Genomic DNA, 57267 nt, shown 5'->3' on the forward strand with positions numbered 1-57267 from the left:
AGGCGCTTACGTGTCCGGCACCGGCGTGTGGACCATCGGCAGCCTGGCCAACGGCGCCAGCGCTTCGCTGCAGATCACCGCGACGGTCAACGCCACGGGTACCTACGCCAATACCGCGACGGTGACCTCGACCACCAACGATCCGACCACGACCAACAACACCGGCACGGCCACCACGACCCCGGTCGCTTCGGCCGATCTGGTCATGGCCAAGTCGGTGACCACCAACGATCCGACCACGACCAACAACACCGGCACGGCCACCACGACCCCGGTCGCTTCGGCCGATCTGGTCATGGCCAAGTCGGTGGACAACGCGACCCCGACGGTGGGCACGAACGTGGTGTTCACCCTGACGGTGACCAACAACGGTCCGTCGGCTTCGGCCGGTGTCTCGGTCGCCGACCTGCTTCCGAACGGTTACACCTACGTCTCCGACAACGGTGCAGGCGCTTACGTGTCCGGCACCGGCGTGTGGACGATCGGCAACCTGGCCAACGGTGCGTCGACCTCGCTGCAGATCACCGCGACGGTCAACGCCACGGGTACCTACGCCAATACTGCGACGGTGACCTCGACCACCAACGATCCGACCACGACCAACAACACCGGCACGGCCACCACGACCCCGGTCGCTTCGGCCGATCTGGTCATGGCCAAGTCGGTNACCACCAACGATCCGACCACGACCAACAACACCGGCACGGCCACCACGACCCCGGTCGCTTCGGCCGATCTGGTCATGGCCAAGTCGGTGGACAACGCGACCCCGACGGTGGGCACCAATGTCGTGTTCACCCTGACGGTGACCAACAACGGTCCGTCGGCCTCGGCCGGCGTTTCGGTCGCAGATCTGCTGCCGAACGGTTACACCTACGTCTCCGACAACGGTGCGGGCGCTTACGTGTCCGGCACCGGCGTGTGGACGATYGGCAACCTGGCCAACGGCGCCAGYGCTTCGCTGCAGATCACCGCGACGGTCAACGCCACGGGTACCTACGCCAACACCGCGACGGTGACCTCGACCACCAACGATCCGACCACGACCAACAACACCGGCACGGCCACCACGACCCCGGTCGCCTCGGCCGATCTGGTCATGGCGAAGTCGGTCGATAACGCGACTCCGACGGTGGGCACGAACGTCGTGTTCACCCTGACCGTCACCAACAACGGTCCGTCGGCCTCGGCCGGCGTCTCGGTCGCCGACTTGCTGCCGAATGGCTACACCTATGTCTCCGAYAACGGTGCGGGCGCTTATGTCTCCGGCACCGGCGTGTGGACGATCGGCARCCTGGCCAACGGCGCCAGCGCTTCGCTGCAGATCACCGCGACGGTCAACGCCACGGGAACCTACGCCAACACCGCGACGGTGACCTCGACCACCAACGATCCGACCACGACCAACAACACCGGCACGGCCACGACGACCCCGGTGGCTTCGGCCGACCTGTCGATCGACAAGGACGATGCCGGCGCCTCGGTCGTACCGGGCAACAATGTGGTCTACACGATCACCGTCGCCAACGCCGGTCCTTCGGCGGCGTCCTCGATCGTGGTCAGCGACGCCATCCCGGCGGGTCTGAACTTCGTCAGCGCAAGCGGCGCCGGCTGGGCCTGCGTGAACAACGCCGGCACCGTGGAATGCTCGCGTCCGACCCTGGCCGCGGGCGCCAATGCCGCGATCACTCTGACCCTGGCGGTGCCGTCCAACTACGGCGGCGCGTCCACGATCAGCAACACCGCCAGCGTCAGCAGCGCCACCACCGATCCGAACGGCGGCAACGACAGCGATACCGAAACCACGCCGGTTTCGATTTCGATCGACGCCGTCGACGACTCGGCCGCGGTCCTGCCGTTCGCAGGCGGCACCGTGCCGAACGTGACCCTCAACGACACCACCAACGGCGTCGCCGTCGCGATCGGCGTCAACGCCACCGCGCCGACCGTCGTCAGCAACGGCGGCCTGACCGGTCTGATCGCCAATCCGGACGGCAGCTTCACCGTGCCGGCTGGTTCGACGCCGGGCGCCTACACCGTCACCTACCGCATCTGCACGCTGCCGGCCACCTCGCCGGCCACCTGCGACGATGCCAGCGTGCCGGTCGTGGTCGGCCCGGATGCCGTGGACGACACCGCCACCACGCCGCAGAACACCACGCTCAACGCCACCGTCACCGGCGGCGACAGCGCACCGGTGGGCTCGGTCTATGCACTGGTGACCGGTACCAGCAACGGCACGCTGACCTTCAACGCCGACGGCAGCTACACCTACGTGCCGAATGCCAACTACAGCGGCCCGGACAGCTTCAGCTACCGTCTGTGCCTGCCGGCGCCGAACGGCTCGGTCTGCGATATCGCGACCGTGTCGATCACCGTCGGTGGCAATACCGTCACCGCGCTCGACGACAGCGCCAGCACGCCGCAGAACACGCCGGTGGGCATCAACGTGATCGGCAACGACACCACCACCGGCGCGCCGCTCAATCCGGCCTCGGTCAGCATCGTCACGGCACCGACCAACGGCAGCGTGACCTGCGACAGCGCGGGTCTGTGCACCTACACGCCGAACGCCGGCTTCAGCGGTAGCGACAGCTTCGTGTACCGCGTCTGCGACGTCTCGACGCCGACCCCGGTCTGCGCCAATGCGACCGCCACGGTGACCGTGGCGCAGGCGGTGATCGTGGCCAACGACGACGACTACAGCGGCACGCCGGTCAACGGCGCCACCGGCTCGGCCAACGTCGGCAACGCGCTGACCAACGACAGCCTCAACGGCGGCGCGATCGATCTGGCCTTCGTGACCTTCACCGTCAACGACCCGAACACGGGCGATGGCGTCTCGGTCGCGGCCGACGGCACCGTCTCGGTCGCCCCGGGCACCCCGGCCGGCAGTTACGTGATTCCGTACCAGTTGTGCGAGACCGCGCGTCCGAGCAACTGCGACACGGCTTCGATCACCGTGGTGGTCGGCGCCGCGCCGATCGACGCGGTGGACGACCCGGTCGCCACGCCGGTCAACGGCAGCACCGGCGGCACCGCCGTGGTCAACGTGCTCGGCAACGACACCCTCAACGGTGGCGCGGCCACGACCAGCAACGTCACCTTGGCGCCGGTCACCAGCGGCCCGCTGACGGTGAATGCCGACGGTACGGTCGATGTCGCGCCGAACACCCCGGCCGGCACTTACACCGTCACCTACCGGATCTGCGAAGTCCTCAACCCGAGCAACTGCGATACCGCCACGGTCACCGTGACGGTCAACGCTGCTCCGATCGACGCGGTTGACGACACCGTCGCCACGCCGATCAACGGCACCACGGGCGGCACCGGTGTGGTGAACGTGCTGGGCAACGACACCCTCAACGGTGGCGCGGCCACGACCGGCAACGTCACCCTGGCGCCGGTCACCAACGGCCCGCTGACGGTGAACGCCGACGGTACGGTAGACGTCGCGCCGAACACCCCGGCCGGTACCTACACCGCGACCTATCGGATCTGCGAAGTGCTCAACCCGAGCAACTGCGATACCGCCACAGTCACGGTCACGGTCAACGCCGCACCGATCGACGCGGTCGACGACACCCTCGCCACGCCGGTCAACGGCAGCACCGGCGGCACCGGCGTGATCAACGTGCTCGGTAACGACACGCTCAACGGCAGCACCCTGAACCCGGCCGACGTGAGCCTGACGCCGGTCACCAGCGGCCCGCTGACGGTGAACGCCAACGGTACGGTCGATGTCGCGCCGAACACCCCGGCCGGCACCTACACCGTCACCTACCGCATCTGCGAAGTGCTGAACCCGAGCAACTGCGATACGGCCGTGGTCACGGTCACCGTGGTCGCTCCCGCGATCACCGCCACCGACGATCTGGTCGGCGGCGGCCGCGGCGTCACCCCGCAGAACACGCCGATCATCACCAGCGTGCTGACCAACGACACGCTCAACGGCGCGCCGATCGATCCGGCCCTGGTCAACATCACCATCGCCAGCAACCCGGCGAACGGCACGGTCGTGGTCAACGGCGACGGCACCGTGACCTATACGCCCAACCCGAACTTCAGCGGCAACGACAGCTACACCTACACGATCTGCGAGAAGCTCAATCCGGCCAACTGCGCCACCGCCACCGTTTCGGTGCTGGTCCAGCCCAACCGGGTCGACGCCGTCGACGACGTGACCAGCACCGATCAGCAGGTGCCGGTGACGATCAGCGTCCTCACCAACGACAGCGTGCTCAGCGCGCCGCTGGATCCGGCCTCGGTCAGCGTGACCGTGGCGCCGACCAACGGCACGGTGAACTGCGTGGCGGGCGTGTGCACCTACACCCCGAACCAGTTCTTCGCCGGTACCGACAGCTTCACCTACCGCGTCTGCGACACCTCGGTGCCGACCCCGGTCTGCGACACCGCCGTGGTCACCATCACGGTGAACGCCAACGCCCCGGTGCTGCGCCTGACCAAGCAGGCGGCTCAGCGCTCGGTGAAGATCGGCGATCTGGTGCGCTACACGGTGATCGCCGAGAACGTGGGCGACTCGCCGGCGCGCAACGCGACCCTGGTCGATACGCCGCCCGCGGGCTTCACCTACGTCGACGGCTCGCTCAGCGTGGACGACGAGGACGACGCCGCCAGCGTCGGCGGCACCAATCCGCTGCGCATCAACGGCATCGACGTGGCCATCGGTCAGCGCGCCACCATCGTCTACTTCCTGCGCGTCGGCGCCGGCGTGGGCAAGGGCGTGCACACCAACAGCGTCACCGCGCTCGACGTCAACGGCACCTCGATCGGCAACGTCGCCACCGCCGATGTCGACATGGCCGGCGATCCGCTGCTGGAAGACAGCCTGATCATGGGTACGGTCTACGACGACCGCGACGGCGACGGCTGGCAGGATCCGGCCAAGGCCGGCGGCGTGCGCGTGCAGGGCGGCTTCGCCCCGGGCGCCTACGTCGCGGGTTCGACCACAGTCGATCGCGGCACCGGCCCGCAGCCGGAGCCCGACGCCAGCGCGCCGCTGCTGCACGGCATCGCGATCGGCGACATCGCCGGCCGCAGCTCCAGCGCCGACAGCGCTCAGCGCCGTCAGGTGGTGGTGCGCCAGACCCTGCGCTCGCTCGACTTCAGCGACGACTTCGTCCTGACCACCGACGAGGGCAGCACCGTGCGCATGAACGCCGCCGGCCAGACCACGGTCGAACGCACCCGCGGCGACGCGGCCAAGGGTCTGACCGCGCAGGACCTGCAGGTCACGCGCAAGGTCAGCCAGGTCGCCGACGGCTACGAGGTCTCTTACGTGATCCGCAACGAAGGCATCGACGAACGCGGTATCCCCGGCGTGCGCATCGCCTCGGTGGAAGGCCTGATCATGCAGACCGACGCCTACGGCCGTTACCACCTGGAGGGTATCTCGGGCGGCGACGCCGCACGCGGCCGCAACTTCATCCTCAAGGTCGACCAGGCCACGTTGCCGCCGGGCTCGGTGTTCACCACCGAAAACCCGCGCGTGCGCCGCGTGACCCAGGGCGTGCCGACCCGCTTCGACTTCGGCGTCAAGCTGCCCGCCGGCGAGATCCGCGGCGGCAGCAGCCAGACCGATGTCGAGCTGGGCGAGGTGATGTTCGAAGCCGGCAGCGACCAGGTGAAGAGCGATTACGCGCCGATGTTCGGCAAGATCGCCCAGCGCCTGCGCGATGCCGACGGCGGCAGCGTCACCATCACCGCTCAGGCCGAAGGCGAGGCGCTGGCGTTCGCCCGCGCCCATGCGGTGCAGGCGGCGCTGAGCAAGGAACTGGAACCGGACCTCGCCGAGAAGGTCCGCATCGAGGTGGTCGCGGGCACCGACGCCACGGCGCTGGTCAGCCTGGACCAGGCGATCAAGCTCGGCGAGCTGCTGTTCGACACCGACCAGGCCACGATTCGTCCGCAGTATCGCGGCCTGATCTCGGAAATCGCCAAGACCCTCAACCGCGAAGGTCGCGGTGTGATCGGTATCGTCGGCCGCGCCGATCCGCGCGGCGCCAACGCCTACAACGTCCAGCTCGGCATGCGCCGCGCCAAGGCCGTGTACGAGGCGATATCGGCCGAGCTCGAGCCGAAGGTGAGACAGAAGGTGCGAGTGGACATAACTGACGATACCAACGCCCCCGTCGGCGTGGGCGGCCGCTGAGGACATGGCCATGAAGATGAAAATGAAGCTTCTGGACATGACCCTGATCGGCCTGCTCTCGGCCGGCGCCGCCGGCCCGTCGCTGGCTCAGGACGCGGCACCGAAGTCGGAAGGCGAGGGCGCCGCGGCACGTTGCGACGGCGGCGAATGCCGCAGCGACGAAGGCCTGCTGTTCCGCGTGCGCACCCGAGGCGAAGAGCGCCCGGTCGCGCAGGGCGCGGACGCCGACGCGCTGCAACGCAATCGTCGCGTCGATGTGGTGCGCGAGGACGTGCTGCCCGGCAGCGCCAAGATCGCCGGCCGCTTCAGCATCGACCTGCCTAACGGCGGCGTGATCTGGGCCACCGAAGATCCCACCCTCGGCCGCCCCGTGCTCGACGTGCAGGGCGGTTCGACCGTGCCCTTCGAGAACGGCCGCATCGCCAAGCCGCTGCGCTTCCACGGCTACACCAACTACGCCTCGTTCATCGACAAGATCGAAGTCACCGTGTACCGCGGCAGCGACGCCGACCTGGTCACGCCGCTGGCCAAGATCGACCTGCCGGTGGCCAACGTCACCGACCAGGAATGGGACGGCGCCCTGCCGGCCGATCTCAACCTGCAGCCGGGCGACGAGCTGATCTACGTCGCCCGCGCCTACGGCAAGGACGGCACTTTCGACGAAACCGTCGGCAAGCGCGTGCAACTGGTGCGTCCGGAAGACTACGAGCGCGGCATCCAGGTGCTGCGCGACGAGAACCAGCGTTCGCTGGGCAAGGCGCTGGACACCGAGGACGCCGAGTCGCAGGGCATCGAGAACGCGATCTACGGGCGCAGCTCGCTGCGCATCCAGAACATCCCGATCTACGGCTCGCGCGTGCGCATCTACGGCCGCGACATCCCGCGCGATACCCAGCTCACCATCAACGGCGAAACCTTCCCGATCGACCTCGAGCGCAAGTTCGTGGCCGAGTTCCTGGAGCCGATCGGCCGTCACGGCTACGACGTGGCGGTCAAGCCGCGCGGCGGCGCGCCGTTGCAGCACCGCCTCGACGTCGACGTCACCGGCAAGTACGCCTTCCTGGTCGCGCTGGCCGATGTCACCGTGTCCGAGAACAACGTCAGCGGCAACATCGAACCGCTGGCCGGCGACGAACGCTACGACAAGGACTTCATCAGCGAAGGCCGCCTGGCGTTCTATTTGAAGGGCAAGGTCAAGGGCAAGTACCTGATCACCGCCCAGGCCGACACCCGCGAGCGCGAGATCAAGCAGCTGTTCAACGGCTTCTTCGATGCCGACGCCCAGGACGTGTTCCGCCGTCTCGATCCGGACCTGTACTACCCGGTCTACGGCGACGACTCCAGCACCTACCGCGACGTCGATACCCAGGGCCGTTTGTACGTGCGCGTGGACTGGGACCAGAACCAGGCGTTGTGGGGCAACTTCAACACCGGCATCACCGGTACCGAGTACGGTCAGTACGACCGCTCGCTGTACGGCGCGGCGCTGTCCTGGCGTTCGCGCGCCACCACCCAGCTCGGCGCGCCCAAGAGCGAAGTGCGCGCGTTCGGTTCCGAAGCGCAGAGCGCCTACGGCCACACCGAGTTCCTCGGCACCGGCGGCAGCCTGTACTACCTCAAGCACACCGACGTGCTGCCGGGTTCGGACAAGGTCACCCTGGAAATCCGCGATCGCACCACCGGCCGCACCGAGAGCCGCGTGGACCTGCAGCGCGGCGCCGACTACGAGATCGACGAGCTGCAGGGTCGCCTGATCCTGACCCGTCCGCTGGCCCAGGTCACGCGCGAGAACGTGCGCACCCTGACCCGCGACAACCCGCTCGACGGCTACACCCAGCTGCTGCTGGTCGACTACGAATACGTGCCGGTCGGCTTCGATGCCGATGACGTCAGCGCCGGTTTCCGCGGCAAGCAGTGGTTCGGCGAGCACGTCGCGGTGGGCGGTACCTACATCGACGAGAACCGACGTGGCGACGACTACACCCTCAAGGGCGCGGATCTGACCCTGCAGGCCGGTCGCGGCACCTACCTGAAGCTGGAACAGACCCGCAGCGAATCCACCGTCGCGCCGATCTTCTATTCCGACAACGGCGGTCTCAGCTTCATCCAGCGCAATCCGACCACCGCTGCGCGCAGCGGCGAAGCCAAGGCCGTCGAGGCGCGCGCGAACTTCAAGGAGCTGGGCTGGACCGATCGCGATTGGAGCGTGGGCGCCTGGTGGCGCGACGTCGACGCCGGCTTCTCGGTCTCGCGCGCGGACACCGGCCTGGATATCGAGGAATACGGCGCCGAGTTCCTGGGCTACTTCACCGACAACTTCAGCCTGTACGGCAAGTACTCGCGCGCCGAACGCGGCGCCGAGGCCCTGGAGCAGAGCCAGCTGACCGCCGATTGGCGCATCACCAACGACACCCAGCTGGGCGCCGAGCTGCGTCGCGTGCGCGAAGAGCGCCTCAGCGGCACCGCCGACGCCCTGTTGGCGGCCGTGAGCTACCGCCGCCGCTTCGGTTCCTCGCTGGAGCTGTACGGCGTCGGCCAGTTCACCGCCGACGACGACAATGGCGCCTACGACCGCAACAACCTGATCACCCTGGGCGGCAAGTACCTGTTCGGCGATCGTTCCAGCGTTGGCGCCGAAGTCAGCGGTGGCAGCCGCGGCCACGGCGGCAAAGTCGAGGCCGAGTACCGCCTCAAGCCCGACCACACGATCTACGGCGCCTACAGCTACAGCACCGACACCACCGCCACCGATCCGCTGTTCAACCGCGATCTGCAGAACGGTTGGACCCTCGGCCAGCGCTGGCGTCTGAGCAACCAGGTCAACCTGTTCAACGAAAGCCAGTTCCTCAAGGACCCCAGCGACAACAGCCAGGGCATCGTCCACACCTACGGCATGGACTTCTATCCGTCCGAAGGCTGGAACATCGGCTTCACCATCATGGACGGCGAACTGGACGCCACGACCGGTCGCGTCGACCGTCGCGCCTACAGCGTCAGCGGTGGCCGCACCGACGAAATCGCCCAGTGGAACAGCAAGCTGGAGTACCGCAAGGACACCGGTGCCGAGCAGCGCGAGCAGTGGGTCACCACCAATCGCCTGTTCTACAAGGTCAACGAAGACCTGCGCCTGGCCCTGCGCGCCAATTACGCCGATACCCAGGACGACCTCAATCCGGCCGAAAGCGCCAAGCTGGCCGAAGCCAACCTCGGCTTCGCCTACCGCCCGCACGACAACACCCGCTGGGGCCTGTTCGGCAAATACACCTATTTGTACGACCTGGCCACGCTCGGCCAGGACGGCGGCGCCACGTACGACCAGCGCTCGCAGGTGCTGTCGTTCGAAGGCGTCTACCGCATCGACGACAAGTGGGAGGTGGCCGGTAAGCTCGCCAGCCGTTGGGGCGACTACCGCATCGGTCGCGGCGAAGGCCAGTGGCTGGACAGCCGCGCCGACTTCGCAGCCGGCCAGCTGCGCTATCACCTGATCGCCAAGTGGGAAGGTCTGGTCGAGTACCGCTGGCTGCAGGTCAAGGACGGCGGCGACAAGCGCGGCTGGCTGATCGGCCTGGACCGCCAGCTCGGCGACAACTTCAAGGTCGGCGTGGGCTACAACTTCACCGACTTCAGCGACGACCTGACCGATCTTAAGTACGACAACAAGGGCTGGTTCTTGAATCTGGCGGGTTATTACTGACCCGCCGTCTTCGGAGGCTCCAACAAACGCCGCGGCCTCCGCGGCGTTTTTTTTGCTCCAGGCAGGGGCGTGGGGCCTGCGATGCCAACCCAATGGACGCGACGCCAGCGCTGTGGGAGCGGCGAGGGCCGCGACCGCCCCGTTCGCGGCGAATGCTGAAGCGCACCGGCGTGGCGCATCGCCCCGAATGCGTCGGCCGTTTCATTGACAAGGCGCAATGCCCACCGGACCATCGCCGCAACGGCCGCTTAGGGCCGTACTCGGCCGTGGCATCCAGGGGGCATCCGTGCTCAAGACGCTTTGTATCGCAGCGACGCTCATATTGTCGCTTAGCTCCGCGGCGTATGCCGGCAAGTCCAGGCACGCGACCGCCAATGAATTCTCCAGGCTCACCGTCGCGGGCATGAAGTACGGACTGGCGAAGAGCCACCCGGCCATGGCGACCTGCGTCGGCAAGATCAGCGACTACGCTCTCAGCGAAGCCTATCAATCCGTCATCGTCCGCACGATGCCCGCGGCCGACATCGTCAAGTTGGATTTCTTTTTCGGCACTTCGCTCGGCACGCGTTGGACCGACGACAACATCCGCTTCGGACAGACAGGTGGCGCCTCCCATAGCGAATTCAGCAAGGACGAACTGAAGCAGATCACACCCATCGTCAGCATGCCGTCCTACATCAAGCTGCAAGAGGTCGCGGCGTCGGGGGATCCGGTGGTCCAGAAGGCCGCTATGAAAGCGCTGGATCCGTGTCAGTGAGCCCGCGTACGCCGACCTCCGCTCTGGCGCTGATGGGTTGACAGCCTTCGAGCGCCGGTCCGAGTATTGAGCGCGGCGCCCCGATGCGGGGCGATTCGCGTCGGCAAACGTCGATGTTGGAGGCGATATGTGCAGGAACATCCGGACGCTGTACAACTTCGAGCCGCCGGCCACGCACGACGAGATCCGTGCGTCGGCGTTGCAGTTCGTTCGTAAATTGAGCGGATTCAATGCCCCGTCGAAGGCGAACGAAGAAGCCTTCAACCTGGCCGTGAAGCAAGTCAGCGAGGCTGCGGCCACGCTCATCAACTCGTTGACCACGTTCAGCCCGCCCAAGAACCGCGAGATCGAGCGCGGCAAGGCCGCGGAGCTTTCGGCCAAGCGCTTTGGCGCGCCCAAGCCGTCCGGCGATCCATTCAAGTCGAAACCGCGCCGGGGCGCGGCCTAGGCCGAGCGTCCGGGCGCCAGGGGAAGCGCATGAATCGAACGACGCCAGCGTAACGGGCATGACGGCTGTTCCATTCGCGACAGGATTCTCATGAAACGGATCGCCTTGATCGCGCTGATCGCCGCGGCTCACATCGCCTTTCTGTACGGCTGCTACGGCGCCAGGTTCTTCGGCCTGCCGCTGTCTTACAACGCGACGATGGCGGTTTGGCTGGGCGTCTCCACCATCGCGGCCGGTATCGCTTACGCCAGGGCGGCGGCCGGGCTGGCTTGGTTCTCGGGCCGCACGCCTCTACGCCATCTGTTCGCTATCGCGGCGGCGGGGATTTCCTTGTACGCCGGGGTGTTCTGGGCGTTCAATGCCTTCGGCACCTGAGGCTGCGGCAGTGAGCGATCCGTCCGGACGCAGCCCTGCCAGCGGCTCGATTCGCGCCCTGATGAGGCATGCGCGGTGAAACGTCTTCTGTCTTCGCTGTTGTTCGGACTGGTGCTGCCTTGGGTAGGCGTTTCCGCGATCCTGGGTTGCGTGCTGTTCTTGATGTACGCCACGGGCTTCGTCTTCGTGGTCGTGCTGTGGCTGCTGGCCTGGGCGGGGTTCTTGCTGGTGCTGCTACTGCGACGGGTCGAAGCTCCCAGGCCGTTAGCCTAGGGCGCTTCGGCGTTCGCTGGCTTCGGGTCGAGCGATGAGTCGGCTCCATCCGCGCTCCGCGTCAACAGCAGCGTCGCGAACCATAGCGCGCCGATCGCGCCCACTAGCTGCGCCAGCACGAAGCCCGCAACGTCATCGGGCCGGATGCCCGCGAAACTCTGGGTCAGCGATCGCGCCAGGGTGACTGCTGGATTGGCGAACGAGGTGCTGGCGGTGAACCAATAGGCGGCGAAGATGTAGCCAGCCACCAGCATGGGCAGGGCGGCGGGGCGGTGGCGTGCGCCCAGGAGGACGGTGAGCAGCAGGCCGAAGGTCGCCACCGCTTCGCTCAACCATTGCCCGGAGCCGCTGCGCGCACGCAGGCCGGGCTGCCACAGCGGCAGGTCGAACATGGCATGGGCTAGCAGTACGCCTGTCACGGCCGCGACGGTCTGCACGGCGATGTAGGCGACGGCTACGGTCGTGGTCACCTCGCCGCGCAAGCGCATCGCCAAAGTGACGGCCGGGTTTAGATGCGCGCCTGATATCGGGCCCAGCGCGGCGATCAACACATACAGCATGCCCGCGGTCGCAGCGGCGTTGGCCAGCAGGGCCAAGCCGTCGTTACCGCCCGACAGGTTCGCTCCCATGATGCCGGAGCCGACCACCGTGGCCAGTAGCGCCGAGGTGCCGACGAACTCGGCCAGCAGCTTTCGGCGCAGGCTCACGGCAACGAAGCCAGCAAGGTCCGGACCCGCGCCGAGATTTCGTCGCGCACCGCGCGATAGGCGTCGTCGTCCAGGTGCTTGGGATCGGGCAGGGCCCAGTCTTCGCGGCGCTGGGCCGGCACCCAAGGACAGTCGTCGCCGCAGCCCATGGTGACGACCGCATCGAAGGCGCCTTCGATCTCGTCCAGCGATTTGGAGGCGTGGGCGCTCAAGTCGTAACCCAATTCGGCCATGTAGCGCACGGCTTTGGGATTGATGCGGCCGGATGGGGCGGAACCGGCGCTGTAGGCGTCGACGCGATCGCCGCCGTGCATGCGCGCGAAGGCTTCGGCCATTTGGCTGCGGTTGGCGTTTTCGACGCAGACGAATAGCACGCGTTTCTTGGACGGGGCGGATGTCATGAGCTCTGGACGTTCCAATGGGGCTGTCGCGGGGATGAGTCGCGCTGGTTCATTCGAGGGACTTGATCAGGCAGGTGGCGGACGCCGGGCACAGCGACTGGAATTCCGCGCTGCTGTGCACGGCGGCGGGCGCAGATGCGCGATCGATGGCGACGTAGCCGCGTCGGGTGAAGAAGGCCGACGCGGTCTGGGTCAGCAATACCAGCTCGCGTAGGCCCTGCGCCCGCGCCGCGCTTTCGGCCGCGGCGACCAGATGGCCGCCGGTGCCGGAGCGGCGCGCATCGGCGTGCACGGCAAGCGAGCGCAGCAGGCCGGTGTCGCCGAAGCGCTGCACGCCGACGACGCCGGCGATCGCACCGCCGGTGTCCGCGATCAGGAAGCCGACGTCGGCGTCGGTCAAATCCTGCACCGGCAGGCCGTTGTCGGCCAGCAACGCACGGATCGCGGCGTGCTCGGATGGGTGCGCTGGACGAATGGACATCGCGCGTCTCAGCCGCAAGAGGAAGCGCAGCAGGCCGCCGCGACGGGCTGCGCCTGGGCGGTGGGCGCGCAGGCGGCCGTGCCTTCCCCGGCGCAACCGACCTCGGGGTCGTAATAGGTGGTGGATTCGCCGAAAGTATGGAACGACTCCCAGCGCACGCCCTGGGGATCCTCGGTCCACAGCTTGTCCGATTGCGCATAGCAGCACACCGCCGCGGCTTCGGGGGCGACAGTGCCTCCGGCCGCGTCGAGACGACGGCCCAGCGCGGTGAGTTCGTTGCCGCTATCCACCTGCAGGCCCAGGTGATCGACGCCTACGGCACGGCCGGTGCTGGAGATGGCGAAGTTGATGCGCGGATCTTCGAGCATCCACTTGGCGTAGTCGTCCTTCTGCACGCTGGGCGCGGTGGCGAACAATTCGTTGTAGAAGCGGATGCTGGACGCCAGGTCGGCGACATTCAAATGCACGTGGAAGCGATTCATCGACGGGCTCCTTTCGGACGTGGGGTGCAGGCTGCGGCCGGCGTGCAGGTCTCGACGCCCGCGCAGCAGTTCTCGGTGAGATAGGCGAGCAGGGCGTTCATCTGCAGGTAGTTCGCGCGCACACGGATCACGCGCCCCTCGCGCTGGTCGTGGACCAGGGCCGCGCCGCGCAACACGTTGAGATGAGCGGTGAGCGTCGCCGGTGGAAGGTCCAGCTTTTCGCGTAGCTCGCCTACCGACATTCCATCCGGCCCGGCTTGCACCAGTTGACGGAAGGCGGCCAGGCGGGATTCGTGGCTGAGGGCGTTGAGTGCGCCTAGTGCGGTTGTTGTTTCCATAATTCCAGTATTTTCGAATTATTGGAGCCTGTCAAGTACGGCCTTAGCGTCTGCGGATCGAAGCGGACGCGGGGGCGACGGTCTAAACCTGGCGCGGAAGCGACGCATCCTACTGGCGCCGACATCGTGTCGACAGCGCGACGTCGGGGGCGTCGGTGCGCCGTCGCATGACTTATTTCGGGCCCGATTCTTTCCGCCTCGCGAGGCCAACGCTCTCGTCGGGGCCCTCAGCCGTATCCGCCACCCAGCTCAGCCAGGACGCCATGACCCACCTACGCCACGGACGCTACTCCGCAATCGCCCGCAGCATCGTCTCGCCCAAGGCGCTCGCATGCTGGGCCCTGATCGCGACCGCATCGGTGGTCGCGCCTATCCACGCGGCGTCCGTCCAGGAGCCTCCGGCGTTCGCGCAGGTCATCGAGCGCGAAGTACCGGCGATCATGAAGGACGCCAAGATCCAAGGCGCTGCGGTAGGCCTGATCGTCGACGGCAAGCTGGTCTATGCGCGTGGCTACGGCTACGCGGATCATACCGGCAAGGTGCCCGCGACGCCGGACACCGTATTCGTCGCCGCCTCGCTGTCCAAGCCGATCGCCAGTTGGGTAACGATGCGTCTGGCCGAGCAAGGGCGTATCCGGTTGGATCAGCCGGTGGCCGAGCTGGTGTCGCCGTGGCCCTTGGCGCAGAACCAGTTCGACTATCGCCAGATCACCATCCGCCGTCTGCTTTCGCATACCGCGGGCACCACCTTGGGCGGATATCAGGGCTGGCTGGACTACAAGGAACTGCCGACGCTGGAAGAATCGCTGGCAGGGAAAACGAATGGGCGCGGTGCGGTGGAGCTGTTCGCGCCCGTCGGCGCCAAATTCCAGTACTCGGGCGGCGGTTACACCCTGATGCAGCTGGCGATCGAGCGGACCACGAAACGCAAGTACGCCGACTTGGCGCGCGAGCTGGTGTTCCGGCCCTTGGGCATGAAGCACAGCAGCGTGACGATGACGCCGAAGTTGCTGGCTGGCGCCGCGCAAGGCCATGGCGACGACGGCGATCCGGTGCCGATGCGCTATTACGTCGAGCAGGCGCCTTCGACCTTGAGCACGACCGTCAACGACTTCGCGCGTTGGATGATCGCCGGCATGGCGGATAGCCCTGGTGCCCATCCGTTGGGCCAAGCGCAGCTGAGCCTGATGTACGCGCCGGCGGAACTGAGCACGCCCCGCGCGCCCGACGACGCCATCTACGGTCTGGGTCATTTCATCGAACGGCTAGCCGATGGCAGTACGGCGGTGGGGCACGATGGGCGCAATCAGGCCGGTTTTCGCGCCAAATTCCTGATGCGTCCCAGCACCGGCGACGGCATCGTTTTCTTCAGCAACTCGCGCACCGGCTTGGCCTTGGACCGTATCGTCTGTCTATGGAGCGCGGACGTGGCCCAGGCGGATCCGGCCAAGGCCTGCAAGAAGTAAGCGCACGCCACCCATGTGCGGCCGCGCCCATGGGTGTGCATGCCTTGGTGCCGATTATCGGGACTGGGCCAGGGCCAGCGCGTCCGCACCGGCTGGGAAGCGCAGTTGCCCGGACGTGTCGTTGGCGGCGCGCCAGACCACCTGCGCAACGTCGGCCTCCGTGGTCACGGCGGCGGGCTGCGCGAAGCCCGCGAACACGCGCTCGGCGAACGCCGCGTAGGGTTCGGGCACCAGGCCCTGCATGCGCGCGCCGCCGCTCTGGCCGAAAGCCGTGGTGGGGCCGTAGCCCGGTTCCACCAGTTTCACCTGCACATCGAAGGCCTCCAGCTCGAACGCCAGCGATCCGGTGAAGCCCTCGATGGCGGCTTTGCTGGCCGTGTAGGCGGCCGCCAGCGGCATCCGCGCCAGCGTCACGCTGGAGGTGACGTTCACGACCACGCCGGAGCGGCGCGCGCGGAACTGCGGCAGCACGGCCTGGGTCATCGCCATCACGCCGAAGGTATTGGTTTCGAACACTTCGCGCACGGTCGCCATCGGCGTGGCCTCGAAGGCGCCGACCACACCGATGCCGGCATTGTTGACCAGCACGTCGATGGGGCCGGCGGCTTCCAGTGCGGCCACGATGCTGTCGGGGCGGGTAACGTCCAGGGCGACTACACGCAGGCGCTCCGAGCGCGGCAGCAGGTCTTCGCGCGGCTTGCGCATGGTGGCGACGACGTTCCAGCCCTGGGCGTGGAAGTGGCGCGCGGTTTCGAGGCCGTAGCCGGAGGAGCAGCCGGTGATCAGTACCGTTTTCATGAGGGTGTCCGTAGTGGAGGGTGCGGATGGCCATCTTGCCGGGCACGGATAGGACGATCTACTATGAAAAATCCGATATTCGTTTGCGAGAGTCCGGAATGAGCGACCCCCTGGCGGACGTCATCGCCCTGCTGCAGCCGCGCACGGTATTCGCCAAGCGCATCGGCGGCGCCGGCGACTGGGCCGTGCGCTATTCGGCCTTCGGCCAGCCGAGCTTCTGCGCGGTGCTGGAAGGCCGTTGCCGCCTGGACGTGGACGGGGAACCCACGGCCCTGCTGGAGGCCGGCGACTTCGTGCTGCTGCCGGCCACGCCCGGCTTCACGCTTTCCGGCGGGGCGCCGGTGCAGGCGCACCAACTGGACCCGCACCGCGAGGCCGAGCGAACCGGCGAGGTCCGCCACGGCAGCCGGGGCCGGCGCGCGGATGCGCGTCTGTTGGGTGGCTACTTCCTGTTCGATTCGCCGGATGCGTCGCTGCTGGTGCCGCTGCTGCCCGCGCTGGTGCACATACGCGGCGTCGAGCGCCTTTCCACCCTGGTGCGTCTGGTCGGTGAGGAGTCCGGCGAGCGCAGGGCGGGGCGCGAGCTGGTGCTGACGCGATTGGTGGAGGTGCTGTTGATCGAGGCCTTGCGCGCCACGCCCAGCGAAGATGCGCCACCTGGGTTGCTGCGAGGCCTGGCCGATGGGCGGATCGCGCCGGCCCTGCGGCAGATGCACGCGCAGATCGCGCGCGCGTGGACCGTGGAGCAACTGGCGAAGAAGGCGGCCTTGTCGCGCTCCTCGTTCTTCGAGCGTTTCGTGCGTACCGTCGGGTTGCCGCCGATGGAATATCTGCTGACCTGGCGCATGGCCGTGGCCAAGGATCTGCTGCGCCGCCGGGAGTTGGGGCTGGCCGAAGTCGCCGAGCGTGTCGGCTACGCGTCGGCCAGTACGTTCAGTACCGCTTTCAGTCGCCATGTCGGCCAGGCGCCGGGCCGGTACTCGCGGGCGGTTTAGTCGCCGCCGAGCGTGCAGTAGAACGCGGGCGGAGGGATCGGCCGTGCGGGCATACTGCATCGGGGCAGTCGGCTTTCGACCTGGAGATGAAGACCTTGGACCAGAACGATCCTTATCGGCCGCCGGCCGCTGCGGTCGGCCCTGCGCCGTACCAAGCCGAGGGCTGGCGTACCAGCGTCCTGATCCTCGTGCTGTTGCAGTTGTTGTTCTATGCCTTCAACGCGGCATCGGGTCTGCGCGCCGTGCAGGCCGGCGAAATCAGCGTCGTCGCTTTCCTGGCTTCGGTCAGTGCCGCGGTCTGCTTGCTGGCCGGTGCCGTGATGCTGTGGCTCAGGTCCAGGGCCGGGATTTATCTGTTCGCGATTTCGGCGTTGTCCGCGGGTGTCGCGTTGTTGCTGGTGCCCACGCGGACCGGCGTCACCGGCCTGGGGATCGCGGTGATCGCCAGTTTGGTCTGCTTGCGCGCCACCGCACCGCGTAAGGCCGCGAATCCTCAGTAGGGCCTGGGTGTGAGTTTCAACAGCCGCGCATTGCTGCTGTCCTCCAGCACCCAGATCGCGCCGTCGGGCCCTTGCTCGACCTCGCGGATGCGTGCGCCCATCGGATAGCGCTTGTACTCGCTGGCGCGTATGCCGTCGAACTGGATCCGCACCAGCGCCTGCGAAGCGAGGCCGCCGATGAAGCCTTGGCCGCGGAAATAGGGGAACAGATCGCCGCTGTAGATGATGAAGCCCGCGGGCGCGATCACCGGCGACCAGTAGGCCTCGGGCGCGTTGAACTCCGGGCGTGTCGGATGATCGGGGATCGGAGTGCCGTCGTAGTGATCGCCGTTGGAGACGATGGGCCAGCCGTAGTTGGTGCCGCGCTCGATCAGGTTGAGTTCGTCGCCGCCGGCCGGTCCCATTTCGTGGGTCCACAGGCGCCCGGCATTGTCGAAGGCGATGCCCAGCAGATTGCGGTGGCCCAGGGTCCAGACCTGCGACGCGACGCCGCCCACGCCCACGAAGGGATTGTCGCCTGGGATCGAGCCGTCGTCGTTGAGGCGGATCAGTTTGCCCAGGTTCTGCTGCATGTCCTGGGCGGGGTCGAACTTCTGGCGATCGCCCGAGGTGATCCACAACTTGCCGTCGCCGCCGAAGGCGAGGCGATGGCTGTAGTGGCCTTCGCCGGTGACCTTGGGCGTCTGCCGCCACAGCACTTGCAGGCCCGACAGGCTGCCGCCGTTGCCGTCGGCATTGAGCGTCAGCTGCGCGCGCGCCACGGCCGCGCCGCGCGTGCTGTTGGGGCCGGCTTCGGCGTAGCTGAGATAAACGTAGCGATTGCTGGAGAACTGCGGATGCAGGACGACGTCGCCGAGACCGCCTTGTCCGCCGTAGGCCGCGGTCGGCAGGCCGGTGATTTCGGTGGTCTGCTTGCTGGCGGTGTTGAACAGCCGCAGGCGGCGATTTTTCTCGGTCACCAGCAGGCGGCCGTCGGGCAGGAAGGTCATCGCCCAGGGCTCGTTGAAGCGGCCGAACTCGGTGGCGACGAAAGGCGGATCGGGTTCGACGGCGGGACGGTTGGGGCCGCCCTTCATTACCGCCGGCTCGGCCAGGGGCTGCGCCGACGCGACCGGCGCGATCGGTGCGGGCGTCGATTCGGCGGTCGGCGTTGGAGGCGTCTCCGGCGTCCGCACGGCGAGCGCCACCGGAGATCGCGCGCGCGTCGTCTCCTGGGTGCCGCCGGCCTCTCCGCCTGCGTCATGCGCCATCGGCGTGCAGGCCGAAGACAGCACCATGATCGCCAACGCCGTCGTCAGGGACTTGGTCATGGGGGACTCTCGCAGCTTCGATGGGCTCTTTTAGCGCAGGGCGGGGTCAGAAGACGTGATGGCTGCGGCGCTTTCGCCTCATCCTTTCGCTTAAGCCCGGAAGCTGCCGATTCAGCGACGCGTTGGCCGGTCGGCAAAAGACGGTCGGCCATCCATCCATGCGCACTTCACCGCAGGTCCGAACTCGGGCAGGGTGAGCTCCAGCCAGGTGTCGGATCTCGGCAACCGGAGTTTCAAGATCAGACCGATGCCCGGCCGGGTCTGTGGCTGACGCCACGCATAGCGCCGCATAGGCAGGGAGGGTGGTAGTGATCAGCTGGGCATTCATATTCGAAGCGCCAGAAATGGATTCCGCCGTCGACCGCATGGTCGTCGAACGCGGCGGCGTACGCACCGTCATCGTCGGCGTGCCGGAGCAGGCAGCGGTGGTCGCCGTCGCGGTGGCCCTGGTCGAGGAGGGCGCGCAGTTCATCGAGCTCTGCGGCGGCTTCGATCCGATCTGGCCGGGGCGGGTGATGGAAGCCACCGGTGGACGTGTCCCGGTCGGGGCGGTGGGCTACGCGGGCGGCGCTTCCGTGACGCGGTTGGCGGAGATCTTCGCTGCGCCTGCGTAAGCGCGCGGACTTGCTCTAGCATGCGCGGGTCCCGGCGCCGCGCGTGGCCGGACCCGCCGGGCGCCGGTGCGCCAGCCCATAGCGAGCGAACATGCAGAACACCGACGTTCCGACTTTGTACGAGTGGCTGGGCGGGATCGAAGCGCTCAACCGCCTGACCGTACGCTTCTACGAACACGTGCGCGCGGATGCGCTGCTGGGCGAGGTCTTCGCGCATATGGGCGCGGATCATCCGGCCCACGTCGCGGCGTTCCTGGCCGAAGTGCTGGGCGGCCCGGACGACTACTCGCGCAAGCACGGCGGGCATCCGCAAATGATCCAGCACCACCTCAATCGGCACCTCGGACAGGAGCAACGCCGGCGCTGGGTCGGCCTGTTGCTGGAGACCGCGGACGAACTGGGCATGCCCGACGATCCGGAGTTCCGATCCGCTTTGGTGGGTTACCTGGAATGGGGCTCGCGCCTGGCCGTGATCAATTCGCAGCCCGGCGCCACCGTCGACGCGGATGCGCCCATGCCGAAGTGGGGCTGGGGCGAGGTCAAGGGGCCGTACACCGGCTGAGCCTGCCAAGGCCGGGCCGACGGCCGGCGTGGCGTCGCGGCGACGTTCGGCTGGTTCGATAGCATGCAGTTCGCCCTGTCCGACTTTGGCCGCTCCGGGAGCCCGCGATGCAGAAGATCAAACCCGCCGAAAGTCCCGATGCCTACATCGCCGCGCTGGACGGTTGGCGACGCGACCTCGCCGAACGCCTGCGCGCGGGCGTGCTCGGCGCAGCGAAGCTGGAAGAGGTGGTGAAGTGGGGCCACCTGGTCTATTTCAGCAACGGCCCGGTGCTGCTGATCCGCGTCGAAGCGCAGCGGGTCCTGTTCGGCTTCTGGCGCGGCAAGCGCCTGCTGGAGATCGAGCCACGCCTCAAGCCGGGCGGCAAATACGAGCTGGCCAACCTGGACCTGCGCGAGGGTATGACGATCGCGGCCACAACCGTGCGCAAGCTGACCAAGCAGGCGGTGGCATTGAACCATAGCGTGGGCGATCCCACGCGTGCGAGCAAGGACGGGTGAGGCGATGAATCAGCTGTTCCTACTCAACCTGCAGATCGGCCGCGGCCAGAATCGCGAGATGCCTTCGCACTTGGCCGGCGCCTTCGTCGCCGTCTACGTAGCGGCAGCCAATCATGAAGCCGCGTTGGTGCAGGGCGTGGCGCAGATCCAGGCGCGCGACTACGAGTTCATCGATTTGGCCGACGGCAAAGTCCATCAGCTGGACCCGTTGCGGTGGGATGAGTACGTGGCCGGGGTCTGGCCCGAATTTCGCGAGCATTTCCCCTCCCAGGCCGAGGTCATGGCCGGTCTGGCATCGCCCGACTGGGTGTGTTTCGGCCCGTTCGCGGCTTACGAGCCGTCCGTTCCGAACTGAGGTCGGCGATCTGGGCGGCGGCGAACGCGATTTGGCCGGGGTGCTTTGGAAACTTCGACGCTTATTGCGCTCTAACGAGCCACTTCCCATTCGTTCGCTGCATGGTCCGTCATTGACCGGGGCCTCTCCGCCGCGCAGGATGCGCGGCGTGCCAGGGGTTCTGGCGACTTGGCCGCGGTCGGCGGCGAACGGGTTCCTGCGCTGCATCGCAGTGGAAGGGGCCGAAGCATCGGGATCCTATCGTTGAGCACTATCGTCTGTCCGCACTGCGGCAAGACCCCAGCTTCGGGACTGCATCGGTTCATGCCAGGAGTCTCGTTCGTGCGCGGCACCTTCAAATGCAGCGAGTGCTCGGGACTTTCCATATTCTCCGGCAGAGTCTCCATCATTGCCTGCATCGCTTCGTTGGGGACGATGATGCTGACGCTGTGGGCTGTGCGCTGGTATGGAGACGGCGAGCTCTCGCTTGCCTTGTACATGGTCTTGCTCGCCGGAGTGATCGTGCTGCACCAATTCGTGTCGGCCGCAATTCTGCGCCGATATGCGCGGTTGCACGCGATCGACAGCGAAGACTGATCGGAGAACGGGTCGATGCGCCTTACCAAAATACTGTTCGGTCTCTCCGACCTGTGCGCCTGGATGCTGATGACGGTCGCGGTGCTGGCCGTGGTCGCAGTGTTGTTCCTGGGGCCAGGGCCGGACGCGCAGCAGGCCAAGCCGGTCTCGTCGTTTGAGGCGATGGCCTTGTCGCTGCTGTGGATGTTGGTGGCGGTGGGCGCCTATCTGCTGACTCGGCGCCGGCCGGCGGGTCTGCTGCTGGTGATCCTGCCGGCCTTCCTGTGGCTGTTTCGGGGCGAGGTGCTTCCGGCCCTGATCTACGCGGCCTTCGCCTTGCTGGTGTTCGCGACCCCGCTGATCCTGGTCTGGCGAGAGGTACGCCGCGGCACCTGAGCCCCGGATGCGCGCCAGGCGCGGATAAGCCGGCCGCCGGGCGCGCTGCCGACGAGCGGTAGCGCCGACCGCTGCGATTCTGTGTTTGCCTTGTCATTGCGGAAACGTCGCAAGGAGGCCAGGCATGAATGCGCGAACGAGATCGCGAGCGGCGCTAGCGCTTTTGATCGGGTTGACGGCGTTAGCGGCGATACCCTCGGCCACGGCGCAACGCAGTTGCGCGGAGCTGGTCGATTGCGCGGAAGGAACCATCGCGACCGGCGAGCCGCCCCAATGCGGCTGCGAGAAGGTGCCCCCGCCGCGCACGCCCCTGACCTGCGAAAACAACTTCGGCTGCGCCGAGGGCAACCAGATCGGCGTGGGCGAGTGGCCGGAATGCGGCTGTCGCGACCTGAGCACGCCGCAACCGGCGCCAGGCGACGCGCCGCCGCGCACCGATCGCAGCCCGGGGCCGCTGGATAGCTTGGGCGGCGTGGACACCTGCAAGCAGTTCCTGAAATGCGCGCCGGGCTTCGAGATGCTGCTGTGGAACGGACGCTGCGTGTGCGGCGAGACCATGCTGCCGCCGCCGGTGCGGTGATCCCTTTCGCATGCGGCCGATACAAACGAAAACGCCGCGATAACTCGCGGCGTCTTCGTATCCTATAGGGCGCGGCTCGCGCCCCCCAAGACGGCTTACTTGCGCCGCATCAGCAGGATCAGCACCAGCAGCACCAGCAGGGCGATCAGCCAGACCCACCACTGCTGCCAGATCGGCTTGTCGCCGTCGCCGGTGAGCTTGCCGCCACCGCCCTTGCCGCCGGTACCGACCGCGTCGGGCAGGGTCAGGGTTTGGCCGTCGATGCGCAACACCGGCGGCGCCATGCCCTTCTTGTTGTAGCCGATCACCAGACTGTAGCTGCCGTCGAGATTGTCGGTGACATCGCCGACGATGGCGCCCTCGAAGGGCTGCACCAGTTGGAAGCTCGTCGACTTGCCGGGACCGACGCGGTTGCCCTTGCCGTCGACCGGCGTCAGGGTCAGCTTGATGCAACCGCCTGCGTGGGTGGAGGGGCAGGTGCGTGCGGGCTCGTGCTTGATGGTCTTGGCGGTGGCGGCGGGATCCGGCGCCACTTGCACGTAGTGGTCGGTGGTGAAGACGCGGGTGAAGGCACCGTTGTCCGAGCTGGTGCTGTCGATGCGGTAGGTGACCTGATACACGCCTTCGGCCAGCGTGGCCGGGTACTCGCCGGTATAGACGCCGGGGCTGGTTTCCTTCAGCTCGATGCCCTTCTCGGCGCCGAGTTCCAGGGCCTTCAGGATCTTGTCGCGCTGTGCCGGGTCGGCCAGCATGGCCTGCAGCTTCAAACCGGAGGCGCTGAGCGCGTCGCCCTGCGGTGCTTCGCCCGCCTTGGCCTTACCGTCGGAGAGGATGTTGCCCAAGCTCAGCGCGGGACCGGAAATGAAGGCGCGCACCGTGCCGGCGGGCAGGCCCACCAGCGGCTTGCCGCCTTCGGTCAGGGTGGCCTTGAGCTGCAGCGGCTCGCCGATGCCGGATTTGGTCTGACCGACGTTGTAGCGCGAGACGATGCTGGCGTTGTCGCCGATCACGAACAGGTTCCAGTGGCCAAGACCGCGCGGCAGGGTGCGGGCCACGCGCATTTTCCAATCGCCGTCGCTGGACACGCACTTGCCGTGCGCGTCGCAGAACGGCGCGCGCAGAGTCAAGGCGACATGGCCGGCGCCACCGCTGATGGTGAACTGCGGGTTATGCAGCGGATCGAAGTCGACGCCGTCCTTGCTGAGCTTGATGTTGGGGCGTCCGTCGGCCTGGAAGGCCTGGTCCCAGCCCAGCAGGATGGTGAAGGCCAGATCTTTCTTGCTGGTCTTGAAGCTCATGTCTAGCGGCGGCGGTGCGATGGCACCGGACGGCGCGGCCTGCTCGCCCTTGTCGGTGTGCAGCAGTTCCAGCTTGTCGCCGATCAGGGTGTCGGCCAGCACCTGCAGGAAATACTGGATCGCGCCGGCGGGCGGATTGTCCAGCGTGGTCTCGATGTTGAGCGCGCCGCAGCCGCTGTAGTTGGCGATGTTCTGCAGCAGCGAACTCGAGTCCGGGTCGCTGGGATCGTCCAGGCGCAGGCGGAACGGGCACAGGCTCAGCTGCTTGCCGGCCGGACGCACCAAGTCGCCGCCGATCGGGCTGTTGTTGGTATTGACGCGCAGGTCCAGACCGTCCCAGACCAGGAATTTGCTGGTGTTCTGGGCGCCGTCGGTGAACAGCAGCATGGTGTTGTTGAAGTTGGCGTTATCGCCGCCGACCAGATCCGAATTCAGGTTCGCGATGCCGTCGCCGATCGAGGTGCCGCCGCCGGGCTGATGCGCCGGCTTGTCGATTTCGCTCAGCACCGCATCCAGATTGACGGTGCTCATCGCGGCGATGCCACCGGTGTTGGTCGCGTCGTTGTCGAAGAACACCACGCCCAGCTTATCAGTCGGCAGTTGATAGGCCTTAGCCACCGAGATCATCTGCTCGGTCGCGCGCCGCAGCACCTTCCAGCGCTGGCAGTCGGGATTGGGCGAATACAACGCGCCGCAGACCGGGTCGCCGTTGAGCTTGGACGACCAGGCCATGGAGCCGGACTTGTCGAACACCAGCACCAGGCGCGCGGGCAGGCGCGACAGCGGCGGGCCCAAGGCTGGCGCGGGTTTGGCGGGGATCACCGTGTCGCTGTCGTAGGGATCGACGGTGTTGCCGCCGCCGCTGGCGGTGATGCCGGTGGCGGTGACGCGGATGTCGCCCGCAAGCATGCCGAGATGGAAAATCTCCAGCGTGTCGACCTGGCCGGCGGTGTTGATGATGCGGAAGGTGCAAGTGCCGCCGTTGGTGCCGCTGAGCACCGGCACGCCGGCGTTGAAAGTGCAGTTGATCATCGGGCCGCCGGTCTTGGCGCGCAGCTGCACGGTCGCGGCGGCGCCGTTGAGCGGGTACACGGCCAGATCGTCGGACAAGTAGAAGACCTTGATCGACTTGCTCGAGTTGGGGAAGCCGAGCGCGTTGGTGAACGGCACCCAGGCGTCGCCGGTGCCGTTGAGCTTGGGCTCGGAGGTGCTGGCGGCGGTGACGTTGGGACTGGCCGTGGCCGCCACCGCGTCGGTGCCGACGAACAGGGCGAGCATCATCGCCCAGGCCCGCCATAGCGGAAGTTGACGTTTCATGAGGAGCTCCTTTCGCTCAGATGTGCTGGACCAGGCCGACCTGCTGGAGCAGGGCGCCGTTTTGGATGTAGAGGCCGGCGTTGCCGGCGGCGTCGACCGCGAGACTGGGGAAGCGCGCGGTCTGTTGCGGCGGCAGCAGTTCGCGGGTTTCGGTTACGCCGAGCACGAGCCGGCGCGCGCGCAAGGTGCTGAAGCCGGGCGCGCTCACGGTGGAATAGAACAGCCACAGCGAGCCGTCGGCGGTGTAGCCCGCGGCCAGGTCGATGAAGGTGGTGACCGGGACGGTCAGGGTGGAGTCGGTGAAGTTGGCTTCCCAGGCGTTGGCGATGAAGCGCTTGGTGAACACGCTCCAGTTCGGGCCCGTGGGATTGGGCTCCTGCACGTAGACCAGTTGCGGCGCGCCGGTGGGATCGATGGTGATGGCGTGATCGCCGGGCCGCACCATGGTGCCGGCGTTGGTGACCGCGCCGGCGGCGCCGCCCAGGGGATAGCGCACGCTCTGCGCGGTGAACACGCCAGCGGTGTCGCGGCGCCAGACCACGATGATGGTTCCGGTCTGATCGGTGACCGCGCTGACCTGGGAGTTCTGATCGATCGAGTCGACCAGTTCCTCCGGGCCCCAGGCGCCGGTGAAGGCGCGGCTGAAGATGCGGTTGTTGCCGGACAGCGCGGAGTAGAACACGCGGATCGTGCCGTTGGATTGCGCGGCCGCCGCCAGGCTGCTCACGCTGAGCACGCCGGTGAACTGGAAGGCGTCGGCCGGCGGCGTCCACACCCCGGCGATGCGGCGGCTGAAGGACAGGAAGCGGTTGGGGCCGTTCACGCGCACCCAGAACACCCACGGCACGCCGCTGGCATCGATCACCGCGGTCGGGGTGTTGTAGGGGCCGGCGTTGAGCACGGTGGTCGGCCCGACCGCGGCCGGGCGTTCGCGCAGCATGGCGTTGATCACGTCGCGCATCGGATACGGCAGTTGCGGCACGCCGCTGCCGTTGACCGAATAGCCGCCGCCGAAGGTGTCGGACAGCACTTGGTTGAAGTCCATCTGCGACGGCAGCGAGATGCCGCGCCGGCGGCGATCCACCACCGCCGGTGCATCGATGATGCCGGCGGACGTCTGGGTGATCGTCGCCAGTGCGGCGTAGCTGTGGCCTGCAATGAAATCGGGGTCGCCGTTGACCGGCGGCGCGGCGCCGGTACGCACGCGCACCGCCCATTCGCGACGCAGGCGCGAGCAGGTTTCGGTGCCCAGGCCGGGCAGCACCAGTGCCGGATCCTCGGCCAGCGTGACCAGACGTTCCCACACGTCCAGATAGACGGTGAGGGTGCGCGTGGCCGGCGCGACCGGCGGCGCCGGCAGTGCGGCGATCACCGGCACGCCCCAGCTCGCGGCGAGCGCGGCGGCGCCGGCCTGGCCGGCGTGCAGCGGCTGCGCGCTGAAGCCGATGTCGGCGGTGATGAAGGCCTCCATGCCGTCGACCAGCATGCGCCCGGCCTGCAGCGGTTGCGGGCCGCCGCCGGCGACGATGGTGAAGCTGGTGGCGGAATTGATCGCGGCGATGCGGAAGCCGTCGTTGCCGACCGGCACGCCGTCGCCGACGAACCAGCGGAGGAAGGCGCGCAGCTCGTAGCGACGCATGTCGTCGCCTTCGTTCCAGTCGGCGTCGGCCAGGGGCACGCCCTGGGCCAGGCGCACGCTGACGTAGCGGCGGATCGGATCGAAAGTATTGGGCGAGATGATGGCCATGGCGTGTCCCCGTCGTGTGGTCGTGTCAGAACACGAGCCAGATGGTGCGTTCGAGCGTGCTGGCCGGGTCTTTGGCGACCACCGGATGGCGCACGAGATTGATTTGCGTCGGCGCGCCGCCGAGTTGGGCGATCAGGCCGAACTCGCGCAGATTGCCGCTGGCGTGGCTGCCGTTCGGCCACGGCGGTACGTTGGGGCCGAGCGTGGCGACGATTTGCAGACGATTGGTCGGCGTGGCCGAAGGCACCGGCCCGTCCATGAAGGTGAAATCCAGATTCGCCGCCGGCACCACGAAGGGCGAGGGATCGGTGAGTCCGGTTTCGTTGCCGGTCGGCGGCGGTGGCGGCACCTGGTCCCAGGAGGCGAGGCCGGCGCCGACCGCCAGGCCCTGAATGCCGAGCGTGGCGCCCGGTGTGCCGCCCATGAAGGCGGCGAGCAAACGCCGGCAATCGGTGAGGATCGCGTTCTTGGCCCAGCCGCGGTCCCAGATCACGCGCCCGTCGGCGTCGCGCAGCACGTCGCGGTACATGCCTTGCGGTAGGGGCATCCGGGTGTCCGTGTCCATAATTCGATTCCTTCGATGAGCGTGTTCGGTGGTAGGCCTGCTGGATCGCTGCGCGAACGCACGCGCTCAGACCGGCGGTGGGAAGTAGGTGCGGCGGCGCAAGGTGGTCAGGTTGGTCGGATTGGCGCTGACGCTGGCGACCTGATTGCTCAGCAGCAACACCCAGTCGGGCAGGGCGGCGCTGGTGGAATCGGCCAGATCGAGGAACTGTTCGACGAAGGGGTAGTCGTCCAGATAGGAATCGCTGAGATCCGCGCCCGGCGCGTACAGCACCTCGGTGGTCAGCGACGGCGCCAGCACGATCACCGCGCGCAAGTTGATCGGCAGGAATTCGGCCAGCAGCTGTTTCAGGCGCGCGGCATTGGCCACGGTCAGCGCCTGGCCGAAGCGGCCGCGCGTCACGTACAAGCCCAGCGTTCCGCGGGTGTAGAACTCGTTGGGCGACAGCGGCGGTTCGTCGTCGCCGCCTAGCGGCCGATGCGGCGTATACGCGAGCAGATCGCCCCATTGATGGTGGCGGGTGTTGCGCGCGGTTTCGGCCATGCGCGGGGTGATGGTGTTGCAGTGCCGGCGCAGCGTCGCCGCTTCGGGCACGCGTGTGGGCGCGGCGGTCGGCGCCGCGCCGGCCAGGATCGGCGCCAGCTGGTCCAGCGCGATCGACGCATCGCAGCGGTGCAACAGGGTCAACCCGGCCACGGGCAGGATCAGCGGCAGCGGCGCGATGCGCGCGTTCTCGTCCCAGGGCAGGGCGATCGGCGCGGCCGCGACCAGGGCCGCGCTCAAGGACACTTCCCACAGGCTGCGCCCGCCGTTGCGGTCGCTGCTGAAGAACACGCGCGTGCCGCCGCCACCCAGCGCTAGCGCGGACGGCTGCACATCGGCAGCGCCGGGCGCGGGCGGGGTGGTGACGTCGGCGATCGGGCCCCAGCTCAGCGCCACCGGGTCGTAGCGACGCGCGCGCAACGCGCGGCGGTCTTGTCCGGCGGCGCCGGACAGCCAACGCGACCACAGCAGCAGCACGGTGCCGCCGGCTTCGCGCAGCAGATGGGGTTCGCGGTCGCCGCGTGCGCCGGCGGCCGCGCCGCCGTCGCTGATCGCGATCGCGCCCGACCACGGCGACGACCAGGCGCTGACGTCGTCGCTGGGCAGGCCCTGCGCGCTGCGTACGGCGATGACCGCATCGTTGCGATCGATACGCGCGGCGCCGTTGCCGGTGGCGACCCAGGCATTGCCGGCACCGTCGACACCGATGGCGCGCGCATCGACGCTGGGCAGGCCGTCGGCCAGCGACCAGCCGCGCCAGGCGCCATCGGCCGCGCGCCGCCACACGCCGCTGGCGGCGGCGATCCACAGGGCGTTGTCGGCGTAGGCCAGACCGCGCACGTCGTTGCCGATCGCCAGCGGCGGCGCCAGCGTAGACCACACGCCGGCGGCGCTGCGCTCGGCGATGCCGGCGGCGGTGGCGGCCCAGACGCGGCCGTCGGCGGCGAGCGCGACATCGCGCACGTCGTCGCTGGGCAGATCGGGCGCCAGCGTATTGGCGAAGTTGAGGTTGCGATCGAGTCGGCTGAGGCCGCTCGCGGTGGCGATCCAGAGCGCGCCGTCGCCGGCCAACGCGAGCGCGCGCACGTCGTTGCCGGCCAGGCCGTCGCCGACATCCAGGGTGGTGATCGCGCCGTTGGCGGCGACGCGCGAGAGGCCGGTGTCGGTGGCGACCCACATCGCGCCGTCGTCGGTCTGCAGCAGGCGGCGGCAGTCGTCGCTGGACAGGCCGTCGCCGATGTCGAAGGCCTGCCAGGTGAGGTTGCCGCGGCGGCGCGCGACGCCGGCGTCGGTGGCGACCCACAGCGCGCCCAGGCCGTCGACCAGGCAATGGCGCACGTTGTCGCTGGGCAAGCCGTCGGCGCTGTCGAGCACGTTGATCGTGCCGTTCTCGGCGCGCAGAGCCAGGCCGTTGACCGTGGCGATCGCATCGAACGCGCCCAGCCAGGCGCGCGCGCGCAGACGCCAGCGGCCGTCGGCGTGTTCGCTCCAGGCCAGCACGGCGCCGTCGCCGGAGGCGAGCGCGCTGAGTTCGGTCGGCCTGCCCGGGGTGAGTGCGGGCAAGGTCTGCGCGGGCGTCAGATCGAGGGTGTCGTCCCAACTGCCGAAACTGGGCGCGGTGGCGTGGGCGAAGCCGAGCGCGCGTGCGGTGCTGGACAGCGCGAGGTCGACCGACAAGCGAGCGGTCGGACCCACCGCGGTACTGGTCAGGCGGATCGAACCGTCGCCGGCCGGGCTGGCGACGGCCTGGGTGAGTTGCGCGTTCATCGCGGCGACAACTTCGGCCGTGGTCGCAAGCGCGGGATTGGCGTAATCGATCGCGTTGACCTGGAACACGTCGTTGGCGCCGGCGGTGCGCAGGGTCAGACGGGTGCCGACCACCAGGCGGAAACGCGGCAGCTGGCGGCCTTGCAGAACGGCAGGCAAGCGCGGACGCGAACTGCCCAAGCTCCAGCGCACGCGCGCGTTGGCGCTCTCGGCCGCTTCGACTCGGGCCAGGAACACGCGGCCGTCGGCCAGGGTCGCCGCGGCCGGATGTGCGACCGCGGCGTCGTCGTCAGGTCGCGTCGACAGCAAGCGGGTGGCGCCGCGCCATTGGCCGGCGTCCCAGGTCTTGCAGACCAGGCCGCCGTAGGGCGCGCGCTCGCCTTCGCGTTGATCGGGATCTGGCGCGCTGGCGGCGTCGCTGGCGAACACGCGCACGCGGCCCAGCGCATCGGCGGCTGCGGCAAGGCGGTCGGCGCCGGCCGCGTCCAGGGTCAGGGCTTCGCTTTCGCGCGCGCTGACGTTGATCTGCGATTCCGGGCCGACGCTGCGCGTGCGCAGTCGGACCTGACCGCCGACCGCGTCGGCGACGATGTCGCTGGCGACCGCCGCGATCGCGGCCGCGACTTCGGCCGCGGTCGCCGCGGCCGGATTGGCGAAGGCCGACGCGCCCAAACGCACCCGGAACGAAGCGCCGCCGTCGACGGCGATGCTGAGTTCGGCGCCGGGGAAGATCGCGTAAGGGCCGGCGACGTTGCCGACCAGGGTCGCCGGCGTCGGGCCGACGCCGAAGGCTTCGTCGTTGCCGGCGCCGAAGCCGAGCAGGGCGGCCGCGTCCAGTGGCGAACGCCAGCTCGCGCCCGCCGGCACGCTTGCATGGATCTGATAACGCGGCGCGTGGTTGCTGCGCGCGAGGTGCTGCACGAACTCGGCGGTGCGCGTGGTCCAGCCGGTGTAGCGCGTGACCAGGGCGCCGACCGACGTCACCGTGCCGACCGATTCGTACAGGCGCGGCGTGGCCTTGAGTTCGTTGCGCGCCAGCGGCAGCGCATCGGCATCGCCCAGACGCCAGCCCAACCAGCCCGCCAGTTGCGGCAGACGGCGGCCGTCGACGCGGTCGATGTCGTGCAGGTCCCACAGGTTTTCGGCCGAGCTGCGCGCGCTGTCCATGGACGCGCCGTAGACGTCGAGCAGGCGCCGCAGCTGGCCCGAACGCGCGGCCATTTCCGGGATCGCCTCCGAACCCGGGGTGGTCGGGCGCAGATTGACGTCGAACTGGCGGTGCACGGCCGGCAGCAGGTCGTACATGGTGCGGTTGAGGCCGTGCGGCGCCGCCGGCGTGGCGATGGCGCGATGGCGCTGCGCCTCGACCGGATCGAAGGCCGCGCTGAACAATTGGTAGTAGCAGGCGTCGCCGGGCGTCAGCGACAGCGGCGCGTCGCCACCGTCGACGATCTCGATGCGCCGGCGCAGCGGCTGGCCGTCGGCGCCGTAGCTGGTGGCGACGATGCGGCGCACGCGCTCCAGCGGCTGGCCGCCGACGTCCTGGGCGACGCTGATCGCCTCGAACACGATGCGCTCGGCGCCGTCACGTTCTTCCCAGGCCGGCAGATCGATCACGCTGATGCCGCCACCGGGAGTCGGCGGGAACGCGGCGCTGTCGTAGACCAGGTAGGGGTCGGGCGCCAGCGGCGGCTGCGGGAATTCGAAATCGCGCGTCTTGCGCCGCAGCGTCTGCCGTGGCGCGTCGGCCAGCGTCTCGCCCGGACCCGGCGTCAGCGTCCAGCACACCCGCACGCGGCGGGCGACCAGGTCGGATTCTGCGATGAAGCGGTCGATGATCACGCCGGCCCCCTCAGCCGATCTGCAGGCTGAGTTCGAGCTGCGACAGCACCGGCAGCTCGTAGGGCCCGACATCGACGCGGCTGGCGACCGCGCTGCGCGAGATCAGGGCGTTGCGGATGAAGTCCGGCAGCTCGGCCATCGACGGCAGGTCGTAGCGGCGCAGATCGTCGTCCAGGGTCGAAGCGGGCTGGTCGGCGCGGTTGAAGCGGTAGATGTCCAGCGACAGCACCCCGGGTATCGCCTCGATCAGCGCGAACAGGTCGCTGGGGTACAGGGCCTGGCCGAAATCGACCGCGTCGTAGGCGAGGTAGCGCGCCACCGTGTCGGCGATCTGCTGGCGCAGCGGATCGGCCTGATAGCGCGCGTCGTAGCGCACCGTCATCGCGATCGCGACCGGCGCCGGGCTGGCGTCGAGCACGCGCAACTGGGTGCCGGCCATGCGCTTGTCCTCGAAGTAGGCCAACAGCGCGGTGCGTAGCGCCTCCGGCACCGGACGCCAGCTATCGCCCTGCGGGGCGACGATCAGGTCGATCTGATTCCAGTTGCGGGCGCGCGCGCGCGCCTTGGCCACGCCGCCGGCGTGGTGGGCGAGGGCGACGCAATCGTCGGGCGTTACGGCGCGGCGGCCGCTGCGATAGACCATGGGGCCGTTGCGCACCGCGATCTCGCTGCTTTCCGCGGCGCTGCCGCCCGCGGCCGGGGCCGGGTTGGTCACCGCCAGCAGGTTGGGCAGCACGGTGACCGCGCGGGTAATGGTGTTGGCGGCCACGTTGGCGCGCACGCCGCCGCCGACGCGGCAGGTCGCTCGCACGTTGTTGGTGCCGCGCGGCGGCACGCGTCCGAACACGTTGTCGCCGAACAGGATGGCGCAGGCGTCGTTCTCGTCGAACTGGCAGATGTAGTCGCGCGAGTCGCGCGTGGACAGCAGGGTGCGGCCGTCGGGGCCGGTGCTGTAGAGGAAGTTGTCGCGGCGGTCCCAGCGCACCCAACCCGCGCCTTCGTCGACTTCGACCACCAGGCTTTCCAGGATCGGCGGCTTGTGCGGCAGGCGGAAACTCTGGTTGGGCTCGCCGCTGGACGAGCCCAGCAGGGTCGGCGGCAGGCTGCGGCTGTGCGAGACGGGCAGCACGAACTGGGCCTGGCCGGCGACCGCGCCGGGCAGGACCTGATCCGAATGCAGATCGATGGACAGCGCCGGGCCCAGGTATTCGAAAGTCGCCGGATCGTCGCTGGGCTGGCTGGCGATGAACTGCGCGCCACTGGGGATCGCGATCACCGCCGGGCCCACCGGCACCGAGAAGGTCAGCAGCAGGTCGGCGCGCGCCGGCAGCGGCGGGGTGGGTTCGTAGCCGATCAGGCGCAGCAGCTGCAGCACGCTGCGGCGTTCGCGCGCGGTGCCCGGAAACAGTTCGCTGGCGATGCGGTCCTGGTAGTACAGGATCACGTCGCCGACGTAGGCGACCATGTCGGTCAGCACCACGCCCAGGTCGGACGGGGTGTGGTCGGTCCACTCGGGCAGGCGCAGGCGCGCCAGATCGAGCATGGCGCGGCGCAAGGACGCGTAGTCCTTGTTGGTGTAATCGATCGCCGGCGGCAACGGATCGGTGACGGCCATGACGGCGCTCCTTGCTCAGGCCAACGGGACCAGCAGCGAATCCGTGCTGGGTTCGCTGGTGTGGGTGTAGTCGAGGCGCACGTACAGCTCGGCCTCGCGGCGTTCGAAGGCGACGTTGGTGACCAGCACGCGCGGTTCCCAGGCCAGCAGGCATTCCTGCAGCTGGCGCTTGACCAGGGTGGCCATGACGTCGTCGTTGGGGTCGTGCACCAGCGAGTGGATGCGGGTGCCGTACTCGCGCAGCATCACGCGCTCGCCGAAGCGCGTGGCCAGCAGCGCGCGGATGTTCTGGCGAATCTTGTCCTGACCGTTGGCGCGCTGCACGCCGCCGTCGGAAAGGGCGAAGGGAAAGGCGAAACCCATGACGTTGTCCATGTCGCTAGTGCTCCTCAGCTCAGTCCGACTTCGCCGGTTTGGGTGGCGGTTCCTATCGGCACGTTGCCGTTATCACGTACTTGCGACTGCACACCGGTCACGCGCGCGCCGACCACGTAGGCATGGACGACGTCGGCGATGGCCTTGGCCATCGCGTCGGCGGCGTCGTCGCCGCTCCATTCCTCGTCTACACCCTTCTGGAAATTGGTGCGCAAAGTCGCGGCCAGCGTCGATTCGAGCGTGTTGCGGTCCAGGGCCATGGCATCAGTCCAGGGGGCAGGGCGGCAGGGTGGGCAGCGCCGGCAACGCGGGCAGCGAAGGCGGCACGGGCAGGGGCGGCAGCGGCGGCAAGGTGATCGCGATCGGCAAGGTCGGCAGCGTCAGGCCCGGCAGATCCGGCAAGGCCGGCAACTCCGGCAGCGCCGGCAGCGAGGGCGGCACTGGCAGCGGCGGCAAGGGCGGCAGGGTGATCGCGATCGGCAGCGTCGGCAGCGCCAGTCCCGGCAGGGACGGCAACGCGGGCAGCGCCGGCATCGACGGCAACGCGGGCGGCAGCGGCAGCGGCGGCAACGGCGGCAGCGACAGCGGGATCGGCAGTTCGGGGAAGCTGCAGCGGCTCATGCGCGCGGTCTCCTCACTTCACCAGCACCGAAGCGCTGAAGTGCTGCTGCGGCACCAACATCGCGGGCGGCGTGGCCGGACCGGTCGGGCCCATCGCGGACGGATGGGTGTGGAACATGAACTGCTTCCACAGGATGTCGAACTGCTTGGCCAGCAGGGTCGGTTCGCTGGCGCCGGAACCCACCGATACCGTGGTGCCTTCGAGCAGGATATTGGCCGCGGTGATGCGCACGGTGTCGCCGGTGAGGTCGAGGCTGGCGCCGTCCTTGTTCATCAGCACCACGCCATCGGCGTTCATCGCCAGTACGTGGCCTTGCTCGGACATCAGCGAGGCTTCGCCCTTGTCGGCGTTGAGATAGAGCGTCGAGCCGCTCTTGTTCGACACCACCACGCTGCCCTTGTCGTCGATGGCCAGGAAGGAGTTGTCCTTGTGGCGGATCACGACCTTGGCGCCGCCGTCGGTGTCGTTGAGTTCGATGGTGTGGCCGCTGGCGGTCTGAATCACGCGGTTGTCGGGCGGCGTGACCCGACTCTCCTCCGGCGTCGCGGTCTTGGGGTACCAGGTGCCGACCCAGATCGCGAACTCGGGATCGCCGCCTTCGAACTCCACCCACACCTTGGCCCCCACCGGCGGCACGAAGAAGTGGCCGTAGGGGAAGCAGGGGCGCGCGTTGACCGCGAGCTCGGTGCCGAAGATCGCCGGCACGTTGACCAGGACGCAGCCTTGCTTGTCCGGGTCTTCGTTGCCGGTGACGGTGCCGCTGTATTTTCCGTACCAGCGTTCGGCGTGGCGGTGGATGGCGTTCATGGCGTCCTAGCGGGTGAGTTCGAATTCGGAGGTGTAGCCAGGCGACATCCCGCCGCCGGAACTGGTGCGCACCGTGTGCTTGACCTTGCGCACGTACCAGCGCCCCGCGCCCCAGCCGCTGATGCCGGTGACGTCGACCGCGCCCTTGGCGCGCAACATCACCGTCCCCACGCAGGCGCCGCGGGCGGTGAAGCCCAGCGCCATGGTCGGGTCCTGAGCGGCGTCGCTGGTCGCGCGCGCGGCGCTGGAGGGCGTGCCGGGGGTGAAGGTTTCAGGGCGCTGGCTTTGCGGCGTTTCGGTGGCTTCGCCGGCGACGCTGAGCGCGCTGTCCAGCGCGGGTCCGCCGGCTTCAGCGACGGTCTCGCTGGGCGCATGCGCGGGCTCGGCCGGCGGCGGCGGCGCGGTGGTGGTGACGGTGTCGCCGGTGAGCGGATCCACGGTCGCGGTGCTGCGTCGCGGCGAAGCGGCGCTGGCGGTGCGCTCGTAGGAGAAGCGGGTGATGCGCCCGGCCATGCCGGTGGCGGCCAAGGTGCCCATCGCCTCGCCCTCGGTCAGGCGCGCGAGCGGAATGAAATAGAACTTGGAGGCGCCGCCGTTGTATTCGACGAAGGCGCGGCAGGAGTAGCGACGCGCCAACAGCACGATGAAGTCCCAGTCGTTCTGGGTGGTCTGGCGCAGCGGCGCGGCTTCGGTGAACTCCGGATCCGGGCTGGGCTCGATCTGGCCGACCGCGATGCCGGTGGTGGGCTCGCGGGTGACGATGGCGCGCAGGATCGAACTCAGCGTGCCGACGTGGTGGGTGGCGCGGAACGGGCGCTTGCGGATGCGGTAGGACAGGTCCAGCGCGGTGATGGTGAGCTGCTTGGGATTGCAGCCCGCGGCCGCGTTCGCGATCTGAGTGACTTCGCCTTCGAACAGCACCGCGTGGTTCTCGCCCCAACCCAGGTCGACCAGCAAGGTGTTGCCCTCGCGCGGCGCTTCGCTGCCGCTGCCGCTGGGGTCGTTGAGCACCACCACCGCCTTGTCGATCAGGCGATCGTTGTCCTCGACTTCGGCACTGCGCACGTTGGCGCTGATGTCGATGCCCTGCAGGTGCACGCGCTTGTACGGCTGGCGGCTGTCGCTCATGGCGCGTCCTCAGAAGCGCCGGTCGCGTTCGACCAGACCCGGGGCGCTGCCGCCGGAGGCGATGTCGAGCTTGTCGCCCGGGCGCCACTCCAGCGGGAAACGCAGCGGATTGGCGTCGGCCAGGCGCCACCAGCCTTCGCTGGAGCCCTGATAGCGCCATGCCAGATACTCCAGCGACTCGGCGCCGGTGACCAGGTGCGCATAGCGCGCCGAACTGGCGGGCACGCTCTCGTGGCGACGGATCGGCAGGCCGGTGCGCGGCTCGCCGTCGGCGTCGGGCGCCTGCATCGGCGCCAGGCGGGCGTATCGCGATCGTGCGGAAACGGGCATGGGGGCTCCTGCTCAGAGATCGAAGATGTGTTTGATGACCGACGCACCCGGCAGCACGTTGACGTAGTCCATGCCGTAGCCGGAGCGGCCCATGGTTCGGGCGACGTTGACGTAGCGCTCGATGGTTTCGACCAGCGGCGAAATCGCCTTGGTCTGCTGCTTGAGGCTGACGCTGATCTCGGCGCGCGCCGGCGAGGTATCGGCGTTGAAGCGGGTGATCTTGATGCTCAGGTTTTCCATCACGCAGTCGGTGTTGATACCGCCGTAGATCAGCGTGCACAGCGGCGGCGCGAAGGTCTTTTCGAAGCCGCTGCTGATCCACTCGACCAGGCTGCCGACGTCGACGCCGGGATTGACGAAGGAGCGCAGCAGGGCCAGGTCCGGCGAGATGTCGCCGTCGTAGAGGTTGCCCACGTCCGAGGTCGAACCTTCCGGGCGCACCGCGCCGTCGAGCACGAAATCCAGGGCGAAGGTGCGGGCCTCACCGCAACCGGCCTCCAGCGGATGCGTGCGCACCAGCTGCGGTCCGAACTCCTTCAGGTCCTCGAGCGCGCCGGCCGGCGCGGTCGCCAGCTTCACGTACCAGGGCTGGCTGGCGCTCATCGCCGCGGAGGTCTTGTCGAAGGCCCAATTGCCGAAGTTTTCGACGTCGGTGTACTTGTAGGCGCGCTTCTCGGTCAGCGCCTCGGGATTGAATTGAAAGCGAAACACCAGCGGCGGCAGGCTGTTCCAGCAGGCGAGGTATCCGTAGGCCATGGCGCGTCTCCGGTTCCGTGGGCTCAGGCGGTGATCAAGGCGGGGTCGTCGGAACCGCGCTGGGCGAGTTCGCGCTGATAGGCGAGCAATTGCGCGTACAGCACTTCGGGTGCGGGCAAGGCGGCGACCGGGCCGTCGCCGCCGGCCACCGTGGCCGCGGTCAGGTCGATGATCACTTCCTGGATTTCGATCGAGGCGCGCGGGCGGTCGACGGCTTCGCCGACGATGCGGCCGGGGATGGAGTCGCCGGCGGTGGCCGGGGTGCTGGAGAACTGGCGGGTGATCTGATCGAGCAGCGTGGCCAGGCCGTTGCCGGACAGCCATTGCTCGTAGGCGCGCGCGATCGCTTCCAGGCCCGTCTCCGGGCGCTCGCGCACCGCGCGTTCGGCCTCGGCGAAGGCGCCGGCGAATTCGGCCGAGCGCTGGCGCACCGCGTTCAAGTTGGTGGCGTAATCGCTGCGGCTGCGGTCCAGTTCCGTCGAGATCAGTTGATCGAAGCGATCCGACAACAGGCCGAAGCCGGTGGCGACGCTGCCGGCCAAGTCGCGCACGCCGTCGAGCAGGCCGGTGCGCAGCGCATCCATCTGCGCGCGCAGGCTCACCAGCGCGGCGGGCGGCGCGGCCAACGCGGCCGGATCGGGCATGGCCGGCATCAGGGTCGAAGGCAACGTGGTCGAAGGCGTGATCGGGCCCGGCAAGGGCAGGGCGGCGGCATCGGTCAGGGCCTTGATCTGGGTGCCGGTCAGCGGTGCGCTGACCGGGGTGCCACCCGCGCTGGTCGATTTGTCGCGCAGCAGTTCGTACAGCGGCGGCAGCACCGCCGGCAGGACCTGGATCAGGTGGGTGATCAAACGGAACACGCGCAGGTCGCTGAAGCGCGCGAGCACGATGAATAAGGTGTCGACCAACCAGCGCAGCATGCCGTTGACGGTGCGCTGCAGGCCGCCGGCCAGGAACTGGAACACCGCCAGCGCGCCTTCCAGCACCGTGCCGGCGATATCGAACAGGCTGCCCAGGATGCCCTGGACCATCTGGCCGATGACCTGGGCCAGCCCGGCGGCCAGGCGTGCGACCACGCCTAGCAGGTCGAACACGGTCACCAGCACCACGCCGCGCAACAACAGCACGTTGCGCACCAGGAACTGCAGGATTTCGACCACCGCCAGCTTGAAGGTGTCGAGCTTGTCGAACAGCAGGGCGATGCTGCCCACCAGCATGGGCACCAGGATGATCAGGCCGTTGATGATGCGGGTCACGCCGCCTACGGTGGTCTCCACCGACTGCAGCATGGCCATCCAGCGCTCGTGCTGCGGCGTCAGCGAGGCCTGCAGTCGCTCGGGCGCGGGCGAGCCGCCGCCACTGCCGCCGCCGCTGCCGGCGGCCTCGAACAGGCCGGTGAGCAGATTCAGGATTTCGCGGAACTCGCCGATCTGATCGGTCAGGGGCGCGCCCGCGACCGTGGCGGCCGGCTCGGCGTCGGCCGCCGCCACCGCGGCCTCGGTCGGCGTGAGCGCCTTGCCGGCGCCCTTCTTGGCGGCCGCGGCGGGCTTCTTGTCGTCGCCGCCTATGCCCAGGCGCTTGAGGATGTCCTGCAGCTTGGTGACGATGGAATCGATCTTCCAGATCATCACCGGCAAGGCCACGCCCGCGATGGTGCCGCCGATCAATCCGCCGAACAGGCCGCCGAAGAAGCGGCCGATGCCGCCGAGCAGGCCTTCGAAGAAGCCGGCCACGCCGCTGCTGGCGACCAGGTCGCGCAGGTTGTTTACGTGCACCAGCAGGGCGCCGCCGCGCATCGGCGGCGCGCCGAAGCGGCCGCTGGGCGTAAACGCCTCGGCGAAGGCGAATCCGGCATAGCGCGCGGTCGCCTGCGCCACCTGTTCCAAGGTGCCGCGCAGGCCCTTCAGCTGGGTCAGCATCAGACCCATCTGGGTGACCATATCGTCGGAGGCGTGGTCGTCGGCCATGGCTCAGGCTGCTCCCGCTGCGATCTGATCGAGTTGGCGCCGGCCCTCGGCGTAGGCCTGGCCGATCGCGTCGCGGAAATGCTGGGCGAGGTCGCGCACCAGCGATTCGTCATGGGCGCGGTCGTGCGCGCGCAGGGTCAGGCGCGGCACCCGCACCCGGCCCAGGCGCGCGCGGCGCGCCAGGATGTGCGGCGAGGTCGGGGTGAGTTCGACGTAGCTTTCCTCGCCGGCCATGGCGCGCTCGCGCCACCAGCGCCGCATCTCGCCGATGTACAGCGGGATCGCCGCTTCGATGATGCGGAAGCCGTTACCGGCCAGCCAGCGTTCGAAGGCGCCGATCGGCGCGGTGTGGATGCGGTCGCCGAGGGCGCGGATCTGGTCGTTGTAGAGACCGTTGGCCAGCCCGGCCGACTCGCGCGCGAACTCCTGCATGCGTCCTGCCGGGCCGGTGCGGGCGAAATCGGTGGCGGTGCGCGAGAACACCTGGCCCAGGTCGGCGAGGCTGCGCGACACATTCTCGAACAGGCCGCGCACATTGGCGCCCAGGGCGCTTCCGAAATCCCGCACCTCGCGGCCCAGCACGCCCGGCGGGACGCCGAACAGCAGGTCGTAGAAGTTGGGCATGCGCTTGATGCGCGGCTTTTCTGTCTCGACCATCGGCCCGCCGGTATCGGCGAACAGCGCATCGACGATCTGGTCGATCAGGTTCAGGTCGTGCAGCAGACTGGCGCGCAGCGCGGCCAGTTTGCCCCCGACCCAGGGCACGTCGTTGATCACCGGCATGAAGGCGGTGGAGACGATGGTCGCGCGTGCGGTGTTGATGCCGGCCTTGGCCGCGCCCCACAGGGTCCAGTTGATCGCGGTGCCGGCCGCATCGATCACCTGATTGACGGTCAGCGTGACTCCGATCATGTCGATCAGCATCGCGGTCGGACCCATAAAGGGCTTGACCAGCTCCAGCAGATCGAAGGCCAGGATCTCGTCGATCATGTGGAACACGATGTTGACGATGATGATCACTTCGTTGACCTGCTGGCGCAGGCCGTGCAGGAAGCGCTGCAGCGCGAACAACGCCACTTCCAGGTAGATGCGCGCGACCACGGCGAAGTAGTTGATGCTCCACTGCAGCATCGTGGCCATGGCCCCGACCAGGGCCGGCACCTCGCGCAGCATCTTGGGCAGGGACTCGAAGAAGAACGCCAGCACCTCGCGGCGCAGACGGAACACCCGCGCTTCGATGCCGCGCAGCGCATTGACGATGGTCAGACGGATGCGCAGCCAGATCGCGTTGGCGAGGGTGCGGATCCAGTCCGGAATGATCGGCAGGATCAGCATCACCGCGGTGAAGCCGCGCAGCACGGTATCCAGCATGTTGTCGCCGCCGCCCATGCCGGCCGGCGCGGGCGCCGCCGCCGCGACGGCGGCGCTGGGCGTGGCCGCGGCGGCGCCCCCGGCCGCGCCAGCGGCGCCGGCCGGGCCATCGAACAGGACTTTGGCCTTGGCAAAGTCGCCGACGATGTTGCGCAGCTGGCCGGTGCTGGTGGTCAGACCGCGCCACGCCATGCCGAGCAGGCCGAACAGATCCGAGGCGCGCGCATTGCGCGGATCGAAGGTGGAGGCGCGCGGGTCGGCCAGGCGGTCGACGGAATCGGCGATCGCAGTGACGATGCCCTCGATCGCACCGAGCAGGTTCGGCAGGATCATCTCGTCCTCGACCGCCTGCGGGATGCGGGTGAAGCCGCGCCCGAAGGCCACGAACGGAGCCGCCCAGGTCGCGCCGGCGCTGCGGTAAGGACGCAACGCGCCGTGCTGCTGGGCGTCGATGGCCACCGACAGCGCGGTGCCTTCGAACAGGAAGATCGGGAACGCGCGGGTGCGTCGCTCGAGTTCGCCCATGCGCTCCAGGCGCTGAGTCAGCCAGCGCTGCAGCGCCGCCGACAGGCCGCCGATGCGGCGGCGTTGGCTGTCGAAGGCGGCCAGCCAGTCGGAGGCGAGCGGGATCAGATCGATGGGCATGATCGTCAGCTCGCCGGCGCCAGGTAGGTCTGCTCGCGCAGCAGCCGGGTCAGGTCGTTGCCGATATTGCGCAGCGAAACCGCGTCGCCGCCGGGGCAGCGCACGGTGATCTTGCGCACGACCGGACGCAGGCGACCGTTGTCGGGCAGATCGCGCACCGGGAAATCGGGGTCGCGCGCGGGCACGTCGCGGCCGTAGACCTCGCGGTCGAGGCGGTCGAACGCGTCCAGCAGGTCGGGCACGCGGATGCGCACCTGCGCGGGCAGGATGCGCGCGACCACGGTGTAGAGCAGATCGCGGTAGCGCAGCTCGTGAGTGCGCAGCAACTCGAAGGCCTGGTCGGGCGTATCGACGCCGAACTCCTGCGCCATCAGCGCCGGTTCGCCTCGGAACACGCTCGCCGGCGGCGCCATCAGCTGCTGCGCCAATGCGTCGGTGGCCGGGTCCAGCGCGAACGGCGCCGCCATGTCCACGTCGAACTCCGGGCCCCAGGGCGTGGACAGGGTGATGCCGCCGCGCGCCGCGCCGACCATGCGCTTGGCCATGTCCATGCTGGGCGTGGGCGGCGCCACCAGCATGCCGCTCAGCACGCGTGCCGGCGCCAGCGCGCTGCTGATCGCGCCCGGGCTGGCGGACGAGGATGGCGGCGGCGCGGCGGCCGGCGGCGCCGCCGGGGCGGCCGCGCCGGTGCTGGCGAAGATCTTGCGGACCTCGGTCACCACGCGTGCGGCCGCGCGGAACTGGCGGATCAGCGGGATGTCCTCGATCAGTCCGCGCGCGGCGGACACCGACAGATCGATCGAGGCGCGGGTCTGGTTGGCGATCGAACCGAAACCGTCCTTCAGCGCTATCGCCATCTGCGCCAGCATCGCGCCCGCGCCTGCGATCAGGTGCCGCGCCATCGCCATGACGTGGTCGATCATGCGCGTCAGGATCGCCATCGGCGACGCTTCCGGATCGGCGCCTTCGAGGGCGGCGACCGTGCCTTCGCCGATACTCTTGACCACCGCCCAGATACCCTTGCCGAATTCGATCAGGGCGTGGAACTGCATCGCGGTCGGCAGGATCAGCCTGCCGAAGCGGGTCAACAGCCAAGCCGCGGCGCCGATCAGTTGCGCGAACAACGCGGCGACGCGATCGACCAGCTCCAGGATGCCGCGCAGCAGCGGGTTGCGGATCGCCTCGCGCGGACCGGTGAGCAGGTTGATGAAGCGCGTGAGCGCCTGGATCGCGCGGGTCGCGTCGCCGACCAGCTCGTAGGCCATGACCAGGACGCCGTTAGCGCCCTGCGCGGCTGCGACGATGGCGACGACGAAACCGCCTAGCAAGGCCAGCGGGAACAGGATCGCCGCGGCCGCGGTGCCCAGGCCGGTGAACTCGGCCAGGAAGATCGGGCTGTAGAGAATCGTGAGCAGGCTGGCCGCGATCGCGCACATGGATTCGCGGATCTTCACGTACAGATACATGACGATGCCGCTGGGGCTGATGAACATGCCGACGGCCATGCCGGCCATACCGGCCACCGGTTCGAGCAGGTTGGGGCCGGTCTGGCCGCCCTTGGACTGCGCGCGCGCCTCGCGGTAGCGCTCGCCCAGCGCGGTGATGTTGGCGATCACCACGCGCAGGCGGCTATCCAGCCGCGGCAGACGCACGCCGAACCATTCCACCAGGAAGGCGCCGCGCGCGCGGTCCATCACCACGGCTTCCAGCCGTAGTACCGCGTTCCATCGCTCGAACGCCGTGGCCATACCGGCCAACGGCGCAGAGAGCGATGTGAGTAGCAGCCCGATGGGCATTCAACGGCTCCAATTCAACGACCTGCGGTTCAACGTCCTCGGGACGATTCGATCTCGGCGTTTTCCCGCTCGATCTGCTCGATCAGCAGACGCGCGAAGCTGCGTCGGTCCTCGGTGGGCATGTCCATCAACTCGGCGTGCGGCCAATGAAGGTGGTAAGCCAGAAAGAACACCTCGCGACGCAAATCCTCGAGCGTCAGTCCAATGCCAAAAAATGGGACAGATCCAGGCTGGCCTTGAACTCGTGGCCGCAGGCCGGGCACTCCAGCGCGCGTATCAGATCGACGCCGGGCGCGGCCGAGTTGAGCGCCCGGTCGATCAAGCGCCGGTCGGTCATGGTCAGCTCGGCCAGCAGCTTCGGCCCGATCGCGTTGAGCCGGTGCTGCGGCACGTCGCCCAGCGACTTCAGGCAGCGGGCGAGCAGCGCGTTCTTGCCCAGCGAGGCGTTCTTGCGCATCTGCGGCGCCACCGCCGACTCGTCCGCGCCGGTGGGCAGCCGCATCACCATCGCGTGGTGGGCCACGCCCTGGTTGTCGATGTAGCCGTCCTCCAGGCGGATGCGGATCTCGCCGGCCGATTCCTCTTCCGGCATGCGCCGCACCGGCAGGGCATCGAGCTCTTCGGTGACCTCGTGGCTGTGGCCGCAGGACGGGCACTTGTAGCTCGCCTGCAGCTCGTTGCCGAAGGTCGCGCCGCGCAGTCGCAGCAACAGGTAGTTGCGGTCGGCCGAGTACATTTCCGCGACCACCGACGGGCCGGTGGACTTGAGCTCGCCCAGGCCGACGATGCAGCTGGCCAGCAGTTCGGTGACCAGCTTGCCGCCGTTACGCTGGTTCTGCGGATCGGCCAGGATCGCCTCGTCGCGGCCGGTCATCTTGCGCAGCATGCCGTGGCGGTGCAGGCGGCCTTCGTCGTCGTAGACGCCGATCGGCAGCTCGAACTCGTAGGTGCGGTGGGTCGTGCTCGGCGGCGGCGCCAGCGGGACCTCGCGCAGTGCGGTGGCTTCGGTTCTCATTCGACACGCTCCAGTCCTTCGTGTTCGAGGACGATGGTCTGCTTGAAGTGGTTGGTCGACCCGGCTTCCAGGTCGGTGAACTTCGACGACTTCACCCAGGCCCCGTAGAAGGCGAAGGTCAGCACGTCGGCGCCGTTGTGGCGCTTGACGATCATTCCGTCGCGACGCGGGACGGAGCCGCCCTGATCGTCGCGATTGAGCTTGAAGCACTCCTGGAACCAGTCCTTGAAGCGCTGGTCCTCCGGACTGCCGTCGACGTACCGCTCGATCGTGAGCGAGTCGAACTTGACCTTCGCGCCGGCGGTCTTGAACACCCGGAACGAACCGCCGTGCGGCTGTTCCACGGTTTCAATCTCGCCTTCGCTGAGTCCGCCGATCTTGCTCACGCCGGGGCTTTCGCGCCCGTCGATCACCAGTACGAACTCGCTCGCGCGATAACTTTCCCAAATGTCTCCGACTTGTGGCATGACGCCCTCCTGCGTGCGCTAGTGATGAGTTCAAGCTTCGGCCGCGGCGGCCCCGGAGGGCTGCTGGCCGACGGTGATGACGATGGTTTCCGCCGGCTTGGACGGATAGAAATAGACTTCGACGTTGAGCAAGCCCTGATCGACCTGGTCCGGCGGATTGTTCGAGGCGTCGCAGATGACGGTGAACACTTCCTCCGGCGAACCGGTGCCGAACGCGCCCTGCCGCCACAGCCCCAGCAGGAAGGGGTTCACCGCATTGAACTTGACGGCGTTCCACAGCGAGCTGCGGTTCGGTTCCTGGCGCACCCAGCGCAGGCCGTTCTTCAGGCTGCTCTTGACGAAGTTGAAGAGCAGGCGCACGCCGACGTACATCCAGCGCGGATCGGTGCTGAGCGTGCGCGAGGAATCGATCACGATGCCGGCGCGCGGGATCGCGCGGATGCCGTTGACGCTACCGTCCTTGACCAACTGGGTGTGCTCGGCGTCGGTGAGGCGATAGGTCACGTCCAGCACGCCGGCCAGGTTGGCCTCGTCGCCCGCCGGCGCCTTCCACACGCCGCGCGAGCGCTCGACGCGAGCGAACACGCCCAGCACATGCCCGACCGGCGGCAGGTTGCGACGCGGGTTGTCGCCCACGCCGGCCGGATCGGCGATGGTGATCCACGGCGCGTACAGGGCGCCGTAGGCCTTCTTGGCCTGGAAGGACTGGCCATAGGCGACCGCCTGGCCGGCCTCGGTGAAGCCTTCCGGCACCGCGCCCACGTACATGCAGTCGCCGCGGTTCTCGCAGTAGGCCAGGGCGGCGGCGACGATGCCCGGATCGGTGCGCTCGCAGGTCAGCAACTGCACGTCGTGCGGATCGAAGGCGAAGAAGCCGCTGCGCACCGAGGCGTCGCCGTTGAAATGCGCCGACGTCGGCGTGCCGTCGCGACCGGCCGCCAGCGGCGTCCAGGCCAGCACCGCGGGGCGATCAACGCCGACCGCGCTGGCGCTGAGCATGTCCTCGGCGACGATATAGCGCGAGCCGCGGATGGTGTCGTTGATGCGGGCCGGCGCGTAGTTGGGCGTGTCGGCCTCCATCGACAGGTCCGACCAGGTCTCGCGCACGTTCTCGGCCTCGGTGCCGCCTTCGGCCACGGTCACGGTGAAGCGCAGGTTGCGCACGCGGATGTTCTGCGCGGTCCAGCCGGCGATGCCGGCGATCGGCGGTCCCCAGGTGACCGCGCCGGTCAGCGGATTGCGTGACAGCAGCTTGACCATGGCGGTGTTGGCCGGCACGGTCGGGTCGAAGACCTCGATCGCGTCGCCGAGGTCGAAGTCCTCGGTGCGGCGCAGGGTCGCGCCGTTGGTAGCGACCGCGCTGGCCGTGCCAGGCACCGCCGCGGCGATCGCGAAGCCCAGGGTCGCGTTGGCGGCGATGACCTGGATCGAGGTCCAGCCGTCGCTCAGGCGCGCGACTTCGCCGGTCGAGGTCAGCACCAGGTTGCCGGGGCCGGTCAGGGACGCGACCACGCGGCTCTGGCGGCCGTTGATGGCGTCGCGGATCTGTTGCGGGGTGGCGTTGGCGGCGCCGCCCGGGAAGTCCGCGGGCAGGAAGGTGATCACGGTGTTGTCGGGCGAGCCGTCCACGCGCAGCGTCAGGCTGGGCAGGGTGCTCATGTCGACCGGCGCGACCATGGCCACCGTGCCGGTAATGGTGGCAGCCGCGGCTTCGCGCAGGCGTGTCGTGGTGGGCGTGGAGCGCGCCACCCGCACCTGCAGGCCGTTGCCCCAGCTGCCCGGGTCTTCGGTGCCGCGGAAGCCGGCCGAGATCCGCAGCGTGTCGGCGGGGCTGCCGTCGCGCAGCGCCAGCGTGCCCGGCGCATGGCCGGTGGCGGGGTCGTCGGAGACCACCCGATTGACGTAGGCGACCTGGCCGCCGTTGTCGAAGTAGCCCTTGACGAGATACGCGCCCAGGCCTCCCGGGAAATAGCCGCCGAAACGCTCGACGAAGCGAGCGTAGGAATCGACCATCACGGCCTGATTCGGCGTGCCGCGCCGGGTCAGGATGTTGAAGCCCGCGATGGAGGTGGGGGCGGCGGCCAGTACCGGCGCGCCCGTTCCGTCGACTTCCCGCACATTGATGCCGATGAAGCTCATGATTCTTTCTTCCTCTTGGGTGGTTGCGGGGGCCGCGCGGATCCATCGGCGGCACCCTGGCCGCGCCTGCGCGGAGTGATTGCGTTGCCGGCGGCCTCGGCGGCCTCCGGCGGCGTTGCGCTGCGTACCGCCAGCGCCTTGCGGTTGAGCAGATAGGTCAACTGCGGCGACGCCAGCGCGGCGGCGTCGAGCTCGAGGCTCTGCCCGGCCGCGAGTACGTGCACCGACGAGCCCAGATGCAGCTCGACCGGCTGCGAGCGCGTATTGATCAGGCGGACGCGTTCGCTCGCCTTGTCTTCAGCCATGGCCGGACTCCTTCCAATCGATGTGGTTGACCAGGCCCTGCACCGGCTGCACCGACGACGGCGCGTCGTGGTCCTGCCACGCGTACACGCGGCAATACAGCCGCTGACGCGGTGCGGGGTCGAGGTGGGGGTTGTATTCGTAGGCCGGCGGCGTCTGGGTCTCGATCGACCACGGATGCGCGGCCACGCGCAGCGCGCCGCGCGGGCCGATTTCGCGCAGCAGGAAATCCATCACCGCGCCCTGATCGGCGCGTTCGGCGGCGACGGCCTCGATCGCGTACGCCGCCTCGAACGCGTTCGGCGCGGGGCGCACGCGGTAGCCATCGGCGACGAAATCGCAGCGTTGCGCGCTGCCGACGCTGCGCTCGGCGAGATTGCGCACGTCCATCGGCACGATCGCGATGCAAGGGGTGGTCGCGGGCCACGGTCCGCCGGCGCTCACCAACTCGGCCGGCACCGGTATGCCGCCCAGGCTGGTGCGCTCGTGCAAACGCGCCAGCAAGGCCTGCTCCAGATCGGCGAGCATGCTCGGCCGCACCGCCAGCGCCTCGTCGATGGCGACGCTATAGCCCTGGCCGGCATCGATGCAGTGCAACTGCGCGACCGTGACCGCGCCGCGTACCGCGGCTGGCAAGTCGGCCAACGAAAAGCGCACCACGTCCCAGCCCGCGCCACCGCCGACCGGCACGCGCCGGTGCCAGGTGTTGCCGGGCGCGCCGATCGGCAGGGCGACGCTGCCCAGGCGCAGTTCCATATAGAAGCCGGGCGCGGAGCTGCGATCGCCGCGCAGGACCAGCCGCAGCTCGTCGTAGTCGTCCAGGTCCAGCGCCGCCAGCGGACGCCGCGCGATGTGGTCCAGCGAGGCCGCGCTGTAAGCCAGGGTCAGGCTGCGATGGTCGCCGCTGGGCGTGTCGCTGAGCAGGTCCTCGGCCACCGCGATCTGCGCCGACGGCGTCACGCCATCGCCTTGCAGGGTCTGCCAGCCGGCGAGTTGGGTGAAGGCGGCGAGCGTCAGCGACGGCACGAGCGACTCTCCTGCATCCTTGCGTGAGCGGACGTCATGTCAGCCGGCGCCTCGACAGTTCCTGCAGCACGCCGTCGAGCTCGTCGGCGCTGGCGGTGCAGCGGTAGCGGTCGCCGGTGCTGCTGGCGCTGAGCATCTCGACCAGGCCGCGTTCGCGCATCCAATCCAGCGCATCGAGCAAGGCGCGCCCGTCGACCACGGTCTGTTCGCGGAACCACCACATGGCGATTCCCTCCGCGGTATCGGAACTGTTCGGATTCACCCGCAGGTAGCGGGCGAGCGCTCTTACGATCGCTAGCATTTCGGGGTAGTCGTCCATGCGTCCCAGCCTTGGACTGAAGAGCGCAAGTCGCGTGCCAACACCGTCGGTACCGCAAACGATTGATTCCAAACGATTGCGGGTTGCGGCCTTGGCCGACATCGGTGCTGCTTTGTCCTGCGCCCGCGCCGCGCCGATGCGGCGAAAGCCTGCTGCGACGCGCTGTACGGGGTAGGGCGTTTTTGTCCTGGAAAGCGGACGAATCCGACCGGGTGCGGTGGCGCTGCGCTCGTGCGCGGTTGCCGCGCGAACGAATTCCACGCGAACGGCTCGCGCACGGACCGATTCGGCATGGTGCGGGCGCAGCGCTTCGCCGGCGCCAGGCGCCGTGGTGATCGAGGTGGAAGTCATCAGGAGGCGTCGTTGAAGCGGCGGGTGTCGATCTGGTGTTTGCGGACCAGCTCGAAGAACGCGCGTCGGTTCTTCTTGGCCGCGTGGGCGGCGTGGGTGAGGTTGCCGTGGTGCAGGGCCAGCAGGGTTTCGATGTACTGCCGCTCGAAGCGTTCGACCACACGCTTCTTGGCCGACTGGAAGGACTCGCCGGCCAGTTCGCCGCTGCCCGCGTCCGCGTCGGCGTCCAGATCAGGATCGATGTCGATGTCGTCGGCGCCTATGCTGTCGCCCGTGGCCAGCAGCACCGAGCGTTCGATCACGTGGCGCAGCTCGCGCACGTTGCCGGGCCAGTCGTGGGCCAACAGCTTCTGCAGCGCCTCGGCGGTGAGCCGGCGGCCGTCGCCGCCGCCGTGGGCCTGATCGAACTGGTGGACGAAGTGGCCGGCCAGCAGGGCGATGTCCTCGCGCCGCTCGCGCAGCGGCGGCAGCGCGATCGGCAGCACGTTGAGGCGGAAGTACAGGTCCTGGCGAAAACTGTTCTGGCGCGCTAGCACGCGCAGGTCGCGGTTGCTGGCCGCGATCACCCGCACATCGGAGCGCTGCACGGCGTTGCAGCCGACCGGGCGGTACTCCTGCTGTTGCAGGAAGCGCAGCAGCTTGCCCTGCGCAAGCAGGGGCAGGCAATCGATATCGTCCAGGAACATGGTGCCGCCCTCGGCCTCCTTGACCAGGCCGTGGCGGGAGCTGTGGGCGGTGGTGAACGCGCCTTTGACGTGGCCGAACAGCTCGCTCTCGATCAGCTCCACAGGCACCGCCGCGCAATTGACCGCGACCCAAGGTCCGGCCGAGCGCCGCGACAGATAGTGCAGCGCCTGCGCGCAGATCTCCTTGCCGGTCCCGGTCTCGCCGACTATCAACACGCTGGAATCGCTGCCGGCGATCACCGGCAGGCGCTCGGCGACCTTCGCGCACGCATCGCTGGCGTAGAGAAATCCGCGTATGTGGGGCGATCGTCCTAGCGCTGCGCCGTGCGGCATACATCACTCCTTCCTTGGTTCGCCGAATCTGTGCAGCTGGTCGCTGCCGGCCTGCCTGGCCGTCCGCCGTTCGGGGTACTGGAAAAAGAACGGCGATGGAACGCGCGACCGGACACGCGATTTTTTTCCAGTGCGCGGCCGGTGTCGCGCGACTCTTGCGTTCGCGCGCGGCATGCGCACGCGACGATGCAATGAGACTCGCGCTGCCTTGAGATGCGCGCGCTGCGCACCGCTAACCTGTTAGCGCGCCGGCCGCGAACGCCCGTCGTGGCTATCGCTGCGCGTCGTGCGGCGCCGTCGCGCGAGTCGCGGCGACGCGTGATCCATGCGCGATGGAATTGTCGCGGCGATCGGGCCTGTCGCGACGGAGTCATCCGAACCGCGCTGCGCTCGCCGCTCGGGTCGTACGGATATCCAAACCTTCGCGACGATCTAAAAACCGAAGGCGCGGCCCTGCGCGTCGCGTTGGCAACTTCGTCGCATGAGTGGGTGCGCGGGTGCGAAGAACATCGATGACCTGGGCGCGATGGACGGTCGCCGCCTGGACGCTACGCTCGCAGGTTAGGACGTTGCCTGCGCGGCGCAACGGGGTTGGCCGACAGCCGGGCCGCGCGCCGTGTTGGCCGCACAGTTGTTCGGCGGGCGGCGCCCGTGGCGGCGGATCGGCCTGCAAGGCCCGAACCTGCTCGGCGATCAGATTCCGGCCTTCGGCCGTGCCCGCCCAGGGGGCGGCCAGGTGCGGGGGTGCGCAACCGGGTCCGGGTTCTCCTGGACCCGCCGGCGCAGCTCGGTCTCCGGGGCTCGGCCACCGCGGGCGGCAAGGGCAGCACGCAGGCAGACGGGGGCGGCGGACGACCCAGGGCGCGGGGCGGGCAGGTGGGGCTGCGAAGGCGGCGCGGCGGGACGACCGGCGGAGGCCCCGGTGGGGTCCGGAGCGGGGCGCCAAGGGCCCGGTCGCTGCCGGCCGCCATCGCGCGAAGCCCGTCCCTGCTGGCTCTGAGCCATTTCGGCCGGTCGGCCGGGCCTACCCCTCGCCGCGGCATTTCCCGACACCGGACCGGGCGGCGGCCCGACGGTCCTGGGCCGGCGGTTATACTTCACTATCTATCGCCCGCTTTCGGCGACAACTTAAGGACCCGCATCCTCATGGCACGTGGCATCAATAAGGTCATCCTGGTCGGCAACCTCGGCAACGACCCCGAAACCAAGTACACCCAGGGCGGCATGGCCGTGACCACGCTCAGCCTGGCTACGACCAGCGTGCGCAAGGACAAGGACGGCAATACCCAGGAGCGCACCGAGTGGCACCGGGTCAAGCTGTTCGGCAAGCTCGGCGAGATCGCCGGCGAGTACCTGCGCAAGGGCCGCCAGGTCTACATCGAAGGCTCGATCCGCTACGACAAGTTCACCGGTCAGGACGGTGTCGAGAAGTACTTCACCGATATCGTCGCCGACGACATGCAGATGCTCGGCGGCCCGGGCGGCGAGGGCGGTGGCGGCGGTGGTGGCGGCGGTCGCGAATTCCGCGGCGGTGGCGGTGGCGGTGGCGAGCGTGCCGCGCGTCCTGCCGGCGGTGGTGGCGGCGGTGGCGGCTACGGTGGTGGCGGTCGCCAGGAATCTGCCCCGCGCCGCGATGCGCCCCCGGCCAAGTCCAACGACTTCGGCGACGACTTCGCCGACGACGACATCCCGTTCTAAGAAACACATCTCTGATTTTTAGAGAGATGGAACGAAGAAGCCCTCTATCCAAGAGGGCTTCTTCTTACTGGGCAGTTCAAAAACCGTGGCGGAGTCAATCGATCCGATCCGCGAGATCGTGAAGCCCTAAGTGACGCTTGAATGTTTTCGCTGGACAGTGATAGCCGAGTGTTGCGCGGGTCGATAGTTCAACCGTTTGGCGATGGCATCCAGTTGACGCTGGCTGTAGATGGACAGACCGGTCCCCTTCGGTACGTACTGCCGTAGCAAGCCATTGCTGTTCTCGCAGATCGCGGATGCTCCGTTGCCAGGGCTGTGCGGGGTCGACGAAGCAAATTGCCAGGCCGGTGCATTGTGGCAGGAGGCGATGTAACGCCATCTCCTTGCCTTGGTCGTAAGTCAGGGTTTGTCGGGCAGACTCAGGCAGCGGAACAGACACCTTGGCGAACCCCTCCAGCGCCGCCTGCGCCGAACAGCCCGCCATCCGAACCAAGCTCACATACAGCGTGGTGCGCTCGACGAGCACGCCGACCGCCGAGCGGTTGCGCCTGCCTTTGATGAAGTAGTCTTCCTAGTGGCCTGGGATCATACGTGCGTCCGTCTCCGCTGGGCGTACGTGGATGCTGGCTAGATCCGCCAGCTGGCCACGACGGTTCGCGCCCTGGCCGCGTGGACGGTGGGCGTATTTGCGCTGGCGCAGCAATTGCACCGGCTCGCGCCGCATGGCGCCTCGAGCCGTGGCGTCAATCGCGGTATAGATTGTTTCGCGCGTCACCCGCCACGCCGGCCGATCAGGGAACCGTCGGTGCAGTGTGCGACTGACCTGTTGCGGTGACCGGTCTTCGCTCAGCAGGTGAAGTACCCGCGATCACAAGGCTGACTCCCGGTGTAGCTTGCGCGGCCGGCGCGCCACGCGCCGCAAGCGCTGGGCACCTTGACCCGCGAGCGTGGCGTCGTACGGCAGCCGTTGCCTGCTGCGAGTCGGTCAGGTCGCCGTGAGAGCAAGAGTAAGCACCGTTCCGCCGAAGAAAAGTAAGTAGTTGCCAAAGGTTTCGCGCACAAGTATTCCAATGAGCTACTGTGTCGCTTGAGAGGACCTCTCACGTGATGGGCGTTCTTTAGGAAATTGATCCGTCGATAGGAGTCCGTCGAGCACTGCCGGTGGACGCATACGCCTCGGTACGGGCAGTCTCGCCAATTTCATGCGGCTGTATGCGTCCCTTTCGAGCGACTTCAACCTGCGGGGCTTCCCACGGCAACGACGGCAGCAACTTCCGGATGCTTTCCTGCAAGTTGGCGTCAGCTAGCGACTCGGATGGCACCGCGCCGAGACCTTCCGCGACACGCCACATCGTCCACATGGTGAGCTTGCGTTCGCCACGTTCGATTGAGGCGTAACGCCATGAACACCTATTTGGAAATGCACGCGAAAGTTGCCAAAGGACTTTTGCAGCGTTGCCTTTGGTGTCGTGCTTCCGAATTGACGACCCTCACAAATTTTGCGAAAGTCGAGGCGGGGTAGTTAAGCAAGTCGAACAAAGGGGTCAAACAGGGCTGCCTTAGCGCGCTGCGGGTGCTGCGGTGCTGCGGGTATTGCTTACGAGCCAGGTAAAAGGGGCGGCTGTCTCACGCCGCGTCTCGGAAGCAACGTATCCCAAATACGTGCGGTGCCTGATTCTTCGTGTGTTCGAGTGGTTGCGATAGGCGTCGCAGCCAGTGGTGCTTATTTTTCGTTGCTGATGCAAGGACAGGGAAATGTCATGCGGGGAGTCAATCGGCTTGCTCATCTGAGTCCGCATCAAAGCGACATTTACTTCGATCAGATTCGCCGTCCGCAAAGCCCCTGCTACAACGTAGGCGGCTATCTGAAGCTGGGTGCTGTCGATACGGCACGGCTTGCCAAGGCGCACAGCGACCTGGTGATGGAACATGACGCGTTCGGTCTACGGATTTTTTGTACCGACGACGATGTGGCGCAAGGTGTCGTGCACGAGCGCACGACAGTGCTGCAACAAGTGGATCTGTCGTCTGAGGCGCGCCCTTCGATGGCGGCGGAAGTCTGGATTCGCCAGCTTTTCGCCACGCCACTGGCGTTCGAGAACACGGAGATGTTCAAGGCGGCGCTCATACGATTGAGCGATTCCGAATATTGGTACGTGGGTATCGCCCACCATCTGGCGGTGGATGGCTGGGGCTTCGCCAACTGGGCGCAGGCGCTGGCGAAGTACTACAACGGCGAAGCGGCAGCGCAGGTGTCGAGCTGCGTGAGCGTTGCGGCCGAGCAGCATGCCTATCTGGGAACCGAAAGATACCTGCGCGATCGGGACTACTGGGCGCAGCAATGCGCAACGTTGCCGGAGCGTTTGCTTCAACCGTTTTACGCAGGCAGCGCCGGCGATGCGCCGACCCGCAGTTTCCGTGTCACGCAGCAGGTGTCGTCCGACACATTCGCATGCGTGGAGCAGCTCGCTTCGCAATTGGGGGTGGGGCCGCATGCGGTGCTGCTGGGAGCGCTCGGGGCCTGCCTTGGACTGACATACCGACAGCCGGACGTGCTGATTTCCGTCGCGGTGCACAACCGTCGCGGCGCCGCGCAGAAGCAGCTTATCGGCGCATTTTCGGGCGTCAGTCCGTTGCCGTTGAAACAGGTCGCCGGCTCGCGCTTTTCGGATCTGGTACGCCAGGTTGCGAGCAGTCAAAAGGCGCATTTTCGTCATCAGCGCTATCCGCACGGCGACTTGCTGCGCGATCTGGGCCGGACCGGTGGCCATGCCTTGCTGGGCGATGTCGGGTTCAGTTATCTCAAGGCCGACAGCGCGCTGGAAATCGAGGGCTGCGGACTCGAGCTGACTTATGTCAGTCATGAGAGCGAAAGAACGCCGTTGATGGTCACCGTATGGGACGTCCGTGCGAACGGCGACGTCGCGGTGCATTTCGATTGCAACGAGGCTTATTTCACCCGCGATGAGGCCGCGCTGCTCGCCCAGCGTTTTGCGAAAGCCCTGAAGCTGACGGTGCTCTCGCCCGATGCCGTGCTCGTTCCGGCGGATATGCTGCTGGATGGAGAGCGCGAACGCATCCTGGAGCAGTTCAATGCCACCGAGGCCGCCTATCCGCGCGACGCCCTGATCCACGAGTTGTTCGAGCAGCAGGCGACCGCGCAGCCGGATGCGGTGGCGGTGGTTTACGAAAACCACCGTCTGACGTACGGCGAGTTGAACGCGCGCGCGAACCAGCTGGCGCACGAACTGATCGCGCGCGGTGTGCGGCCGGATGATCGCGTGGCGATCTGCTGCGAACGCAGCTTCGACCTGGTGGTCGGCCTGCTGGGCATCCTCAAGGCCGGTGGCGCCTACGTGTCGCTGGACCCAGCCTATCCGGCCGAACGGCTGGCTTTCATCTTGAAGGACAGCGCGCCCAGGCTGCTGCTCTCGACCACGCACCTGGACGGGCATCTGCCCGCCGGCGACGTGCCCGTGCTATGGCTGGACCAGGCGCCAGCCACGCTGGCGAGCCATCCGGTCGACAACGTCGACGCACGGCGGCAGGGCCTGAGTTCGCGTCACCTGGCCTATGTGATCTACACCTCCGGTTCCACCGGCACGCCCAAGGGCGTGGCGATCGAACATGCCAACACGCTCAACCTGCTGGCCTGGGCGCAGGCCAGTTTCACGGCGGCCGAGCTGAGCCACACCCTGTTTGCCACGTCCACCAATTTCGACCTGGCGGTGTTCGAGTTGTTCGTGCCGCTGTCGTGCGGGGCCATGGTGAGCCTGCGCCCGGATGTGCTGGCGGTGACGGCACAGGACACGATGACGCTGATCAACACGGTGCCCTCCGGCATCGACGCGCTGCTGCGTTCTCAGTGCGTGCCGGATACGGTACGCACGATCAACCTCGCCGGCGAGGCTTTGAAGCCGGCGCTGGTGGCGCAGCTGTTTGCCGGCACGTCGGCCGAAGAGGTGGTGAACCTGTACGGTCCCAGCGAGACCACCACGTACTCGACCTGGGTGCGGATGGACCGCAGCCATGCGGGGCCGGTGCTGATTGGCCGACCGATCGCCAACACCCAGGTGTACATCCTGGATGCGCAGGGCGAGCCGGTGCCGGTGGGCGTGGCGGGCGAGCTCTACATCGGCGGCGATGGCGTGNATCGCCAACACCCAGGTGTACATCCTGGATGCGCAGGGCGAGCCGGTGCCGGTGGGCGTGGCGGGCGAGCTCTACATCGGCGGCGATGGCGTGGCACGGGGCTATCTGAATCAGCCGGCGTTGACGGCCGAACGTTTCGTGCGCGATCCGTTCAGTGCCGACCCGCAGGCGCGCATGTACAAGACCGGCGACCTCGGTCGCTGGCTGCCGGACGGCAACATCGAGTACCTGGGGCGCAACGATTTCCAGGTGAAGATCCGCGGCTTCCGCATCGAGCTGGGCGAGATTGAGGCCCGGCTGACGGCGTGTGCCGGCGTGCGCGAGGCGGTGCTGCTGGCGCGCGAGGATGAGCCGGGCGACAAACGCCTGGTGGCGTACCTGACGGCGGATACGGGCGCGGAGCTTTCGGTGGCCGAGCTTCGTACGCATCTATCGGCGCAGCTCCCCGATTACATGGTGCCCAGCGCCTTCGTGGTGCTCGACGCGTTCCCGCTGACGCCCAACGGCAAGCTGGATCGCAAGGCTTTGCCGGCAGCGGACGCAACGTCGCTGATGCGGCGCGAGTACGAGGCGCCGCAGGGCGAGATCGAGCAAGAGCTGGCCGAGGTCTGGCAGTCGCTGCTGAATATCGAGCAGGTGGGTCGCCACGATCACTTCTTCGAGCTCGGCGGGCATTCGCTGCTGGTRGTCGCGATGACCACGCGTCTGCGCGCGAAGGGCTTGCGCGGCGAGGTGCGCCACCTGTTTGCCGCGCCGGTATTGAGCGCCTACGCCGCCACCTTGCGGGAAGAGGCKGAGGCCGTACCGCCCAGCCTGYTGACGCCGGAGCTGCRGTCGATATCGCCGGAGCTGCTGCCGCTGGTCAGCCTGACGCAGGCCGAAATCGACTGCGTTGTCGCAACCGTGCCCGGTGGCGTCGCCAACGTCCAGGACATCTAYCCGCTGCTGCCGTCCCAGCAAGGCATCCTGTTTCATCACATGCTGGAYGGCGAGGGCGACACCTACCTGTTGCGGGCGCTGCTGGCGTTCGATCGCCGCGAGGAACTCGATGATTTCCTGCGCGCGCTGAACGTGGTGGTGGCGCGTCACGACATCCTGCGTACCGCCGTGGTGTGGGAAGGACTGTCGACGCCGGTGCAGGTGGTCTATCGACAGGCGCGCGTGCCCGTGCACGAACTGRCCTTGCCGGGTGTRGGCGACGCCCTGGAAGAACTTGCCGGGCTCTCTGATCCGCGCAGCTTGCGGCTGGATCTCACCCGTGCGCCYTTGCTGGCGGCCTACGTCGCCGAAGACCGCGCGGGCGGTTGGATGCTGTCGATGTTGCAGCATCACCTGGTCTGCGATCACGTGACGCTGGCCCTGGCGCTTGCCGAGATCGATGCGATACGCRGTGGAARCGGTGCRGATCTGGCCGATGAGGTGCCGATGCGCCAGCTGGTGGCGCAGGCGCTGCGCGTGCCTGCGGCAGCGCACGAGGCCTATTTCCGCCAGGAACTGGCGCACATCGACGAGCCCACGGCGCCGTTCA

The 57267-nt window shown here is 68.1% G+C and carries 49 protein-coding genes; 18 read left to right on the forward strand and 31 right to left on the reverse strand.

Annotation, left to right across the window (positions count from 1 at the left end):
* The first annotated feature begins 6182 nt into the window (after positions 1–6182).
* The 5 genes from ASD69_RS20450 to ASD69_RS22150 all read left to right on the forward strand — a co-directional run bounded on the left by ASD69_RS20450 (position 6183) and on the right by ASD69_RS22150 (position 11719).
* A complete protein-coding gene (locus ASD69_RS20450) occupies positions 6183–9866 on the forward strand; it encodes a hypothetical protein (RefSeq protein ID WP_235567280.1) in 3684 nt (1227 codons plus the stop codon).
* 286 nt (positions 9867–10152) lie between these two features.
* Positions 10153–10623 carry a hypothetical protein gene (locus tag ASD69_RS20455; protein WP_157499375.1) on the forward strand — a complete coding sequence of 157 codons (471 nt, stop codon included), beginning with the start codon at positions 10153–10155 and terminating at the stop codon, positions 10621–10623.
* Positions 10624–10750: 127 nt separating this feature from the next.
* Positions 10751–11071, forward strand: coding sequence for a DUF2277 domain-containing protein (locus ASD69_RS20460; protein ID WP_056183044.1), 321 nt, complete (start codon positions 10751–10753; stop codon positions 11069–11071).
* Positions 11072–11161: 90 nt separating this feature from the next.
* A complete protein-coding gene (locus ASD69_RS20465) occupies positions 11162–11446 on the forward strand; it encodes a hypothetical protein (RefSeq protein WP_056183047.1) in 285 nt (94 codons plus the stop codon).
* A 75-nt stretch (positions 11447–11521) separates the two neighbouring features.
* Positions 11522–11719: a hypothetical protein gene (locus ASD69_RS22150; protein ID WP_157489429.1), complete on the forward strand. Its 198-nt coding sequence runs from the start codon at positions 11522–11524 to the stop codon at positions 11717–11719.
* Here ASD69_RS22150 and ASD69_RS20470 read toward each other — a convergent pair.
* Genes ASD69_RS20470 through ASD69_RS20490 form a run of 5 tightly spaced genes read right to left on the reverse strand, consistent with a single transcriptional unit; the run spans position 11716 to position 14128 of the window.
* Positions 11716–12426, reverse strand: coding sequence for an MIP/aquaporin family protein (locus ASD69_RS20470; RefSeq protein ID WP_056183050.1), 711 nt, complete (start codon positions 12424–12426; stop codon positions 11716–11718). The two genes, ASD69_RS22150 and ASD69_RS20470, sit on opposite strands and share 4 nt — an antisense overlap.
* On the reverse strand, positions 12423–12827 hold the full coding sequence (locus ASD69_RS20475; RefSeq protein ID WP_056183052.1) for an arsenate reductase ArsC: 405 nt from the start codon (positions 12825–12827) through the stop codon (positions 12423–12425). The genes ASD69_RS20470 and ASD69_RS20475 overlap by 4 nt, the downstream gene beginning before the upstream one ends.
* A gap of 49 nt (positions 12828–12876) precedes the next feature.
* Complete coding sequence (arsN2, locus tag ASD69_RS20480; RefSeq protein WP_056183055.1) at positions 12877–13308, reverse strand: arsenic resistance N-acetyltransferase ArsN2; 432 nt, start codon at positions 13306–13308, stop codon at positions 12877–12879.
* 8 nt (positions 13309–13316) lie between these two features.
* Positions 13317–13790: an ArsI/CadI family heavy metal resistance metalloenzyme gene (locus ASD69_RS20485; protein ID WP_056183058.1), complete on the reverse strand. Its 474-nt coding sequence runs from the start codon at positions 13788–13790 to the stop codon at positions 13317–13319.
* Positions 13787–14128 (reverse strand): helix-turn-helix transcriptional regulator, encoded by a 342-nt coding sequence (locus ASD69_RS20490; RefSeq protein WP_056183060.1) that lies wholly within the window; start codon positions 14126–14128, stop codon positions 13787–13789. Before ASD69_RS20490 ends, ASD69_RS20485 begins: the two co-directional genes overlap by 4 nt.
* A 263-nt stretch (positions 14129–14391) precedes the next feature.
* Between ASD69_RS20490 and ASD69_RS20495 the strand changes: the two genes are divergently transcribed.
* Positions 14392–15594, forward strand: coding sequence for a serine hydrolase domain-containing protein (locus ASD69_RS20495; RefSeq protein ID WP_082576672.1), 1203 nt, complete (start codon positions 14392–14394; stop codon positions 15592–15594).
* 54 nt (positions 15595–15648) lie between these two features.
* Here ASD69_RS20495 and ASD69_RS20500 read toward each other — a convergent pair whose 3' ends face one another.
* Positions 15649–16392 carry an SDR family NAD(P)-dependent oxidoreductase gene (locus ASD69_RS20500; RefSeq protein ID WP_056183063.1) on the reverse strand — a complete coding sequence of 248 codons (744 nt, stop codon included), beginning with the start codon at positions 16390–16392 and terminating at the stop codon, positions 15649–15651.
* Positions 16393–16490: 98 nt separating this feature from the next.
* On the opposite strand from ASD69_RS20500, the gene ASD69_RS20505 reads away from it, so the two are divergent.
* Positions 16491–17387, forward strand: a complete 897-nt coding sequence (locus ASD69_RS20505) for an AraC family transcriptional regulator (RefSeq protein ID WP_056183066.1) — start codon at positions 16491–16493, stop codon at positions 17385–17387.
* Positions 17388–17473: 86 nt separating this feature from the next.
* Positions 17474–17887, forward strand: a complete 414-nt coding sequence (locus ASD69_RS20510; RefSeq protein ID WP_056183069.1) for a hypothetical protein — start codon at positions 17474–17476, stop codon at positions 17885–17887.
* Here ASD69_RS20510 and ASD69_RS20515 read toward each other — a convergent pair.
* Positions 17881–19197 carry a PQQ-dependent sugar dehydrogenase gene (locus ASD69_RS20515; protein ID WP_343123765.1) on the reverse strand — a complete coding sequence of 439 codons (1317 nt, stop codon included), beginning with the start codon at positions 19195–19197 and terminating at the stop codon, positions 17881–17883. The genes ASD69_RS20510 and ASD69_RS20515 overlap by 7 nt on opposite strands.
* Positions 19198–19505: 308 nt before the next feature.
* On the opposite strand from ASD69_RS20515, the gene ASD69_RS20520 reads away from it, so the two are divergent.
* The 7 genes from ASD69_RS20520 to ASD69_RS20550 all read left to right on the forward strand — a co-directional run bounded on the left by ASD69_RS20520 (position 19506) and on the right by ASD69_RS20550 (position 22759).
* Positions 19506–19811: a DUF6506 family protein gene (locus tag ASD69_RS20520; protein WP_255356361.1), complete on the forward strand. Its 306-nt coding sequence runs from the start codon at positions 19506–19508 to the stop codon at positions 19809–19811.
* Positions 19812–19902: 91 nt separating this feature from the next.
* The gene (locus tag ASD69_RS20525; protein ID WP_056183078.1) at positions 19903–20373 is read left to right on the forward strand and encodes a group II truncated hemoglobin; all 471 of its coding nucleotides are present in this window, start codon (positions 19903–19905) and stop codon (positions 20371–20373) included.
* Positions 20374–20480: 107 nt separating this feature from the next.
* On the forward strand, positions 20481–20873 hold the full coding sequence (locus tag ASD69_RS20530) for a DUF1801 domain-containing protein (protein ID WP_056183082.1): 393 nt from the start codon (positions 20481–20483) through the stop codon (positions 20871–20873).
* 4 nt (positions 20874–20877) lie between these two features.
* Positions 20878–21228 (forward strand): hypothetical protein, encoded by a 351-nt coding sequence (locus tag ASD69_RS20535; protein WP_056183085.1) that lies wholly within the window; start codon positions 20878–20880, stop codon positions 21226–21228.
* Between the two features lie 243 nt (positions 21229–21471).
* Positions 21472–21804 carry a hypothetical protein gene (locus tag ASD69_RS20540; RefSeq protein WP_157499377.1) on the forward strand — a complete coding sequence of 111 codons (333 nt, stop codon included), beginning with the start codon at positions 21472–21474 and terminating at the stop codon, positions 21802–21804.
* A 15-nt stretch (positions 21805–21819) separates the two neighbouring features.
* Positions 21820–22179, forward strand: a complete 360-nt coding sequence (locus ASD69_RS20545; protein ID WP_056183091.1) for a hypothetical protein — start codon at positions 21820–21822, stop codon at positions 22177–22179.
* A 289-nt stretch (positions 22180–22468) separates the two neighbouring features.
* On the forward strand, positions 22469–22759 hold the full coding sequence (locus tag ASD69_RS20550) for a hypothetical protein (protein WP_157489432.1): 291 nt from the start codon (positions 22469–22471) through the stop codon (positions 22757–22759).
* A 95-nt stretch (positions 22760–22854) separates the two neighbouring features.
* Here the strand turns inward: ASD69_RS20550 and ASD69_RS20555 are convergent, their stop codons facing one another.
* From ASD69_RS20555 to ASD69_RS20660, 23 genes are all read right to left on the reverse strand, one after another.
* Positions 22855–25374: a vWA domain-containing protein gene (locus ASD69_RS20555; protein WP_082576675.1), complete on the reverse strand. Its 2520-nt coding sequence runs from the start codon at positions 25372–25374 to the stop codon at positions 22855–22857.
* Between the two features lie 16 nt (positions 25375–25390).
* Complete coding sequence (locus ASD69_RS20560) at positions 25391–27121, reverse strand: DUF6519 domain-containing protein (RefSeq protein WP_056183103.1); 1731 nt, start codon at positions 27119–27121, stop codon at positions 25391–25393.
* 25 nt (positions 27122–27146) lie between these two features.
* The gene (locus tag ASD69_RS20565; protein WP_056183105.1) at positions 27147–27686 is read right to left on the reverse strand and encodes a hypothetical protein; all 540 of its coding nucleotides are present in this window, start codon (positions 27684–27686) and stop codon (positions 27147–27149) included.
* Between the two features lie 66 nt (positions 27687–27752).
* Complete coding sequence (locus ASD69_RS20570; protein ID WP_056183108.1) at positions 27753–31838, reverse strand: hypothetical protein; 4086 nt, start codon at positions 31836–31838, stop codon at positions 27753–27755.
* 10 nt (positions 31839–31848) lie between these two features.
* Positions 31849–33453, reverse strand: a complete 1605-nt coding sequence (locus ASD69_RS20575) for a baseplate J/gp47 family protein (protein ID WP_056183111.1) — start codon at positions 33451–33453, stop codon at positions 31849–31851.
* A gap of 15 nt (positions 33454–33468) precedes the next feature.
* Positions 33469–33828 (reverse strand): GPW/gp25 family protein, encoded by a 360-nt coding sequence (locus tag ASD69_RS20580; protein ID WP_056183113.1) that lies wholly within the window; start codon positions 33826–33828, stop codon positions 33469–33471.
* Between the two features lie 14 nt (positions 33829–33842).
* Complete coding sequence (locus ASD69_RS20585) at positions 33843–34088, reverse strand: hypothetical protein (RefSeq protein ID WP_056183116.1); 246 nt, start codon at positions 34086–34088, stop codon at positions 33843–33845.
* Between the two features lie 4 nt (positions 34089–34092).
* Complete coding sequence (locus ASD69_RS20590) at positions 34093–34449, reverse strand: hypothetical protein (protein ID WP_056183119.1); 357 nt, start codon at positions 34447–34449, stop codon at positions 34093–34095.
* 13 nt (positions 34450–34462) lie between these two features.
* Complete coding sequence (locus ASD69_RS20595; RefSeq protein ID WP_056183123.1) at positions 34463–35257, reverse strand: phage baseplate assembly protein V; 795 nt, start codon at positions 35255–35257, stop codon at positions 34463–34465.
* Positions 35258–35263: 6 nt separating this feature from the next.
* Entirely contained in the window at positions 35264–36385 is a 1122-nt protein-coding gene (locus tag ASD69_RS20600) for a hypothetical protein (RefSeq protein WP_056183126.1), read from the reverse strand.
* A gap of 9 nt (positions 36386–36394) precedes the next feature.
* The gene (locus ASD69_RS20605) at positions 36395–36715 is read right to left on the reverse strand and encodes a hypothetical protein (RefSeq protein ID WP_157489433.1); all 321 of its coding nucleotides are present in this window, start codon (positions 36713–36715) and stop codon (positions 36395–36397) included.
* Positions 36716–36727: 12 nt separating this feature from the next.
* A complete protein-coding gene (locus tag ASD69_RS20610; protein WP_056183133.1) occupies positions 36728–37471 on the reverse strand; it encodes a hypothetical protein in 744 nt (247 codons plus the stop codon).
* Positions 37472–37494: 23 nt separating this feature from the next.
* Positions 37495–39438, reverse strand: a complete 1944-nt coding sequence (locus ASD69_RS20615; RefSeq protein WP_056183136.1) for a hypothetical protein — start codon at positions 39436–39438, stop codon at positions 37495–37497.
* Between the two features lie 3 nt (positions 39439–39441).
* The gene (locus ASD69_RS20620) at positions 39442–41454 is read right to left on the reverse strand and encodes a hypothetical protein (RefSeq protein ID WP_056183140.1); all 2013 of its coding nucleotides are present in this window, start codon (positions 41452–41454) and stop codon (positions 39442–39444) included.
* A gap of 5 nt (positions 41455–41459) precedes the next feature.
* Positions 41460–43250 (reverse strand): hypothetical protein, encoded by a 1791-nt coding sequence (locus ASD69_RS20625; protein ID WP_157499379.1) that lies wholly within the window; start codon positions 43248–43250, stop codon positions 41460–41462.
* Between the two features lie 29 nt (positions 43251–43279).
* Complete coding sequence (locus ASD69_RS22535; protein WP_200944040.1) at positions 43280–43423, reverse strand: hypothetical protein; 144 nt, start codon at positions 43421–43423, stop codon at positions 43280–43282.
* 23 nt (positions 43424–43446) lie between these two features.
* Entirely contained in the window at positions 43447–44265 is an 819-nt protein-coding gene (locus ASD69_RS20630) for a hypothetical protein (RefSeq protein ID WP_056183149.1), read from the reverse strand.
* A complete protein-coding gene (locus ASD69_RS20635) occupies positions 44262–44732 on the reverse strand; it encodes a phage tail protein (protein WP_056183152.1) in 471 nt (156 codons plus the stop codon). Before ASD69_RS20635 ends, ASD69_RS20630 begins: the two co-directional genes overlap by 4 nt.
* Positions 44733–44762: 30 nt before the next feature.
* On the reverse strand, positions 44763–46871 hold the full coding sequence (locus ASD69_RS20640) for a phage tail sheath subtilisin-like domain-containing protein (protein ID WP_056183157.1): 2109 nt from the start codon (positions 46869–46871) through the stop codon (positions 44763–44765).
* Positions 46868–47176: a hypothetical protein gene (locus tag ASD69_RS20645; protein WP_056183159.1), complete on the reverse strand. Its 309-nt coding sequence runs from the start codon at positions 47174–47176 to the stop codon at positions 46868–46870. The genes ASD69_RS20640 and ASD69_RS20645 overlap by 4 nt, the downstream gene beginning before the upstream one ends.
* Entirely contained in the window at positions 47169–48200 is a 1032-nt protein-coding gene (locus tag ASD69_RS20650) for a hypothetical protein (protein ID WP_056183161.1), read from the reverse strand. The genes ASD69_RS20645 and ASD69_RS20650 overlap by 8 nt, the downstream gene beginning before the upstream one ends.
* A 34-nt stretch (positions 48201–48234) precedes the next feature.
* Positions 48235–48870, reverse strand: a complete 636-nt coding sequence (locus ASD69_RS22155; protein ID WP_157499381.1) for a hypothetical protein — start codon at positions 48868–48870, stop codon at positions 48235–48237.
* Positions 48870–49889, reverse strand: a complete 1020-nt coding sequence (locus ASD69_RS20660; protein ID WP_056183168.1) for a sigma-54 dependent transcriptional regulator — start codon at positions 49887–49889, stop codon at positions 48870–48872. The genes ASD69_RS22155 and ASD69_RS20660 overlap by 1 nt, the downstream gene beginning before the upstream one ends.
* 1146 nt (positions 49890–51035) lie before the next feature.
* Here ASD69_RS20660 and ssb point away from each other — a divergent pair.
* Positions 51036–51587 (forward strand): single-stranded DNA-binding protein, encoded by a 552-nt coding sequence (gene ssb, locus ASD69_RS20665; protein WP_056183169.1) that lies wholly within the window; start codon positions 51036–51038, stop codon positions 51585–51587.
* 94 nt (positions 51588–51681) lie between these two features.
* Here ssb and ASD69_RS22160 read toward each other — a convergent pair whose 3' ends face one another.
* Positions 51682–52113, reverse strand: a complete 432-nt coding sequence (locus ASD69_RS22160) for a hypothetical protein (RefSeq protein ID WP_157499383.1) — start codon at positions 52111–52113, stop codon at positions 51682–51684.
* A gap of 1234 nt (positions 52114–53347) precedes the next feature.
* Between ASD69_RS22160 and ASD69_RS20670 the strand changes: the two genes are divergently transcribed.
* Both ASD69_RS20670 and ASD69_RS21575 read left to right on the forward strand, forming a co-directional pair.
* Positions 53348–55738, forward strand: a 2391-nt coding sequence (locus ASD69_RS20670; protein WP_235567281.1) for an AMP-binding protein, incomplete at its 3' end; no start/stop codon positions are given.
* A gap of 58 nt (positions 55739–55796) precedes the next feature.
* Positions 55797–57267, forward strand: a 1471-nt coding sequence (locus tag ASD69_RS21575; RefSeq protein WP_343123766.1) for a condensation domain-containing protein, incomplete at its 3' end; no start/stop codon positions are given.

Origin of the sequence: Lysobacter sp. Root604, from assembly GCF_001427505.1 — a bacterium.
GTDB lineage: Bacteria > Pseudomonadota > Gammaproteobacteria > Xanthomonadales > Xanthomonadaceae > Lysobacter.

What these genes read in the sequence shown, in the direction of transcription:
- ASD69_RS20545 (WP_056183091.1), top strand. Translation starts at nt 21,820, where the DNA reads ATGCGCCTTACCAAAATACTGTTCGGTCTCTCCGACCTGTGCGCCTGG.
- ASD69_RS20485 (WP_056183058.1), bottom strand. Translation starts at nt 13,790, where the DNA reads ATGAATCGCTTCCACGTGCATTTGAATGTCGCCGACCTGGCGTCCAGC.
- ASD69_RS22155 (WP_157499381.1), bottom strand. Translation starts at nt 48,870, where the DNA reads ATGACTTCCACCTCGATCACCACGGCGCCTGGCGCCGGCGAAGCGCTG.
- ASD69_RS20600 (WP_056183126.1), bottom strand. Translation starts at nt 36,385, where the DNA reads ATGAGCGACAGCCGCCAGCCGTACAAGCGCGTGCACCTGCAGGGCATC.
- ASD69_RS20515 (WP_343123765.1), bottom strand. Translation starts at nt 19,197, where the DNA reads ATGACCAAGTCCCTGACGACGGCGTTGGCGATCATGGTGCTGTCTTCG.
- ASD69_RS20630 (WP_056183149.1), bottom strand. Translation starts at nt 44,265, where the DNA reads ATGAGAACCGAAGCCACCGCACTGCGCGAGGTCCCGCTGGCGCCGCCG.
- ASD69_RS20660 (WP_056183168.1), bottom strand. Translation starts at nt 49,889, where the DNA reads ATGCCGCACGGCGCAGCGCTAGGACGATCGCCCCACATACGCGGATTT.
- ASD69_RS20645 (WP_056183159.1), bottom strand. Translation starts at nt 47,176, where the DNA reads ATGGCTGAAGACAAGGCGAGCGAACGCGTCCGCCTGATCAATACGCGC.
- ASD69_RS20510 (WP_056183069.1), top strand. Translation starts at nt 17,474, where the DNA reads ATGAAGACCTTGGACCAGAACGATCCTTATCGGCCGCCGGCCGCTGCG.
- ASD69_RS20575 (WP_056183111.1), bottom strand. Translation starts at nt 33,453, where the DNA reads ATGGCCGTCACCGATCCGTTGCCGCCGGCGATCGATTACACCAACAAG.
- ASD69_RS20585 (WP_056183116.1), bottom strand. Translation starts at nt 34,088, where the DNA reads ATGGCCCTGGACCGCAACACGCTCGAATCGACGCTGGCCGCGACTTTG.
- ASD69_RS20505 (WP_056183066.1), top strand. Translation starts at nt 16,491, where the DNA reads ATGAGCGACCCCCTGGCGGACGTCATCGCCCTGCTGCAGCCGCGCACG.
- ssb (WP_056183169.1), top strand. Translation starts at nt 51,036, where the DNA reads ATGGCACGTGGCATCAATAAGGTCATCCTGGTCGGCAACCTCGGCAAC.
- ASD69_RS20590 (WP_056183119.1), bottom strand. Translation starts at nt 34,449, where the DNA reads ATGAGCCGCTGCAGCTTCCCCGAACTGCCGATCCCGCTGTCGCTGCCG.
- ASD69_RS20595 (WP_056183123.1), bottom strand. Translation starts at nt 35,257, where the DNA reads ATGAACGCCATCCACCGCCACGCCGAACGCTGGTACGGAAAATACAGC.
- ASD69_RS20475 (WP_056183052.1), bottom strand. Translation starts at nt 12,827, where the DNA reads ATGACATCCGCCCCGTCCAAGAAACGCGTGCTATTCGTCTGCGTCGAA.
- ASD69_RS20610 (WP_056183133.1), bottom strand. Translation starts at nt 37,471, where the DNA reads ATGGCCTACGGATACCTCGCCTGCTGGAACAGCCTGCCGCCGCTGGTG.
- ASD69_RS20490 (WP_056183060.1), bottom strand. Translation starts at nt 14,128, where the DNA reads ATGGAAACAACAACCGCACTAGGCGCACTCAACGCCCTCAGCCACGAA.
- ASD69_RS20450 (WP_235567280.1), top strand. Translation starts at nt 6,183, where the DNA reads ATGAAGATGAAAATGAAGCTTCTGGACATGACCCTGATCGGCCTGCTC.
- ASD69_RS20580 (WP_056183113.1), bottom strand. Translation starts at nt 33,828, where the DNA reads ATGGACAACGTCATGGGTTTCGCCTTTCCCTTCGCCCTTTCCGACGGC.
- ASD69_RS20530 (WP_056183082.1), top strand. Translation starts at nt 20,481, where the DNA reads ATGCAGAAGATCAAACCCGCCGAAAGTCCCGATGCCTACATCGCCGCG.
- ASD69_RS20620 (WP_056183140.1), bottom strand. Translation starts at nt 41,454, where the DNA reads ATGCCCATCGATCTGATCCCGCTCGCCTCCGACTGGCTGGCCGCCTTC.
- ASD69_RS20635 (WP_056183152.1), bottom strand. Translation starts at nt 44,732, where the DNA reads ATGCCACAAGTCGGAGACATTTGGGAAAGTTATCGCGCGAGCGAGTTC.
- ASD69_RS20555 (WP_082576675.1), bottom strand. Translation starts at nt 25,374, where the DNA reads ATGAAACGTCAACTTCCGCTATGGCGGGCCTGGGCGATGATGCTCGCC.
- ASD69_RS20535 (WP_056183085.1), top strand. Translation starts at nt 20,878, where the DNA reads ATGAATCAGCTGTTCCTACTCAACCTGCAGATCGGCCGCGGCCAGAAT.
- ASD69_RS20625 (WP_157499379.1), bottom strand. Translation starts at nt 43,250, where the DNA reads ATGCCCATCGGGCTGCTACTCACATCGCTCTCTGCGCCGTTGGCCGGT.
- ASD69_RS20560 (WP_056183103.1), bottom strand. Translation starts at nt 27,121, where the DNA reads ATGGCCATCATCTCGCCCAATACTTTCGATCCGATCCGCCGCTACGTC.
- ASD69_RS20500 (WP_056183063.1), bottom strand. Translation starts at nt 16,392, where the DNA reads ATGAAAACGGTACTGATCACCGGCTGCTCCTCCGGCTACGGCCTCGAA.
- ASD69_RS20565 (WP_056183105.1), bottom strand. Translation starts at nt 27,686, where the DNA reads ATGGACACGGACACCCGGATGCCCCTACCGCAAGGCATGTACCGCGAC.
- ASD69_RS20495 (WP_082576672.1), top strand. Translation starts at nt 14,392, where the DNA reads ATGACCCACCTACGCCACGGACGCTACTCCGCAATCGCCCGCAGCATC.
- ASD69_RS20460 (WP_056183044.1), top strand. Translation starts at nt 10,751, where the DNA reads ATGTGCAGGAACATCCGGACGCTGTACAACTTCGAGCCGCCGGCCACG.
- ASD69_RS20615 (WP_056183136.1), bottom strand. Translation starts at nt 39,438, where the DNA reads ATGGCCGACGACCACGCCTCCGACGATATGGTCACCCAGATGGGTCTG.
- ASD69_RS20605 (WP_157489433.1), bottom strand. Translation starts at nt 36,715, where the DNA reads ATGCCCGTTTCCGCACGATCGCGATACGCCCGCCTGGCGCCGATGCAG.
- ASD69_RS20640 (WP_056183157.1), bottom strand. Translation starts at nt 46,871, where the DNA reads ATGAGCTTCATCGGCATCAATGTGCGGGAAGTCGACGGAACGGGCGCG.
- arsN2 (WP_056183055.1), bottom strand. Translation starts at nt 13,308, where the DNA reads ATGTCCATTCGTCCAGCGCACCCATCCGAGCACGCCGCGATCCGTGCG.
- ASD69_RS20525 (WP_056183078.1), top strand. Translation starts at nt 19,903, where the DNA reads ATGCAGAACACCGACGTTCCGACTTTGTACGAGTGGCTGGGCGGGATC.
- ASD69_RS20465 (WP_056183047.1), top strand. Translation starts at nt 11,162, where the DNA reads ATGAAACGGATCGCCTTGATCGCGCTGATCGCCGCGGCTCACATCGCC.